Below are 57131 nucleotides of genomic sequence, written 5' to 3'. Positions count from 1 at the left end.
CCCGGAACTGCAGCCCCGGGTACATCGCCGCGAGCTGCGCGCCCATGGGACCGACGCCGCTCAGCGGATCGGCGAGCATCGACCGGTCCTCGGGATGGATCCACGCCGGGATGTCGTCCCCGTCGCACACCGGGGTCACCGACCACATGTGGTCGAGGTGCCCGTGGGTGAGCAGGACGGCGACCGGGGTCAGCCGCCGGTCCGCCAGCACCTTGCGCAGCGGTTCCTCGGCGTCCTGCCCCGGGTCGACGACCACGCAGGGACCGCCCTCGTCCGGCGCGATCACGAAGCAGTTGGTCTGGAAACTCCCGGCCGGGAACCCGGCGACCAGCACGTGGGTCCACCCTCCTCGAGACGACTGTCGTCCAGCCTAGTCGGCACCACCCGGTGTCCCCTGACCTGCCCGAACTCACCGGGACCTGACTTCCTAGGATGCCGCCGTGCCGACCAACGAGCAGCGCCGCAAGGCCGCCAAGCGCAAGCTGGAGCGACAGATCGAGCGCCGGGCCGAGCGGGCGCGGCGGCGCCGGCAGCGCCTCGCGATCATCGCCGTCGGCGCCGTGGTGGCGGTCCTCGCGGCCGGGATCGCGATCTACGTCGCCACCCGGCCCTCCGAGACCGTCGCCGCACCCGCGGCCGCGTCGGGGGCCTGCACCTACACCCCGGACGGGCAGGCCTCCCGGCCCGTGCAGGCGCCGGACCCGAACCCGGAGCGGACCGGCGTCGTCGGGCTCACCCTGCAGACCTCGCAGGGCGCGATCCCGCTGACCCTCGACCGCGCACAGGCGCCCTGTGCCGTGAACGCGGTGACGTCGTTGGCGCAGCAGGGCTTCTACAACGACACCCCCTGCCCACGTCTGGTGACCGGCCAGGGTCTGCAGGTCCTGCAGTGCGGTGACCCGACCGGCACGGGTTCCGGGGGCCCCGGGTACCGGTACGCCGAGGAGCCCCCGACGAACCTCGCGCCGTCCCCGCTCGGCCAGGGCGCGTCCAACTACAGCCGCGGACTCGTCGCCATGGCGAAGGCGTCCCAGCCCGCGAGCACCGGCAGCCAGTTCTTCCTCGTGTACGGCGACTCCGCGCTGCCGCCCGAGTACACCGTGATCGGGCGCATCGCCCCCGAGGGCCTCGCCGTGCTCGACAAGGTCGCAGCCGGCGGGGACGACAACTCCAACCCGGCCGGCGGTGGCAAGCCCACCATCCCCGTCCAGATCCAGCAGGCCCAGGTCCAGTCCTGACGGCGGGTCCGGGGCGGGCGAACGGCACTCTCGCGCAGGTCGATGCTGCGGGAGTGCCGCTCGCCCGCCGAGGCGGACCGTTCAGACGCTGAGCGGCAGCGCTCCCGGGTGCACCGGCGACGGCAGGTCGGTGTGACCGTCGGCCGAGAGGAACCGGTCGACCGCGGCGGCCGCCGACCGGCCCTCGGCGATGGCCCAGACGATCAGCGACGCACCTCGGTGGGCGTCACCGCAGACGAACACGCCCGCGACGTCGGTCTGCCAGTCCGAGCCGCACCCGATGGTGCCCTTGGGCGTACGCTCGAGGCCGAGGCCCGGGATGAGGGCCATGTCGTCGGGCCCGGTGAAGCCGATCGAGAAGAGCACGAGGTCGGCCGGGAGGGTGTGGATCTCCTCGGAGGTCGGGACCACCTCGCGCTGCCCGTCCTCGGTGCGCCGGACCTCGACGGTCGAGAGCTCGACGGCCCGGACGTGGCCCCGGTCGTCGCCGACGAACCGCTGCACCGCCGTCGCGAACAGGCGCTCGCCGCCCTCCTCGAGTGCGGGCGGCGTCCGGTACATGTACGGCCAGGTCGGCCAGGGGGACGTGGTCTCGTCGCGGATCTGCGGCGGGGCGGGGTACTGGTCGAGCTGGTGGACGCCGATCGCGCCCTGCCGGGTGGCCGTGCCGTAGCAGTCGGCGCCGGTGTCGCCACCGCCGATGACCACGACGTTCTTCCCGCGGGCGTTGATCGGCGACGGCCCGTCGCCCTCGCACTCCCGGTTGGCCGGGGTGAGGTAGTCCATCGCGAGGTGGATGCCCTCGAGGTCGCGGCCCTCGACGGAGCGGTCGTCGCGGCCGGCGAGGGAACCGACGGCGAGGACGACGGCGTCGTACTCCGCACGGAGGCGCTCGACGGGCAGCCCCTCCGCGCCGACCTCGCAGTTCACGACGAACCGCGTCCCCTCGGCCCGCATCTGCTCGAGGCGGCGGTCCAGCTCCCACTTCTCGAACTTGAACTCGGGGATGCCGTAGCGCATGAGACCGCCGAGCCGGTCGTCCCGCTCGTAGACGGTGACGTCGTGCCCGGCGCGGGTCAGCTGCTGCGCGGCGGCGAGCCCGGCCGGGCCGGACCCGACGACGGCGACGCGCCGGCCCGAGGACTCCGCGGCCGGCTGCGGGGCGACGTGCCCGTCCCGCCAGGCGACCTCGGCGATCGACCATTCGACGCGCTTGATCGTCACCGACCCGGGCTGGGAGGTGATCGACAGGACGCACGCCTCCTGGCACGGCGCCGGGCACAGCGCGCCGGTGAACTCCGGGAAGTTGTTGGTGGCGTGCAGCCGCTCGCTGGCCCGGCCCCACTCGCCGCGGCGGACGAAGTCGTTCCACTCCGGGATGAGGTTGCCCAGCGGGCAGCCCGCGGACCCGGAGTGGCAGAACGGGATGCCGCAGTCCATGCAGCGCGCCGCCTGCCGACGGGTCTCGGCCTCGACTCCCGCGTCGGTGACGTCGGCGTAGATCTCGTGCCAGTCGGCCCGTCGCTGCTCGACGGGCCGCTTGGGGTTGTCCTCGCGGGAGTAGGTGAGGAACCCGCGCGGGTCAGCCACCAGCCACCTCCATGATGACCTCGTTCGGGTCGCGACCCTCGGTCGCGGCGCGCTGCTCGGCGTCGAGCACGCGTTGGTAGTCGGTCGGCATGACCTTGGTGAAGTGCCCGACCTGGTCGGACCAGTCGTCGAGCAGGCGGGCGGCCTTGGGCGAGCCCGTGTGCTCCAGGTGGCACTCGACGACGTGTCGCAGCCAATCGGCGTCCTCGCCGTCGACCGGCAGCAGGTCGACCATCTCCTGGTTGACCCGGATCTCCGGCAGGTCGTGGACGAACGCGATGCCGCCGGACATCCCGGCGCCCAGGTTGCGTCCGGTGCTGCCGAGCACCACCACGCGCCCGCCGGTCATGTACTCGCAGGCGTGGTCGCCCACGCCCTCCACGACGGCGAGCGCCCCGGAGTTGCGCACGCAGAACCGCTCCCCCACCTGCCCGCGCAGGAACACCTCGCCCGACGTCGCGCCGTAGGCGATGACGTTGCCGGCGATGGTGTGCTGCTCGTCGCGGTCGGAGTCGGCGTCCACGGTGAAGCGGGAGCCCTCGGGCGGCCGCACGATCACCCGGCCCCCGGACAGGCCCTTCGCCACGTAGTCGTTCGCGTCGCCGACCAGGTCGAGGGTGATCCCGTGGGGCAGGAACGCCCCGAACGACTGCCCGGCCGACCCCGTGAACTCGATGTGGATCGTGTCGTCGGCGAGACCGTGCTTGCCGTAGCGGCGGGTGATCTCCGCGCCGAGCAGGGTCCCGACGGTGCGGTTGACGTTGCGGATCGGCATCTCGAGGCGCACCGGCATCGCGTCGTCGAGCGCGCCCTCGGCGAGCTGGATCAGGGTGCGGTCGAGGGCCTCGTCGAGCCCGTGGTCCTGGGCCTTCGTGCGGTGCCGGTCGGTCGACGCGCCCTCGGGCACGTCGGGCACCGTGAACAGCGGCGACAGGTCGATGCCCTGCGCCTTCCAGTTGTCGACCGCCTCGCCCGCGTCGATGAGCTCCGAGTGCCCGACCGCCTCGTCGATCGAGCGGAACCCGAGCTTCGCGAGGTACTCGCGGACCTCCTCGGCGATGAACCAGAAGAAGTTCTCGACGAACTCCGGCTTGCCCGTGTACCGCTTGCGCAGCTCCGGGTTCTGGGTCGCGACGCCGACCGGGCAGGTGTCGAGGTGACAGACCCGCATCATGATGCAGCCGTTGACCACCAGCGGCGCGGTGGAGAACCCGTACTCCTCGGCTCCGAGGAGCATCCCGACCATCACGTCGAAGCCGGTCTTCATCGCGCCGTCGACCTGCACCGAGATGCGGTCACGCAGCCCGTTGAGCATGAGGGTCTGCTGGGTGTCGGCGAGCCCGATCTCCCAGGGCGCGCCGGCGTGCTTGAGGCTGGTCAACGGGGCGGCGCCGGTCCCGCCGTCCCAGCCGGAGATCAGCACGACGTCGGCGTGGGCCTTGCTGACCCCGGCCGCCACCGTGCCCACGCCCACCGAGCTGACCAGCTTCACGTGGATCCGCGCGGCGTCGTTGGCGTTCTTGAGGTCGTGGATGAGCTGCTTGAGGTCCTCGATGGAGTAGATGTCGTGGTGCGGCGGCGGGGAGATCAGCCCGACACCGGGCGTGGAGTAGCGGACCTCGGCGATCCACGGGTAGACCTTCTTGCCCGCGAGCTGCCCGCCCTCGCCGGGCTTCGCGCCCTGCGCCATCTTGATCTGGATGTCGTCGGCGTTGACCAGGTACTCGCTGGTCACCCCGAACCGGCCGGACGCGACCTGCTTGATCGCCGAGCGCTTCGACGGGTCGACCAGGCGGACCGGGTCCTCGCCGCCCTCGCCCGTGTTCGACTTGCCGCCGATGTTGTTCATCGCGATCGCGAGGTCGGTGTGCGCCTCGCCGGAGATCGAGCCGTAGCTCATCGCGCCGGTGGCGAACCGCTTGACGATCTCGGTCGCGGGCTCGACCTCGTCGAGGTCGATCGGGGTCCGGTCCTCGTAGCGCAGCCGGAACAGGCCGCGCAACTGACCACCGCTGCGCGTCAGGCGGTCGACCTCGGCGGTGTACCGCCGGAACACGTCGCGCTGCTTCGTGCGCGTCGAGTGCTGCAGGAGGAACACCGTCTCCGGGGTGAACAGGTGCAGCTCGCCCTCGCGGCGGTAGGCGTACTCGCCCCCGACGTCGAGGCGGCGGTGCGCCCGCTCCGTCGGGTTGCTGGGGTACGCCGCCGCGTGCCGGGCCGCGACCTCGGCGGCGAGCACGTCGAGCCCACCGCCCCCGAGCTTGGACGAGGTCCCGTGGAAGTACTCGTCGAGGAACTCCTGGGAGAGCCCGATGGCCTCGAAGACCTGGGCCGCGGTGTACCCGGACACGGTCGAGATGCCCATCTTGGACATCACCTTGAGCACGCCCTTGACGCAGGCCTTGACGTAGTTGGCGATCGCCTCGTCCACCTCGAGGTGGTCGAGCCAGCCCGAGGTGATCATGTCCTCGATCGACTCGAACGCCAGGTAGGGGTTCACCGCGGCAGCGCCGTAGGAGAGCAGCAGCGCCATGTGGTGGACCTCGCGGGCGTCGCCGGCCTCGACGATCAACGCCACCTGGGTCCGCTCCCGGGTCGCCACGAGGTGGTGGTGCACCGCCGAGATCAGCAGCAACGACGGGATCGGGGCGTAGCGGGCGTCGGAGTCCCGGTCGGAGAGCACCAGGATCCGCTTGCCGTCGGCGATGGCCTCGCTCGCCCGCCGGCGCACCTCGTCCAGCGCGGTGCGCAGCGCCGCCTCGCCGCCGTCGACCTCGTAGAGCCCCGAGATCACGGTGGCGGCGAAACCGGGCATGTCGCCGTCGTCGTCGATGCGGATGAGCTTCGCGAGCTCGTCGTTGTGGATCACCGGGTTGGGCAGCACCACCTGGCGGCAGCTGGCCGGCCCGGGGTGGAACAGGTTCTGCTCCGCGCCGATCGGGCGGGACATGCAGGTGACGAGCTCCTCGCGGATGGCGTCCAGCGGCGGGTTCGTCACCTGCGCGAACAGCTGCACGAAGTAGTCGAAGAGCAGGCGTGCCCGGCGGGAGAGGGCCGCCGTGGGGGTGTCGGTGCCCATCGACCCGAGCGGCTCGGCGCCCGTCGTCGCCATCGGGGCGAGCAGGACCCGCAGGTCCTCCTCGGTGTAGCCGAAGGTCTGCTGCCGGCGCATCACCGACTCGTGGGTGTGCACGACGTGCTCGCGGTCGGGGAGCTCGTCGAGCCGCACGAGGCCCGCGTGCAGCCACTCGGCGTACGGCTCGGCGGCGGCGAGCTCGGACTTGAAGGCGTCGTCGTCGACGATGCCCGGCCCGCGGGTGTCCACGAGCAGCATCCGGCCCGGCCGCAGGCGCCCCTTCGCGACGACGTCCTCGGCCGGGACGTCCAGCACCCCGGACTCGCTGGCGAGCACCACCCGCCCGTCGGCGAGCTGCCACCAGCGGCACGGCCGCAGCCCGTTGCGGTCGAGCGTCGCGCCCAGCAGCGTGCCGTCGGAGAAGACGACCGCGGCCGGCCCGTCCCAGGGCTCCATGAGACTCGCGTGGAACTGGTAGAACGCCCGCTGGTCGGCGGGCATCTCGTCGTGGTTCTCCCACGCCTCCGGCATCATCATCATCACCGCGTGCGGCAGGGAGCGGCCGCCGAGGGTGAGCAGTTCGAGGACCTCGTCGAAGCTCGCGGAGTCCGACGACCCGGGCGGGCACACGGGCATGGCGCGCTGCAGGTCCCCCGGGAAGCGGTCGGTACCGAGGAGCGCCTCGCGGGCCCGCATGCGGTTGCGGTTGCCGCGGATGGTGTTGATCTCACCGTTGTGCGCCATCGTGCGGTACGGGTGCGCGAGCGGCCAGCTCGGGAACGTGTTCGTCGAGAAGCGGCTGTGGACCACCGCCACGGCGCTCTGCAGGCGCTCGTCACGCAGGTCCGGGAAGAACAGCGGCAGCTGGTCGGTGGTCAGCATGCCCTTGTAGGTCACCGTGCGGCTCGACAGCGAGGACACGTAGAGCCCGCAGCCCTGCTCGACCGACTCGTGCTCGGCCCGCTTGCGGACGATCCACGCGATGCGGTCGAGCTCGATGCCCGCGAGGGTGCGCTCCGGGTGCGCCACCAGCACCTGGGCGAAGCGCGGCATCGCCGACCGGGCGACGGAGCCGACGTCGGCGCCGTCCGGGTCGATCGGGAGGTCGCGCCACGCGAGGACCTCGAGGCCCTCCTCGGCGGTGATCCGCTCGAGCAGGGACACCGCCTTCGCGCCCCCGTCCTCGTCCGCGGGCAGCATGATCATGCCGCAGGCGTAGGCGTACTCGTCCTGACCGCCGTCGGCCGAGGGCCGGGGCTCCGGGAGTTCCACGTCGACGGTGGCGCGGAGCAGCTCGTGCGGGACGCCGAGCAGGATGCCGGCCCCGTCGCCGCTGGTCGGCTCGCTGCCGGCGGCTCCGCGGTGGTCGAGGTTGTGCAGCACCTGGAGGGCGTCGGCCACGATCGCGTGGCTGCGGCGGCCGTGCGTGTCGACGACGGCGCCGACCCCGCAGGCGTCGTGCTCGAAGGCGGGGTCGTAGAGGCCCTGGGGCTCGGGAACGGTCGAGAACAGCACGAGGCGGGCCTCCCTGATCGCCGGGGGCCGGTGCCCGTCGTCCGCAGTGACGGGCAGGCGGCCCCGCGGTCGTCGCGAGCCGGATGGTGGGGATCCGGGACGACGGTGGCCCGGGAAGAGTCTAGCCCGGAGAACGGGCGACGGCGGGGTGCGCGGACCCCGCGGGGACCTCGCTCAGGCGGACCCGTGCGCGGAGGACGGCGGGGCGGCCGCGGCCTCCTCCTCGGGCTGGGCGCCCTCGGGCTCGGCGTCGACGCCCGAGGGCTCGGAGGCACCGTGGTGGGTGTCGGTGTCGTCGCGGTCCGGCCCTGCGGCCTCGTCCCGCGCCGCCCGGGCCGCCCGTGCGTCGTCGTTCTCGTCGTCCCTGGGAGTCACGAGACCGGGCTTACCCGTGCCGCCCCCGGACGAACCGGTCGGGTCCGGGTCCATCGAGGCCGACAGGTCCTCGCGCGGCCCACGGGCGAGCGCGAGGTAGAGCAGGGCGGCGAGGCACAGCACGGCCGCGACGATCACGTTCACCCGTACGCCCTCGACGCGCGTGAGCGCGGGGTCGGTGCGCAGCATCTCGATCCAGAACCGGCCGAGGGTGTAGCCGGCGACGTAGAGGGCGAAGGCGCGCCCGCGGGAGAGCGTGAAGCGACGGTCGGCCCAGATCACGAGGACCGCGACCGCGACGTTCCAGATCAGCTCGTAGAGGAACGTGGGCTGCACGATCTCGACCGGGGTGCGGTCGACCGCCACCCCGGTGAGGTTGTCGACCGCGCCCGTGCCCGGGTCGATCCGCCGGTAGATCTCCAGACCCCACGGCAGCGTGGTCGGGGCGCCGTAGAGCTCCTGGTTGAAGTAGTTCCCGAGCCGGCCGACGGCCTGCGCCAGCACGATCCCCGGGGCGGCGGCGTCGGCGAAGGCGGTGAGCGGCACCCCCCGCCGGCGGCAGGCGATCCACGCGCCGATCGCGCCGAGCGCGATGGCGCCCCAGATGCCGAGCCCGCCGTTCCAGACGTAGAGCGCGGCGACCGGGTCGCCCCCCGGGCCGAAGTAGGTCCGCCAGTCGGTGGCGAGGTGGTAGAGGCGGCCCCCGACCAGCCCGAACGGGACGGCCCAGACCGCGACGTCGATCACGAACCCGGGCGCCCCGCCGCGGGCGGCGAACCGGCGCTCGGTCAGCCACACCGCCACGACGATCCCCGCGATGATGCACAGCGCGTACGCGCGCAGCGGGATCGGACCGAGCTGCCAGACGCCCTGGGGCGGGCTGGGGATGGTCAGCGGCAGGGAGGCGAGCACGGCGCTCACGCTATCGGTCACCCCCGACACCGTCCGTGAGGCGGGGGCGGGCCCGACGCCCTCAGCGGCCGGTGTGGTTGCCCCGGACGCCCGCGGCCAGCTCGCTCGCGAGGCGCGCCACGGCGGCCCGGCCGTGCTCGGCCGCGGACACGAGCGCGGAGCCCACGATCACGCCGTCCGCGAACTGCGCGACCTCGCCCGCCTGCGCACCCGAGCGCACGCCGAGCCCCACGCCGATCGGCAGGTCGGTGTGCCGGCGGGTGCGCTCGACGAGCGCCGGGGCGGTGTCCGACACCGCGTCCCGCGCCCCGGTCACGCCCATCGTCGACGCCGCGTAGACGAACCCGCGGGTCGCGGCGGTCGTCGAGCGGAGGCGTTCCTCGGTGGACGAGGGGGCCACGAGGAACGTCCGGCCGAGGCCGTGGCGCTCGGCGGCGTCCAGCCAGCCCGCGGCCTCGTCGGGCACGAGGTCCGGCGTGATGAGGCCCAGTCCGCCGGCGGCCGCGAGGTCGCGGGCGAAGGCCTCGACGCCGTAGCGCAGGATCGGGTTCCAGTAGGTCATGACGACGGCGCGGCCTCCACGGGCGGCCACGGACTCGACCACCTCGAGGGTGTCCTTGGTCCGGACGCCGCCGCGCAGCGCGGTCTCCACCGCGTGCTGGATGACCGGGCCGTCGAGCACCGGGTCGGAGTACGGGAGCCCGATCTCGACGAGGTCGGCGCCCGCGTCGAGGGTCTGCGCGAGCAGTCCCTTCGAGCCCGCCACCGTCGGGTATCCGGTCGGCAGGTAGCCGATGAGGGCGGCGCGCCCCTCGGCGCGGGCGGTGGCGAAGACCTCGTCGAGCACCGTGAGCCCGGTGCCCGTGGCGGCTCCGCTCACAGTTCCCGCTCCCCCGCCGCGGCGTCGTCGGGCACGGGCTCGGTCGTCGGGAGTGCCGCCGGGTCGACGACCTCGAACCAGCGGGCGGCGGTCTCCACGTCCTTGTCGCCGCGGCCGGAGAGGTTCACCAGCAGGGTCGCGTCCGGACCGAGCTCGCGTCCGAGGCGCAGGGCGCCGGCGATCGCGTGGGCGGACTCGATGGCCGGGATGATCCCCTCGGTGCGGCAGAGCAGCCGGAACGCGTCCATCGCCTCGGTGTCGGTGACCGCGACGTACTCCGCGCGGCCGATCTCGGCGAGGTACGAGTGCTCCGGTCCGACGCCCGGGTAGTCGAGTCCCGCCGAGATCGAGTGCGACTCGACGGTCTGCCCGTCGTCGTCCTGCAGCACGAAGGTGAGCGCCCCGTGCAACGCCCCGGGCGAGCCGCCGGTGATCGAGGCGGCGTGGCGGCCGGTGTCGACCCCGTCGCCCGCGGCCTCGCACCCGACGAGCCGGACGCCCGCGTCGTCGAGGAACGGGTGGAAGATGCCGATCGCGTTCGAGCCGCCGCCGACGCAGGCCAGGACGGCGTCGGGCAGCGTCCCGTGGCTCGCCAGCACCTGCGCGCGCGCCTCGAGCCCGATGACGCGGTGGAAGTCGCGCACCATCATCGGGAACGGGTGCGGGCCGGCGGCCGTGCCGAGCACGTAGTGGGTGTGCTCCACCGAGGAGACCCAGTCGCGGTAGGCCTCGTTGAGCGCGTCCTTGAGCGTGCGCGACCCGGTGGTCACCGGCACGACCTCGGCGCCGAGGAGCCGCATGCGGGCCACATTCAGCGCCTGGCGCTCGGTGTCGACCTCGCCCATGTACACGACGCACTCGAGGCCCAGCAGGGCCGCGGCGGTCGCGGTCGCGACGCCGTGCTGGCCCGCGCCGGTCTCCGCGATCACGCGGGTCTTGCCCATCCGCACGGTGAGGAGGGCCTGGCCGAGCACATTGTTGATCTTGTGCGACCCGGTGTGGTTGAGGTCCTCGCGCTTGAGCAGGATCGTCGCGCCGCCCGCGTGCTCGGAGAGCCGCCGGGCCTCGGTGACGGGCGAGGGCCGCCCGGCGTAGTCCCGCTGCAGCCGGTCGAGCTCGGTGAGGAACTCCGGGTCGTGGCGGGCCTTCTCGTACGCCGCGGCGACCTCGTCGACGGCGGCGATCAGGGCCTCGGGCATGTACCGGCCACCGAAGCGGCCGAAGTGGCCGCCGCCGTCGGGGTCGTGCCCGTGGTCGGCGAGCCCGTCGCCGGCGGTGGGGAGCGCCGTCATCGCGCGGGCTTGGGGCAGGCGGGGTGCGACCCGGCGGTGACCAGCTGGCGCACGGCGGCCCGCGGGTCCTCGGCGGTGGCCATGGACTCGCCGACCAGCACCGCGTCGGCGCCGAGGCCCGCGTAGGTCATGAGGTCGCCGGGGCCGCGCACGCCGGACTCCGCGACGCGCAGCACCTCGCCGGGCAGGCCCGGGGCGAGCCGGCTGAACACCTCGCGGTCGACGTCGAGCGTGCGGAGGTTGCGCGCGTTGATGCCGACGAGCTTCGCGCCCGCCTGCAGCGCCATGTCCGCCTCGATCTCGTCGTGGATCTCGACGAGGGCCGTCATGCCCAGCGAGTGCACCCGGTCGACCAGCGCGTCGAGGGCGTTCTGCTCGAGCACCGAGCACATCAGCAGCACCAGGTCCGCGCCATGGGCGCGCGCCTCGTGCACCTGGTAGGTGCCGACGACGAAGTCCTTACGCAGCACCGGGATGTCCACCGCGGCGCGCACCTCGTCGAGGTCGGTCAGCGACCCCTCGAAGTAGTGCTGCTCGGTGAGCACGCTGATGATGCGCGCGCCGCCCTCCACGTACTGGCGGGCGAGCTTGGCCGGGTCGGGGATGTCGACCATGTGGCCGCGCGAGGGCGACGCCCGCTTGACCTCGGCGATCACCCCGATGCCCTGCCCCTGCAGGGCCGCGAGCGCGTCCTTGGCGGGCGGCGCGGCGGCGGCCGCCGCCTTGACCTCGTCGAAGGGAACGGCGGCCTCGCGGGCGGCGAGGTCGGCCCGGACCCCCTCGAGGATCTGCTCCAGGACGCTCACGCGGGTGCTGCCCCCATCCTTCGGGCTCTCGATCGAGCCGGTCTCCCGCACATGCGGGGCACCGGATCCGGTCCCTGGCGAGTACACCGGAAGTTTAACTCCCGGTCCCGTCGGTTCCGTCCGGTGCCCTCGGTGTCGGGCTCTGCGGACGCGCCGTGGGATCGTCCCCGGCGTCGAGCGCCTCCCACAGGGAGCGCTCCTCGTCGTCGTCCCGGCGGCGGCGGTCGTCACCGGGAGCGTCGTACCGGGCCCCGAGGCGCGGCATCGCCGCACCCCGCAGCGCCACGAGCAGGCCGACGCCGATCAGCAGGAGCCCGCCGACGCCGCCGAGCAGCGGCCACACCACGGAGGCCTCCACGCCGACCGCGCGGCCCGCCTGGCGGGCGGCCGCGGGCAGGGCGTCCGGCGCGGGCGCGGCGAGCCCCGACAGCGAGCGGAGCAGCGCCCACAGTCCCGCGATCCCGACGACCGCGCCCACTGCGCGCCGCCCCCACCCCGACGTCGCGAGCAGCCCGCCGATCGCGGCGAGGGCGAGCAGGGCCCACGGGACGAGCACGGGCTCGGCGTCGGCCCCGGTGGCCGTGACGACCACCCGCCCCCGCAGCGGCACGTCCCAGGTCGCCGTCAGCCAGGTGCCGCGGGACGCCCCCCACAGGGTCACGGCGGCGAGCAGCAGCCCGACCACCGCGAGACCGAGCAGGCGCGGGCCCCTCACGGGGCGGTCCGACCGGGCTCGGGGGCGCGCAGCGTCGCGGCCGTCGCGACGGCCGCGAGCACCGCCCGGGCCTTGTTCGACGCCTCGGTGTCCTCGGCGACCGGGTCGGAGTCGGCGACGATGCCGCCGCCCGCCTGCACGTGGGCGACGCCGTCGCGCAGCAGCCCCGTGCGGATGGCGATGGCGGTGTCGGCGTCGCCCGCGAAGTCGAGGTAGCCGACGATCCCGCCGTAGAGCCCGCGCCGGGTCGGTTCGAGCTCCTCGATGATCTCCATGGCCTTCGGCTTGGGCGCCCCGGACAGGGTGCCCGCCGGGAAGCACGCCGCGACGGCGTCGAAGGCGCTGCGGTCGTCGCGCAGGCGGCCGCTGACGGTGGACACCAGGTGCATCACGTGGCTGTAGCGCTCGATGTCGAAGAAGCGGTGGACCTTGACGGTGCCGGGGACGCAGACCCGGCCGAGGTCGTTGCGGCCGAGATCGACGAGCATGAGGTGCTCGGCGCGCTCCTTCTCGTCGGCCAGGAGGTCCTTCTCCAGCAGGAGGTCCTCCTCGGCGTCCGTCCCGCGCCAGCGCGTGCCCGCGATCGGGTGGGTGGTGGCCACCCCGTCGCGGACCGTCACGAGCGCCTCCGGGCTCGAGCCGACGATCTCGAACGGCCGGTCCGCCGCGTCGGTCAGCCGCAGCAGGTACATGTAGGGGCTCGGGTTGGTGGCCCGCAGCACCCGGTAGACGTCGAGCGCGTCGGCGTCGGTGTCGGACTCGAACCGTTGGCTCACCACCACCTGGAACGCGTCGCCCGCCCGGATCCGCTCCTGGGCCGTCTCCACCGCCGCGAGGTAGGCGTCGCGGTCGAAGCGGCGCCGGACCTGCGGCGTCCGCCCGACCGTCGGGTCGTACTGCGCGACGGTGGACGGGGCGGGGGCACCCAGCTCGGCGGTCATGCGGTCGAGGCGGGCGACGGCGTCGTCGTAGGCCGCGTCCGCCCGCTCGGGGCTGTCGTCCCAGTTCACGGCGTTCGCGATGAGGGTGACGGTGCCCTCGTGGTGGTCGAGCGCCGCGAGATCGGTGGCCAGCAGCATGACCAGCTCGGGGATCTCGAGGTCGTCCTCCGCGAGCTCCGGGAGCCGCTCGAGGCGCCGGACCGCGTCGTAGCCCACGTAGCCGACCAGCCCGCCGGTCAACGGCGGCAGGCCCGGCAGCGGGTCGGTACGCAGCCGCTCCAGGGTCTCCCGCAGGGCGTCGAGCGGGTTCTCCTCGTTCCCGGGCAGCCCGACCGGCGGGGTCCCGGTCCAGTGCGCCCGCCCGCCGCGCTCGGTGAGGGCCGCGGCGCTGCGGGCGCCGACGAACGACCACCGCGACCACGACTCGCCGTTCGCGGCCGACTCGAGCAGGAACGTCCCGCTGCGCCGGCCGGCGAGCTTGCGGTACACGCCCAGCGGGGTCTCGTCGTCGGCCAGCAGCCGGCGCACCACCGGGATCACGCGGTGGTGGGCGGCGAGCTCGTGGAACTGCTCGCGGCTCGGCTGGACGGCGCCGAGCGTGGTCGGCGGGTCGGTCACGGACACGCCGCCCATTGTGGACGCCGGGTCCGACACTCTCAGGCGGCGGCCTCCTCCGGGGCGGGCTCCGCCCGCCGTCGGACCGCGATCGCGACCGCCGCGATGACCACCGCGCAGCCGACGAGCTGCCAGGCGGTCGGGAACTGGCCGAGGACGAGCATGCCGAGCAGCACCGCCCCGACGGGCTGGAGCAGCAGGATCGAGGCCCCGGTCGACGACGGCAGGGCGGCCATCCCACCGGCGATGAGCACCCAGCCGATCGACTGCCCGACGACGGCGAGCAGTGCCAGCCAGGCGACCGCGGTCCAGCCCGGCGTCAGGTCGACGCCCTCCCACAGCGACCCGAGCACGAACGAGCTGACCGCGGCGGCCGCCGTCGCGAGCGTGACCGGCGCGGCCTTCTCCCCGGGCGCCGCCCCGAGCCGCAGGAACAGCAGGTAGCCCGCGTAGGCGACGGCCGCGAGGAGCGCGAGCACGGTGCCGAGCACCGGGTCCGGCGCGGTGGACGGGTCGCTGTCGACCAGCCCGCCGGCGAGCGCGACGCCGAGGAGCATCACCGGCACGGTCAGCAGGAACGAGAGCCGGATGCGCTCGCGGAGCACGAGGAACGCCAGCAGCGGCAGGATCACCACCTGCGCGTTGACGAGCACCGTCGAGACCCCCGCGCCGACGGCGTGGATGGCGCCGGTCCACAGCGTCATGTCCAGCCCGAGCAGCAGGCCCCCGACGACGACGAGCCAGGGACGGCCGAGCCGGGCGAGCCGGTCCGCCCCGAGCTGCGTCCGCCGGGTCCGCCGGCGCTCGAGCAGCGCGAGCGGGACGAGCACGGGCAGCGCGAGCAGGCAGCGGAACACCGTCGCCGTGCCCGGCGAGGTGCCCGAGAGCGCGATGAGGATCGGCGAGAGGGCGATGCAGAGGCTGCCGACGACGGCCATGAGCCGCGGATCGACCGCCCGACGACGGGTGGGGGTGGAGGTCGCGAGGGTGTCGGGAACGGCCACGGCTCCAGCCTGCGCGGCCGCACTGTTCAGGACCAGCGACTTCTCCTGGCCAGGAACCGTAAGCTCCCCTGCATGTTCGGGATCGCCCGTCTCCAGGCCCTCCACGCGGTCGCGACGCACCGCACGGTGGGGCGGGCCGCGACCGCGCTGCACCTCACGCCGTCGGCGGTGTCGCAGCAGTTGGCGACCCTCGAGCGCGAGGCCGGGACCCGGCTGACCGAGCCGGCCGGGCGTGGCATCCGGCTGACCCCGGCGGGGCTCGTGCTCGCCGAGCACGCGGCGGCCCTGCTGGAGCGGATGGCGGCGGCCCGGCGGGACCTCGACCGGCTCGACGAGGAGGTGGTGGGCCCGTTGCGGATCGGGGCGATCCCCACCTCCGCGCACGCCCTCGCGCCCGCCACGCTCGCCCGGCTGCGGGTCGCCCACCCCGATCTCACCGTGCTGCTCGACGACGGGGAGGCCGAGGAGACGATGCCCGCGCTGCTCGCCGGCGACCTCGACCTCGCCGTGGTCGAGAACTGGGAGGGCCTGCCCTCGCCCTCACCGCCGGGCACCAGCCGCACCCAGCTCTGCGACGACGTCCTCGACCTCGCGCTCCCCCGGGAGCACCCCCTGGCGTCGCGGGGCCACGTCGCCCTCGGCGAGCTCGCCGACGCCGACCTGGAGTGGGTCGCCGACACCCGCAGCTCGCGCGCCCACGACTGGCTGCTCGACACGCTGCGCCGGGCCGGCGTGGAACCGCGGGTCACGAGTCGGGTCTGCGGGTTCGCGATCCACCTCGAGCTCGTGGCCGGGGCCGGGCTGGCCGCGATGGTGCCGCGGCTGGCCCGCCCGGTGCTGCCGTCGGGGGTCCGCATGCTGACCACCACGCCCGTGCTCGCCCGCACCGTGGACGCGGTCTGGCGCTCCGAGCGGGAGACCCCGGCGGTCCGCGCGGCGGTCACCGCCCTGCGGGCCACGGCCGCCGCCCGGGCGCCCGCACCCGGTCACGGGCCCGGCACGACGAACCCCGACTCGTGACCGTGCCGGGCGTGCTCGCTCAGCCCTCGTCGGCGAGCAGCACGTCGGCGTCGAAGCAGGTCCTGTCGCCGGTGTGACAGGCCGCGCCCTGCTGGTCGACCAGCACCAGCACGGTGTCGCCGTCGCAGTCGAGCCGCACCTCGTGCACGGCCTGCGTGTGGCCGCTGGTCGCCCCCTTGATCCACAGCTCCTGGCGGGACCGGGACCAGTAGGTGGCCTCCCGGCTCTCCAGGGTGCGGGTCAGGGCCTCGTCCGACATCCACGCGACCATGAGGACCTCACGGGTGTCGTACTGCTGCACCACGGCGCACACCAGCCCGTCGGCGTTCCAGCGCACCCGTGAGCTCAGGTCCGGCGCCACCGTCATCGGACCTCCACCCCGGACTCCCGCAGGGCGTCCTTGACCTCGCCGATCCGCATCATCCCGAAGTGGAACACGCTCGCCGCGAGCACGGCGTCGGCACCCGCCTCGACCGCCGGGGCGAAGTGCTCGACGGCGCCGGCGCCCCCGGACGCGATCACCGGGACGTCGACGAGAGCCCGGACCCGGCGCAGCATCTCCAGGTCGAACCCGTTCTTGGTGCCGTCGGCGTCCATCGAGTTCAACAGGATCTCGCCCACCCCGAGCTCCGCCCCGCGCTGCGCCCACTCGAGGGCGTCGATCCCGGTGCCGCGCCGACCGCCGTGCGTCGTCACCTCGAACCCGGAGGGCGTCGGCTGCCCGTCGGCCGGGACCCGCCGGGCGTCCACCGACAGCACGATGCACTGCGAGCCGTACCGGCGGCTCGCCTCGCCGAGGAACTCCGGCCGGGCGATCGCGGCGGTGTTGATGCCGACCTTGTCCGCGCCCGCGCGGAGCAGCTTGTCGATGTCGGAGTTCGTCCGCACGCCCCCGCCGACGGTCAGCGGGATGAACACCTGCTCGGCGGTGCGGCGCACCACGTCGTAGGTGGTCTCCCGTTCGCCGGAGGACGCGCTGACGTCGAGGAACGTGAGCTCGTCGGCGCCCTCCGCGTCGTAGAGCCGGGCCATCTCCACCGGGTCCCCGGCGTCGCGGAGGTCGACGAAGTTGACGCCCTTGACCACGCGCCCGGCGTCGACGTCCAGGCACGGGATCACACGGACGGCCACACCCATGCGAACAGCCTACTGAGCCGGTCGCGCCGCGACGTCGAGCGCTTCGGGCAGCGTGAACGCCCCGGCGTAGAGGGCCTTGCCGATGATCGCGCCCTCCACCCCCTGCGGCGCCAGCGCGGCGAGCGCCCGCACGTCGTCGAGGGTCGCGACCCCACCGCTGGCCACCACGGGCGCGTCGGTCCGCGCGCAGACGGCGGTGAGCAGGTCGGTGTTCGGGCCGGTCAGCGTGCCGTCGCGGCCGACGTCGGTCACCACGTACCGGGCGCAGCCCTCGGCGTCGAGCCGTGCGAGGACCTCCCACAGGTCGCCGCCGTCGGACACCCAGCCGCGGGCGGCGAGCCGGTGCTCCCCGTCCCGGATCTTGACGTCGAGCCCGACGGCGACGCGATCGCCGAACTCCGCGATCGCCTTCGCGCACCACTCCGGGTGCTCGAGCGCGGCCGTGCCGATGTTGACCCGGGCGCACCCGGTGTCGAGGGCCCGACGCAACGAGTCGTCGTCCCGGATCCCACCGGACAGCTCGACCTTGATCGGGACCTGCTCGACGAGCGCGGCCAGCAGCTCGGCGTTCGAGCCGCGACGGAACGCGGCGTCGAGGTCGACGAGATGGATCCACTCCGCACCGTCGTCGACCCAGCCGCGGGCCGCGTCGAGGGGGTCGCCGTAGCCGGTCTCGGTGCCCGCCTCGCCCTGGACGAGGCGGACGGCCTGGCCGTCGACGACGTCCACGGCGGGCAGCAGGTCGAAGCTCACGGGTCCGTGAGCCTAGTGGTCACGCACGGCCCCCGAGCGAGGCCTCCCGCAGGTCCTCCAGCCGGCGCCGCAGCAGGTCCCGCTCGGCCTGGTTGGAGGCCAGCTCGGCCGCCCGCTCCAGCTCGACGGCGGCGTCGTCGGGCCGGTCGAGCTGCACGAGCAGATCGGCCCGCACGGCCGGGAGCAGGTGGTAGCGGGCCAGGGCCGGGTCCTCCCGCAGACCGTCGACGATCGCGAGCGCCGCACCCGGCCCCGAGGCCTTCCCGACGACGACGGCGCGGTTGAGTTCCACCACCGGCGACCCCGAGAGCGCCGACAGCTCGCCGTAGAGCTCGGCAAGGCGGGCCCAGTCGGTGGCCGCGACGCTGCGCGCCCGCGCGTGCTCGGCGGCGATCGCCGCCTGCAGGGTGTACGCGTCGGCCCCACCGAGCGCGCGGGCCCGGTCCAGGCCGGCGAGCCCGCGCCCCACCAGCAACCGGTCCCAGCGGCCGCGGTCCTGGTCGGCGAGCAGGACCGGCCGTCCGTCGGGCCCCGTCCGGGCGCGCAGGCGGGAGGCCTGCAGCTCCATCAGGGCGAGCAGGCCGTGGACCTCGGCGCGGTCGGGCAGCAGGGCCGCGAGCCGACGGCCGAGACGCATCGCCTCGTCGCAGAGGTCGTGGCGGACCCAGTCGGCGCCGGCGGTCGCGGAGTAGCCCTCGTTGAACACGAGGTAGACGACCTCGAGGACCGCGCCGAGCCGGGCGGGCAGGTCCTCGGCCGACGGGATCTCCAGCTCGACCCCCTGCGCGGAGAGCCGCTTCTTGGCCCGCGAGATGCGCTGGCCGACCGTCGTCGAGGCCACCAGCAGACCGCGGGCGATCTCGTCGGTGGTCAGCCCGCCGAAGAGGCGCAGCGTCAGCGCCACCCGGGACTCGCGCGCGAGGTCCGGGTGGCAGGTGGCGAACAGCAGGGCGAGGACGTCGTCGCCGACCGTCCGGGTCGGGTCGGCGACCACGTCGGCGGCGTCCGGCGCCACCCGGTGGGCCTCGGCGCGGCCCACCTCCTCGGCCTTGCGGGCGAAGGTCTGCTCGCGTCGGATCGTGTCGATCGCCCGCCGGCGGGCGGTCGCCGCGAGCCAGGCGCCCGGGTTGTCCGGCACACCCTCGGCGGGCCACTGCTCGAGGGCCGCGACGAGGGCGTCGTGCGCCAGCTCCTCGGCCTGGCCCACGTCGCGCACCACCCGGGCGACGCCGGCGACGATTCGTGCCGACTCCGCCCGCCAGACGGCGTCGAGGACCGCGAAGGGATCACGCCGTGACGGGGCGGCCGCCGTCATGAGCCGTGCTGCTCGGCCGTCTGCTCGCGCATCCGCTGCTCCGCCTCCATCACCTCGTCCGGCGCCACGCCCGCGAAGTCCTCGGGGTCGAACACGCGCCGGACCTGCACGCGCTCGCCGTGCCGGAACGGCGCCCGCCGGGCCCAGCCCGTGGCCTCCTCGAGGGAGTCGACGGTCAGGATCCAGAAGCCGCCGATCAGTTCCTTGACCTCGGTGAACGGTCCGTCGGTGACGGTCGGCTCCTCCCCCTCCCCCTCGCCGTCGCCGAAGGCCACGATCGCCCCCTGGGAACTCGGGGCGAGGCCCTCCCCGGCGAGCAGGACGCCCGCGTCCACCATCGCCTGGTTGAACCGGCCCATCTCCTCGAAGATCTCCGGCTCGGGCGGGCGTCCCGCCGCCTCGGCCTCGTCGTAGGTCAGCACCAGCATGTAACGCATGGCGGCATCCTCCCGGGTCCGTCAACGGTCGTTGCGGTCGGCGATCCGGGACCTCAGCGCGGCCTCGGCGTCGAGGACCTCGGCGGGCGCGACGTCGGAGAACTCGTCCATCTCGTGGACCCGGCGCACCGCCAGGGTCACCCCCGGGCCGACCGGGCACCGCCGCGCCCACTGCTCGGCCTCCACGCGGGAGCTCACGTCGAGGATCCAGAAGCCCGCGATGAGCTCCTTGGTCTCGGTGAACGGCCCGTCGGTGACCGTCGCGGCCTCCCCGAACGGGTCCTCCTTGGTCACCGTGAAGCCCTCGGCGCTCGACGCCAGCCCCTCGGCGGCGAGCAGGACCCCGGCCTCGACGAGCTCGGTGTTGTAGCGGCCCATCGTCTCGAACGACTCGGTCATGGCGGCCGGGTCCGTCGGGATCGCCGACTCGGGGGCCTGGATCATCATCATGTAGCGCATCGCGGGTGCTCCTCGTGCTCCTCGGCCGGGGTCCGTTCCCCGGCCCGCACCCCCACGTCGAACGGGCGGACGGGCCTTCGACACCCGGCGTGGAGAAACTTCTAGAGCACCGCGAGCCAGTTCTCCAGCAGCCGCCGCCCGGCGTCGCCGGACTTCTCGGGGTGGAACTGCGTGGCCCACAGCGGCCCGTTCTCCACCGCCGCGACGAAGTCCTCGCCGTGGTGGGCCCAGGTCACCTTCGGCGGGGTGAACGGCTCCACCGGCTCCAGCTCCCAGCGCCGCGCGGCGAAGGAGTGCACGAAGTAGAAGCGCTCGTCGGCGGCCATGCCCGCGAACAGCTGCGAGTCGGGCGGCGCCGCGACGGTGTTCCAGCCCATGTGCGGGAGCACGTCGGCGTGCAGCTTCTCGACGGTGCCCGGCCACTGCCCGGCGCCCTCGGCCTCCTCGCCGAACTCGACGCCCCGCTCGAAGAGCACCTGCATCCCGACGCAGATCCCCAGCACCGGGCGCCCGCCCGCGAGCCGCTGCTCGAGGATGCGTTCACCGCCGACGGCCCGCAGCCCCGCCGCGCACGCGGCGAAGGCGCCGACCCCGGGCACGACGAGCCCGTCGCTGTCGATGGCGGCGCGCGAGTCGGAGGTCACCTCGACCTTCGCGCCGGCCCGCTCCAGCGCCCGCTCGGCGGAGCGCAGGTTGCCCGACCCGTAGTCCAGGACGACGACGTGGGGGGAGGTCGACATGCCCTCAGCCTATCCGGGCGGGGTCACCAGCCCGGTCCCGTCGTCGGCGCGGACGCGGCCACCACCTCGAGCACCGCCACGACGTGCCGGGCCCCGGTCGAGGGGTGCAGCGGCTGCTCGCCGGTCTCCACCACCCGGGCGATGCGACGGGCTGCGAGCCGACGCAGGTGGTGCTCCACGTCGTCCCAGCCGTCGGTGCTCACGGTGAGCACGATGTGCCCGCCCCGGTGCACCACGCGCGCGAACTCCACCAGCGCGGACGGCGGGAGGTGCCCGGTCTCGAGCGCGTTGACGCAGGTCACCACGCCGAACTTGTCGGGGGCACCGGGCAGCCGCTGCGTGAGATCGGCAGGGCCCAGGTCGTGGTACACCCGGCGGTGGCGGGCGTGGGCGATCATGCGCGGCGAGACGTCGAGGCCGTCGACCGAGCTGAAGCCGTGCCGGACCAGGGCCGCCCCGACCAGACCGGTGCCGCACGCGGCGTCGAGCACGTCGGTCTCGGGCTCGTCGAGCCGCGCGACGATGTCGGCGACGACACCCGGCAACGGGTAGTCGTCGCCGTGCGGCCCGGCGAGGTCCACGTCGTAGGACGCGGCCCACTCGTCGTAGACCTCACGGACCTCCGACGGGCCCGTCGCCGCGCGGGCGCGTCGTTCGAACGCCTCGGCCCTCCGGCCGCCGTGCTGCGTCTCCATCGTCACCACCCCGCCTCGCACCCCGTCCCTGGTTCCCCGGCGACGGGACTTCAACCGCGTGCGGTCGGACGTCGCCCGACGAGTCGGGTCACACGAGACGCAGCACGCCCGCGACGGCGGCGACGACGGCGAGGACCGTCAGGATCCCGGCCGGGATCCACCGCCGTTCGCGGCCGAAGCTGATCACCCCGCCGATGAGGAACCCGGCGAGCAGCAGCAGCCCGAGGGCCAGGAGCTGGGCGCCGCTCACGTCTCGAGGACGCCCTTGGTGGAGGCGGTCCCGCCCGCGAGCCGGACGTCCACCTCGGTCGCGGCCCGCAGCGCGCGGGCGATCGCCTTGTACTCGGCCTCGGTGATGTGGTGCGGATCCCGCCCGCCGGTGACCCGGACGTGCAGCGCGATCCCCGCGTGGAAGGCAATCGACTCGAACACGTGCCGGTTCAGCACCGTCGGGTAGTTGTTGCCGACGACGAACCCGGTCATCACCTCGGGCTCGCCGGTGTGCACGCAGTACGGGCGCCCGGAGACGTCGACGACCGCCTGCGCGAGGGCCTCGTCCATCGGGATCCACGCGTCGCCGAAGCGGCGGATGCCGGACTTGTCGCCGAGGGCCTGGCGCAGCGCCTGACCCAGGACGATCGCGACGTCCTCCACCGTGTGGTGGGCGTCGATCTCGACGTCGCCGGTGGCCCGCACCACGAGGTCGAAGCTCGAGTGCTTGCCGAGCGCGTCGAGCATGTGGTCGAAGAACGGCACCCCGGTGGCGACCTCGGTGCGCCCGGTCCCGTCGAGGTCGATCTCGACGAGGACGCTCGACTCCTTCGTCACACGCTCCACGCGTCCGGTGCGGCTCATGTCCTCCAGTGTGACGCACCCCGTCAGGGCCGCCGCCGCACCACCACGATCTCGTCGGTGATGGTCGCCTCCTGGCCGTCGGGCCCCGTCGCGACCCGCTCCGGCGACGCCACGCGGACCACCTCCCACTCCTCCCCCAGCTCCAGGGAGGCCAGGACCTCGTCGGCCGTCGGCAGGCGCAGCGACGGGTCCCACGACCACGGCGTGAGCCTCCCGTGGCCGAGGACGAGCAACGTGCCGCCCGGGGCGACCGCCGCCGCGGCCCGGCGCAGGATCGCGGTCCGCGGGAAGTCGGCGTGCGGCGAGTGCAGGAACGACGCGGTCACCAGGTCGAACTCGCCGTCGGGGAACGTCTCGGTGAGGTCGTGGCGCTCGGTGGTCAGGGCCAGGTCCCCGGCCCGGGCGGCGATCCGGTCGCAGGCGGTCTGCGAGACGTCGGTGGCGGTGACCCGCCATCCGCGGCCGGCGAGCCACAGCGCGTCGCCGCCCTCCCCCGCGCCGAGGTCGAGGGCGGTCCCCGGCGCCAGGGGCGCCGCTGTTGCCTCCAGGGCCGCGTTGACCCGGCCGCTCCACACCTGCTCGCGCTCGGCGTAGAAGCGCTCCCAGAACTCGGGGCTGCCGTCGCGGGAGGCGTGCAGCGCCAGCCGGACGTCCTCGGCGACGAGGTCGGCGTTCACCGCGGCCGCGGCCGCCGTGCCCTGCGCCGACGCCACGATGACGGTGGCCCGCAGGTCGGTGACGTTCCCGGCCGCCCACACGCCCGGCACCGCCGTCCGCCCCTGCTCGTCGCTCTCGACGAGGTTCCCGACGACGACGTCCCCCATCGTCATCTCGACCAGCGGCAGCCCGAGCATCGTCGCGACCTCGCCGCGGGCGTGGACGACGGTCGCGATCGCCAGGGCGTCGACCGCGATGCGCGACCCGTCCGCCAGCTCCACGGCCTCCAACCCGGTGTTCCCGACGACGAGCCGGGTCGCCTTGCCGCCGACCACCTCGATCCCGCGGGCGGTGAGCTCGTCGCTCGCGTGGCGGTCCAGGTCGAGGGCGTCGTTCGTGAAGAGCACGACGTCGTCGCTCCACTGCCGGAAGAGCTGCACCTGGTGCAGCGCGAGGGGGCTCGTCGCGAGCACCCCGATCCGCCGGTCGCGGACCTCCCAGCCGTGGCAGTACGGGCAGTGCAGGACGTCCTGCCCCCACCGCTGCGCCAACCCCTCGACGTCGGGGAGCTCGTCGACCACACCCGTGGCCAGCACGACCCGGCGGGCGTGGTGGGTGCTCCCGTCGTGCAGGCTGAGGTCGAACCCGCCCGCGTCCGACGGGCCCGCGTCCGTGACCGTCCCCTGCCGCACGACCCCGCCGTAGGACTCCACCTCGACGCGTCCGTCGGCGAGCAGGTCGGCCGGCGAGGCACCCTCGCGGCCGAGGTAGTTGTGCATGTGGGCGGCCGGCGCGTTGCGCGGCTCCCCCGCGTCGACGACCAGCACCCGTCGTCGGGAACGGGCCAGCGTCAGCCCGGCTGCCAGCCCGGCGGCCCCGCCGCCGACCACGATCACGTCCCAGTTCTCGGTCATGGGACGAGCCTGCGCCCAGCACCGACGAACTGGCAAAGGTTCTTGCTATAACGGCAACGTGGACGACAGCGACATCCTCGACAACGTCGGGCCGCGGCTGCGCGCCCTGCGCACCGCGCGCAGCCTGACGCTCACCGACGTGGCCACGGCGACCGGCATCTCGCTCTCGACGCTGTCGCGGCTGGAGTCCGGCGGGCGCAGGCCGACGCTCGAGCTGCTGCTACCGCTCGCACGGGCCTTCCAGGTGGCGCTCGACGAACTCGTGGACGCCCCGCCGACGGGCGACCCGCGGGTGCGGATGCGGCCGGTGCAGCGAGGCGGGCTGACGATGTTGCCGCTGACCCGGCGACCCGGTGGCCTGCAGGCCTACAAGCTGATCATGCCGGTGGACTACCCGGGCCGGGACCTGGAGCAGCAGTCGCACGAGGGCTACGAGTGGGCTTACGTCCTGTCGGGGCAGGTGCGGCTGTGGCTGGGCGACGACGACGTCGTGCTCCGCCCGGGCGAGGTCGTCGAGTTCGACACGCACCTCCCGCACGCCATGGGGAACGCCGGCACCGAGCCCGCCGAGATCCTCGCCCTGTTCGGCCCGCAGGGCGAGCGGGCCCACATCCGGACCCGTCAGACCTGATCCGGCCGGACCGCGCGCGGGTCGAGCTCCGGCAGGAGCACGACGCTCTCCTGCTCGTTCGGATCGGTCCGGGCGACGACGGCGAAGGCCGGCTCGGTGGCGCTCGGGTTGCCCGGCAGGTGCGGGACCCCCGCAGGGATGTACACGAGGTCCCCGGCTGCCAGCCGCTCGTAGTGCTCGAACTCCTCCCCCCACCACATCTCACCCTCGCCGGAGACGACGAGCACGGCGGACTCGTGGTGGTCGTGGCGGTGGGCCCTGGCGCGGCCGCCGGGCGGGATCACCTGGGTGTGCAGGCACAGGCCCTGCGCCCCGGCCGACTCCGCCGAGATCCCCGCACTGGAGTACTCGATCCCCTGCTTGCCGAGATAGCCCCCGCCCCGCACCACCCGGCACTCCGCGTCCGCCACGCCCCGACGGTGCCACGTGGTGCGCCCGACGAGAATCCGCTGCGGGAGTGGACCGGTTCCACACGAACAGCCGAGATCCACTCACCCCACTGCCGCGACAGCGCGTGCTGGACTCGTCACGTGGCGGAATCGAACCCGGCGGGTCCCCTGCGGCGCATCGTGGTCCTCGGCGGTGGTTCGGCGGGCTGGATGTCCGCCTGCTACCTCGCGAAGTCCCTCCCCGACGTGCGGGTGGTGGTCCTCGCGGCCCCCGAGATCCCGCGGATCGGCGTCGGCGAGGCGACGATCCCGAACCTGCAGAGCGTCTTCTTCGACCTCCTCGGCCTGTCGGAGGACGAGTGGATGCCGCACTGCAACGCGAGCTTCAAGATGGGCATCAAGTTCGTGAACTGGGCGACGCCGGGCCGCGGGGAACGTCGGGTCCGCGACTCCTACTACCACGTGTTCGGCCTGCTCCGGGAGCACGAGGGCCTTCCCCTGTCGCAGTACTGGACCCAGCGGCGCGCGGACGGCGAGGCGACGGGCTCCTTCGACGAGGACTGCTACTGGGAGCCCGCGCTCATGGAGGCCCGCCGCGGACCGCGCTTCGCCGACGGCACCTCGGCGACCGCACACGCCTGGCACTTCGACGCCAACCTCCTCGCGGACTTCCTCGCCCGGCACGCGACGACCGTGCTCGGGGTGGAACACGTCGAGGACCGCATGACCGAGGCCGTCCTGGACGACCGCGGCTTCATCACCGCGCTGCGCACCGCCGGCGGTCGGGATCTGGAGGGGGACCTGTTCGTCGACTGCTCGGGGTTCGGCTCCCTGCTGATCAACCGGACCATGGGTGAGCCGTTCCTCGACATGGGCGACCGGCTGCGCTGCAACCGCGCGATCGCCACGCCCGTCCCCTACGACGACGCCGAGCTCGAGCCCTACACCTCCTCGATCGCCATGAGTGCGGGCTGGACCTGGAAGGTGCCGCTGCTGGGCCGCTTCGGGACCGGGTACGTCTACTCGGCGGACTTCCAGGACCCCGACGACGCCGCGCGCGAGTTCTGTGACCTGTGGGGCCTCGACCCGGCCGAGGCCGACCTGCGCCATCTGCGCTTCCGGGTGGGGCGCAACGAGCGGGCCTGGGTCCGCAACTGCGTCGGGATCGGCCTGTCCTCCTGCTTCCTCGAGCCACTCGAGTCCACGGGCCTGTACTTCGTCTACGGCGCCCTCTACCTGCTCGTCCGCCACCTCACCGACCGCCGCTTCGACCCGGCGCTCATCGACCGGTTCAACGCCGAGGTGGTCCGCATGTTCGACGACAGTCGAGACTTCCTGCAGACCCACTACTGCCTCTCCCCCCGCACCGACACCGCGTTCTGGCGCGCGCAGCGGGAGCTGACCCTCAGCGACGACGTCCGCGAGAAGATCGCCACCTACCGCGCAGGGCTGCCGGTGAACCAGCCGACGGTCGACGTCGGCACCTACTACGCCAACTTCGAGGCCGAGCTCCGCAACTTCTGGACCAACGGCAGCTTCTACTGCGTGTTCACGGGTCTCGGGGTCGAGCCCGAGGCTCCGATGCCGGTGCTCGCCCACCGCGCGGGCGCGGTGCGGGGCTCGGCCGAGGTGTTCGCCGAGGTGGCCGCCGAGCGCGAGCGCATGCTGCGCGAGCTGCCGCCCACCGTCGAGGACGTCCGACGCATTCAGGGGCTGGCGGGCCCGGTCAGCTGATCCACCGCCCGCACGGCCGACTCCACCGCGGACTCGACCCACGCGGTGCGGTCCGCCGTGTGCTCCCCGGCGAAGGCGAGTCGACGGGTGCCGGTCAGGCGGGCCGGACGCCGGGCGACGCACCCGCGGGCCCAGGGCTCGTCGGCCCAGGCCACGGAGGCCGTCCCGACGACGAGGTCGACCGTGCCGGGGAAGGCGCGCTCCACGTCGGCGAGGACCCGGTCGCCGCGGGCGCGGGGGACGAGCGCTCCGAGGACCTCGGCGTCCTCGGCGATCGCATAGCCCGCGAGCACCGCGGCGGGCTCGCCGGGCGCGGTGTCGGGGAGGTAGAGCTGGCGGGCGAGGCCGCCGACGAACGAGCCCCCGCCCCTCGGCCGCAGCGGTGCGCGCAGGGCAGCGGCGACCTTGGTGGCCGCCCCGTACGGGGTGTGGGCCACGAGATCGTGGTCCGACGCGGGGACACCCCGCAGCGTGAGCGTGCGCAGCACCGGGATCGGCACGGTGCACACGACCGCCTCGCACGCCGTCGACGCACCGTCCGCGGTCGTGAGCGTGACCCGGCCGTCGTCCGCCTCGATCCCGACGACGGGTCGGTCGAGCTCCACGGGCAGGCCGGCGGCGAGGGCATCGGTGAGCAGCCCGAGCCCGCCGTCGAGGGTGCACAGCCCGGGATCGAGCTCCGAGGCGAGGTCCAGGACGAAACCCGCCAGGCCGTCGCTGCAGCGCCCCCGCAGGCCGGCGTCGACCCGCAGGAGGCCCGCGAGCCCGCCCGGGCCGGCCGGCACGTCGGCCCGCAGTCCCGCGGCGATCCCGGCGGCGTCGGCCCGCACCGCGGCACGGGCCTCCGGCGGGCCGAGCGCGTCCACGACGGCGAGGAGCCAGCCGAGCGCGGCGGCGCGGCGGTCGTCCACGGGACGTCCGAGCAGTGCGCGGACCTCCGCCGCGAGGACCGGCCCGGCCTCGGCGACCCGGACCGGCCCGGCCGGGCGCACGACGACGTCGTCGAGATGACCGAACATCGTCCGGAACGGCCGCAACCGGTCGGAGAGCCCGAGCTCCCCGATCAGCGCCAGGGTGCGCCGTGACTCCGGCGGGAGCCGCATCGCCCCGAGGTCGACGGTGGCGCCGCCGGGGAAGCGGTGCGTGCGAACCCGCCCGCCGGTCCGCCCGGAGGCCTCCAGCACGCGGACCCGGACGCCCCGCGCCACGAGACGGCGGGCGGCGACGAGACCGGCGACGCCCGCCCCGACGACCGCGGCGTCCCGGATCACCGCAGGGCGGCGCTCACCTCGAGGAAGCGGTCGTTCTCCTCGGGCGTGCCGACCGTGACGCGCAGGTGGCCCGGGATCCCGACGTCGCGGACCAGCACCCCGGCGTCGAGGTAGGCCTGCCACGTGGCGTGGGCGTCGGGACGCGGGAGGGCGCCGTAGAGCAGGAAGTTCGCCGTCGAGGGGACGACCGCGTAGCCCAGCTCCGTCAGCGCTCCCGCGATCCGGTCCCGTTCGCGCGACAGGGTGCCGACGAGCGCGAGGGTCTCGTCGGCGTGACGCAGCGCGGCGAGCGCCGCGGCCTGGGTGAGGGCCGAGAGGTGGTAGGGCAGCCGGACGAGCATGAGCGCGTCCACGACGGCGGGGGCGGCCGCGAGGTAGCCCAGGCGCCCGCCGGCGAAGGCGAACGCCTTCGACATCGTCCGGCTCACCACGAGCTTGTGGCCGTGGGTGGCGAGCAGCTCGACCGCGCTCGGACCGGACGAGAACTCGACGTAGGCCTCGTCGACCACGACGATCCCCGGCGCGACGTCGGCGATCGCCGCGAGCTCGTCCAGCTCGATCGACTGCCCGGTGGGGTTGTTCGGCGTGGTGACGAACAGGACGTCGGGCCGCCGCTCGCGGACCACGTCGACGGCGGCCGCGGCGTCGAGCGAGAAGTCGTCGCGGCGGGGCGCCGGCAGCCAGTCGGTGCGGGTGCCGACCGCGAGGATCGGGTGCATCGAGTAGCTCGGCTCGAAGCCCAGCGCGAGGCGTCCCGGGCCGCCGAAGGCCTGCAGGAGCTGCTGGAGCACCTCGTTCGACCCGTTGGCGGCCCACAGGTTCTCGGGCGCCAGCGCCACGCCGGTGGCCGTCGTCAGGTACTCGGCGAGCGCGGTGCGCAGGGCGACGTGGTCGCGGTCGGGGTAGCGGTGCAGGGTCGCGGCCGCCTCCCGGGTGGCGGCCGCGACGTCGTCGACGAGCGCCGGCGGCGGCGGGAACGGGTTCTCGTTCGTGTTCAGCGCGACCGGGACCTGCAGCTGCGGTGCGCCGTAGGGCGAGCGCCCCCGCAGGTCCTCGCGCAGTGGGAGGTCGGCCAGCTCGACGCCGGCTCCGATCAGGTCGCTCACGTGTTCCACTCCCGGCGGTTCCCGAAGCGGGCGGCCACGGCCTGACCGTGGGCGGGCAGGTCCTCGGCCTCGGCGAGCGCGACGACCTGGTCGGCGACGGCGCGCAGGGCGTCCTCGGAGTAGTCGACGACGTGGATGCCGCGCAGGAACGTCTGCACCGACAGCCCGCTCGAGTGCCGGGCGCAGCCGCCGGTGGGCAGCACGTGGTTCGACCCGGCGCAGTAGTCGCCGAGGGACACCGGGCTGTGCGGGCCCACGAAGATCGCGCCGGCGTTGCGGACCCGGGCGGCGACGGCGGAGGCGTCGGCGGTCTGGATCTCCAGGTGCTCGGCGGCGTAGGCGTCGACCACCCGCACCCCGGCGTCGAGGTCGGCGACCAGGATCGTCCCGGACTGCGGCCCGGACAGCGCGGTGCGGATCCGCTCGTCGTGCTTGGTGGTGCCGACCTGGGCGGCGAGCTCGGCGTCGACCGCGTCGGCCAGGTCCGGGGACGTGGTGACGAGGACCGAGGCCGCCGACGGGTCGTGCTCGGCCTGGCTGATCAGGTCGGCCGCGACGTGCACCGGGTCGGCCGTGTGGTCGGCGAGGATCGCGATCTCGGTGGTGCCGGCCTCGGAGTCGATGCCGATGCGGCCGCGGAGCACCCGCTTGGCGGCCGTCACGAAGACGTTGCCGGGGCCGGTGACGGTGTCGACCGGCTCGAGCTCCGCTCCGTCGGTGTCGGTGCCCCCGTAGGCGAGGAGCGCGACGGCCTGCGCGCCGCCGACCGCCCACACCTCGTCGACGCCGAGCAGGGCCGCCGCGGCGAGGATCAGCGGGTGCGGTCGGCCGCCGAACTCCTGCTGCGGCGGCGAGCAGACGACGAGGCCCTCGACCCCGGCGGCCTGCGCCGGCACCACGTTCATGACCACGCTGGACGGGTAGACCGCGAGCCCGCCCGGCGCGTAGAGCCCGACGCGGGCGACCGGCACCCACCGCTCGGTGACGGTGCCGCCGGGGACCACCTGCGTGGTGGTGTCGGTGCGCCGCTGGTCGGCGTGCACGGCCCGGGCCCGCTCGATGCTCGTCTCGAGCGCGGCCCGCACCTGCGGATCCGTGGCGTCGAGCGCCTCGCGCAGCGCCGCGTGCGGCACGCGCACCGACTCCGAGCGCACCCGGTCGAACCGCTCCCCGTACTCGAGCACCGCGTCGACCCCGCGGGCGCGCACGTCGTCGATGATCGGACGGACCTTCTCGACGACCGCGTCGACGTTCATCTCCGCGCGCGGCAGCATCGCGCGCAGCTCGGCGGGGGCCGGGACGCCACCGCGGAGGTCGGACCGGGTCAGGAGCGTCGTCACGTGCCCAGGGTAACGAGGCACCCCGACATCATCAGGTGCAGGATGGTTGTGCAGACAACTGTTAGCCCGACCAAGGAGTATCCATGAGCGACGACGCCCGCCGCCCGCTGCTGCAGATCATCGTCGCGAGCACCCGACCGGGCCGGATCGGCGAGCCGATCGCGCGGTGGTTCGCGGACTACGCGCGGGCGTACGAGGGCTTCGAGGTGGAGATCGTCGACCTCGCCGAGGTCGACCTGCCGATGTTCGCCGAGCCCGAGCACCCGCGGTTCGGGCGCTACACGCTCGACTCCACCAAGCGGTTCAGCGCGATCGTCGACCGTGCGGACGCCTTCGTGTTCGTCACCCCGGAGTACAACCACAGCTTCAACGCGGCCCTGAAGAACGCGCTGGACCACCTCAACCGCGAGTGGGCGGGCAAGCCCGCGACGATCGTCAGCTACGGCGGCGTCGCCGCCGGCACCCGCGCGGCCGAGGCGCTCTGGCCGGTGCTGGTGGGCCTGAACATGGTGCCGGTGTCGGCCGCCGTCCCGATCCCGTTCGCGATGAAGAACGTCTCGGGCGAGGGCGACGAGCGCGTGTTCACGCCCGCCCCGGAGACCGAGGCCGGCGCGAAGGCCGCCCTCGAGGGGTTGGCGTCCTGGACGCAGCGGCTGGGCCTGCCGGGCAGCACCCCCGCCTGACAGGAAAGCGTCGTTGCTTGCACCGGGTGCAAGCAACGACGCTTTCCTGCCACGGAGGTGAGGGGGCCGCTACAGCCCGTTCCGCGTCACCGAGAAGTTGGTGACCTTCAGGCCCTTGCCACCGGTCCACGGCTCGAACCCGGCCTGGACGCTCGTCATGTACCAGGTCGACCTGATCACACCGCGGTTCGTGGCGTCCCGGACGAACAGGTCGATCGGCAGGTTCGACACCGTGGTCGTGGGCGTCTTGCGCACGTAGGAGATGACCGGCAGGTCGATCTTGCCGTACCAGACGGTGTAGATCACGCCGCCGATGTTGACGTCGTAGTAGGGCTTGCCGATCGGCTGCACCCACGAGGTCCGGTTGAGCCAGATCATCATCTCGGCCCCGGTGTTGCGGCCCGCGTTGGTCGCGGTCGGGTCGAACCAGATGTCGTAGGCGGTGTTGTACTGGTTGACCGGCTGGGACTTGTCCGGGCCCGTCGTCGCGAAGTTCGAGCGGACCGCGCCGAGGGTGCGCACCGGGGCCGGGAAGACGTTCGTCGAGCCCGGCGTGCAGTAGCCGTAGACGCACCCGCGGTAGAGCGACGGGTACGACGACGGGCCCGCGTTGTTGGTGCCGTCGGCGACGTCGAGCGTGAAGCCGGTGTCGAACGGGGTGATGCACTGGTTCTTGGACGTGCCCCAGCGGTTGTTCTGGGCGACGTACTTGCCGCCGACGACCTGGGAGCCGAACTGGCCGCAGATCTGGGCGTAGGAGGCCGCGGAGCCGACCGCGTTCCCGACGAAGATCGAGCCGCCCGCGACCACGAGGGTCAGCATGGCAGCGACCAGGAACCGCGTCCGACGGGTGGCCCGGGTGGCGGCGCGTCGTACCGCTGCGCGACCGCCCTGGATCGTGATCCTTGCGTCCGACGTCCGATCCGTCATCGTGTGTCGTACTCCCCCGTGACCGTCCGCGACGGTCTGCTCCCGTCGCGGTACGACCCGTTCCTCGCGCCGGGGATCCCAACTGTTAGCGGGTCACGGGAAAGTCACCCCGTCGAGCGTGTGCGGCCCCCGTTGTCGGGCACTCTGCTCGTTGTGAGTCAGACAGCGGAGATCGGCGTCAGCGGCCTCGCCACCATGGGGCGCAACCTCGCACGCAACCTCGCGCGGCACGGCCACGCCGTCGCGCTGCACAACCGGACCGACAAGCGGACGAAGGATCTCGCCGAGAACTTCTCCGACGAGGGCACCTTCGTCCCGACCTACTCGGCCGAGGACTTCGTGGCCGCCCTCGAGAAGCCCCGCCGGATCATCCTCATGGTCCCGGCGGGGAAGGCCACCGACGCGGTGATCGACGAGTTCGTCCCCCTCCTCGAGCAGGGCGACGTCATCATCGACGCCGGCAACGCGCACTACGTGGACACCCGCCGTCGGGAGAAGGCCCTCTCGGAGAAGGGTCTCAACTTCGTCGGCATGGGCGTGTCCGGTGGCGAGGAGGGCGCCCTCAACGGGCCGAGCATCATGCCCGGCGGGCCGAAGGAGGCCTACGACAGCCTCGGCCCGCTGCTCGAGGACATCTCGGCCAAGGTGGACGGGCAGCCCTGCTGCACCCACATCGGGGCGGACGGTGCGGGCCACTTCGTCAAGATGGTGCACAACGGCATCGAGTACGCCGACATGCAGCTCATCGCCGAGGCCTACGACCTCCTGCGCAAGGGCCTGGGCATGGACCCGGCCGCGATCGCCGAGACGTTCACCGGCTGGAACCGGGGCCGGCTCGACTCGTACCTCATCGAGATCACCTCCGAGGTCCTCGCCCACGCCGACGCCGAGACCGGGAAGCCGTTCGTCGACATCGTCGCCGACGAGGCCGAGCAGAAGGGCACCGGCCGCTGGACCGTGCAGGCCGCGCTCGACCTCGGCGTCCCCGTCACCGGTATCGCCGAGGCCACCTTCGCCCGGTCGCTCTCGGGCAACCGGACGCTGCGCGACGCCGCGAAGGGCCTCCCCGGGGTCAGCGGTGCCCGTCTCGAGGGAGCGGCGGCGGAGGGCTTCGCCGACGACATCGAGCAGGCGCTCTACGCGTCGAAGATCGTCGCCTACGCCCAGGGCTTCAACGAGATCCAGGCCGGCGCCGAGGAGTACGGCTGGGACATCGACCTGGGCAAGGTCGCGAGCATCTGGCGCGGCGGCTGCATCATCCGGGCGAAGTTCCTCGAGGAGATCACGGCGGCCTACGAGCGCGAGCCGGGCCTGACCACGCTGCTCACCGACTCCGCGTTCGCCGAGGCCATCGGCGGGGCGCAGGACTCGTGGCGCCGCGTCGTCGCGAGCGCCGCGCAGCTCGGCATCCCGACGCCCGGCTTCTCCTCGGCCCTCGCCTACTACGACGGCATCCGGGCCGACCGGCTCCCCGCCGCCCTCGTGCAGGGCCAGCGCGACTTCTTCGGGGCGCACACCTACCGCCGCACCGACCGCGAGGGCACCTTCCACACCGCGTGGGCCACCGACGACCGCGCGGAGTCCGAGGCGTAGATCTCGGCCGGCCGGGAGAAATCCGGACGAGTCGGACGTTGGACAGGGCATGCTCCCCGTGCAGGCACCTGCGAGCGACGGCGGTCTGGCCGACTGGGCCACGGACCTCATGGCCACGTTCGGCGCTCCGGGCGCCGGCCTGATCGTCGCGCTGGAGAACGTGTTCCCCCCGATCCCCTCGGAGATCGTCCTGCCGTTGGCGGGCTTCGCGGCGGGTCGGGGGGAGTTCTCGGTCTGGGCGGCGATCCTCTGGACGACGGCGGGCTCGGTCGTCGGGGCGTTCGCGCTCTACCTGGTCGGGATGCTGTGCTCCGAGGGCTGGGTGCGCCGCACGATCGCGCGGATGCCGCTGGTCAGCGAGGACGACGTGCGCAAGGCGGAGTCCTGGTTCGACCGTCACGGCCGCGCCTCGGTGTTCTGGGGCCGGATGATCCCGGGCGTCCGGTCCTTCGTCTCGATCCCCGCCGGACAGCGCCGCATGCCCTGGTGGGAGTTCACGCTCTTCACCACGCTCGGCAGCCTGGTCTGGAACTCCGTCTTCGTCGGCGGCGGCTACGCCCTGGGATCCCGGTGGCAGCTCGTGGAGCAGTACGCGGGGGTCTTCCAGACGGTCGTGCTGACCCTGCTGGTCGCGCTCGTCGGCTGGATGCTGGTCAAGCGCTACCGCAGGCACCGGGCCGTCCGGCGGATGGAGGCCCCCACCCAGGTCCTCCAGCCCGACGACAGGTCCTGACGTCTCGGCCGGCCGGGGTCAGGACGGCTTGCGCACGCCGCCCACGAGGTCGACCACGCGGTCCCAGGGGTTGCGCGCCCCCGCGGGGTAGCGCCGGCGGGCACGGACGTCGCGGGGCGAGCCCGGGGTGTAGCGGCGGCGCGCCCACGGCGAGCTCGGGCGGGCGAGCCGCAGCGCCCCGAGCAGCGCCACGGGCGGCAGGAACACCCCGACGATCGCGGTGACGATCTTGCCCTTGAACGCGGCCGTGATCGCCGCACCCGTCGTCACGAGCACCGACAGCGCGACCCCGAGCGCCCCGCCCTGGCCGCTCGTGCCGAAGGGATTGGCCCCGAGCACGAGGAGGGTGCCGACGACGGCCACCATGAGCACGGCGTCGACCGAGAGCCGACCCTCGTCGGACCAGTAGACGTCGGCGAGGCGCAGCCACAGCGCGAACTCGTCCAGGGCCAGCGCCGCCCCCGCGCCGAACGCGACGGCGAGGACCGTGCGCCACCCGCCGTCGGGACGGTAGATGAACTCCCCCGCCCCGGCGAGCAGCATCAGGGCGATGCCGTAGACGAGGTGGTGGACGTGGACCCCGCCGACCGAGGTGTCCCGGAAGGGGCCCCGGCCGGCGCGGATGAGCCGGGTGATCACGCGGGTCACCAGGAACACCACGAGGAACGACCCCAGCATCCAGACCGCGCTGATGCGGCCCGCGTCGAGGTCGACGTCGAAGGTCACGGTCATCGGGATCCTCCTCGGTGTCCCGATCATCGTGACGGACCGAGGAGCCCCGACGCGACTACGACTTCGTCGCGAGCCCCTGCTTCGCGCGCGACCGCTGGCGGTTGCGGGTGTGCGAGTCGAGCTCGACCTTGCGGATGCGCACCGCGGACGGCGTCACCTCGACGCACTCGTCCTCGGCGCAGAACTCCAGCGACTGCTCGAGGGACATGATCCGGGGCGGGGTGAGCCGGACCAGCTCGTCCCCGGTGGAGGACCGCATGTTGGTCAGCTTCTTCTCGCGGGTGATGTTGACCTCCATGTCGTCGGCGCGCGAGTTCTCGCCGATGATCATGCCGGTGTACACCAGCGTCGTCGGGCCGACGAAGAGCTCCCCGCGCTCGGAGAGCAGGCCCACCGCGTGGCCGGTGACCGGCCCGGAGCGGTCGGCGATCAGCGACCCGGACAGCCGCGCCCGCAGCTCCCCGACCCACGGCCCGTAGCCGTCGAAGAGCTGGTTGGCGATGCCGGTGCCCCGGGTCTCGGTGAGGAACTCCGTCCGGAAACCGATCAGGCCGCGCGACGGGACCCGGTACTCGAGCCGGACGTGGTCCGACGACGTCGAGTGGGTCATCTCGAGCATCTCGCCCTTGCGGGCGGCGAGGAGCTGGGTCACCGCGCCGAGGTGCTCGTCGGGGACGTCGACCGAGAGGCGCTCGAACGGCTCGTGGAGCTTGCCCTCGACGGTCCTGGTGACGACCTCGGGCTTGCCGACGGTCAGCTCGAAGCCCTCGCGGCGCATCGTCTCGACGAGGATCGCCAGCGCCAGCTCGCCGCGGCCCTGCACCTCCCAGGCGTCGGGACGCTCGGTGGGCAGCACGCGCATGGACACGTTGCCGACGAGCTCGGCGTCGAGCCGGTTCTTCAGCAGGCGGGCGGTGAGCTTGGTGCCCGGCTTCGGGTCCCGGCCGGCCAGCGGCGAGGTGTTGATCCCGATCGTCATCGCGATGGCGGGCTCGTCGACGGTGATCCGGGGCAGCGGGTGCGGGTCGTCCGGGTCGGCGAGGGTGTCGCCGATGGTGACCTCGGAGATCCCGGCGACCGCGACGATGTCGCCGGCCTCCGCCTCCTCGGCCGAGACGCGCTCGAGGCCCTCGGTGCGCAGCAGCTCGGTGACCTTCACGCGCGTGACGGTGCCGTCCGCGCGGCACCAGCCGACCTGCTGGCCCCGGCGGATCCGGCCGGAGCGGACGCGGCAGAGCGCGATGCGGCCGAGGTAGGCCGACGCGTCGAGGTTGGTGACGTGGGCCTGCAGCAGCCCGTCCGGGTCGTCCGCCGGCGCCGGGACCTCGGAGAGGAGCAGCTCGAACAGCGGGTCGAGGTTCTCCGAGTCGGGCACCGTGCCGTCGGCCGGGCGCTCGAGCGAGGCCTTGCCGGCGCGGGCCGAGGCGTAGACGACCGGGAGCTCGAGGAGCTGGGAGACGACGTCGTCGTCCATCTCCAGGTCCGTGGCGAGCTCGAGCAGCAGGTCCAGCGACTCGTTCACGACCTCCTCGCACCGGGCGTCGGCACGGTCGGTCTTGTTCACCGCGAGGATCACGGGGAGGCGGGCGGCGAGCGCCTTGCGCAGCACGAACCGGGTCTGCGGGAGCGGGCCCTCGGAGGCGTCCACCAGCAGGACGACGCCGTCGACCATCGACAGGCCGCGCTCGACCTCGCCGCCGAAGTCGGCGTGGCCGGGGGTGTCGATGATGTTGAAGGTGACGTCCCCGCGGCGCACGGCCGTGTTCTTCGCGAGGATCGTGATGCCCTTCTCGCGCTCGAGGTCACCGGAGTCCATCACCCGGTCGACGAGCTCGGCCCGCGCGGAGAAGGCGCCCGACTGGCGGAGCATGGCGTCGACGAGGGTGGTCTTGCCGTGGTCGACGTGGGCGACGATCGCGATGTTGCGCAGGTCGGTGCGCAGGGCGTGATCGGCGGACCCGGGCCGCTCGGGTGCGGACGTGGTCACGAGAGAGAACTGCCTTCCACAAGGGAGTCGGACCCTCCCAGGTTACCGACCGTGATCCGTCGGGTCGTCATGTGGACCGATGGCGTGCGCCACGTGGTCCTCCGCGACCGCCGCGGCCAGGCGTTCTCCCAGCAACGGGGCGAACTTCGCGAGGTTCCCGCCCCAGAGGACGTGCACGTTCCCGGCCCGCGCCGTCCGTACCCCGTCGCCCTCCCCCGCCGTCGGCGTGCAGGTCACCTCGCCGATCGGCTCCGGCACGAGTTCGGGCAGTCGCTCGGCGACGTGCGCGGTGACGGTCTCGCGTGACCGGCGCCGGACCTCGTCGAGGGAGTGCGCCGCCGTCGTCGTGACCGCGTCGGGGAGGTGCCCGCCGATCGCCCAGTGCCCCTCGGGCGTGCGGTGCTGGTAGGTGGCGCCGTCGATGTGCGCGGGCGGGACCGTGGCCGGGCGCTCACGCAGCGGGAACGAGAACCGGACGTGGTGGCACGGCTCGTCGGGCACGGTGACGCCGACCTGCGCGGCGAGCTCGGCGGTGCCCGCACCGGCCGTCAGGACGATCGCGTCGGCGATCAGCTCGTCGAGGTCGACCACCCGCCCGGGCCGCAGGTGGGGCTTCGTCGCCCGGAGCAGCAGCTCGCCGGCGCCGGCGAGGTCGAGCGCTCCCCCGGCCGGGTCGTGGAGCACCGGGCCGTCGGTGCGCCCGAGGGTCCCGGACGGCGGGTTCCCCACCTCGTGCGGCGCACCCGCGGCCGCCATCGCGGCGGCCCAGGCGTCGACCCGCGGGCCGGACACGATCGCGCCCTCGTCGCCGAGCAGCGGGCGCCCGGCGCGCTCGGACCAGGCGTCCCACAGCCGACGGGCCTCGGCCGCCGCGGCGACCAGTTCCGGGTCGCCGTGGGCGAGGCGGAAGATCCGCGAGCTGCCGACGCTGCGCGCACCGAGCGGCCGGCGCGCCTCGAGGACGGTGACGTCGTGACCGCGGCGCAGGAGCGCGTCCGCCGTCGACAGCCCGACGATCCCGGCGCCCACCACGACGACCCGCATGAAACTCAGGGTCGCACCCCGATCCCGCGGGCCGCAGCGCGGCGCAGGCTCGACGTCATGAAGATCGTGGTGTGGATCCTGGTCGGTGTCGGCGCGCTCGTGCTGCTCGGTGGGGTGGTCCTGCCCCTCGTGCACTGGCTGCTCGGGGCGCTGGGCTGGCTGATCGCGGGTGTGCTCGTGATCGGCGGCGGCATCTGGCTCGCGAAGCGGGCCGGTGCGCACGGGGAGGTGGACGCGGGCGACCCGCAGCGCCTGAGGTGAGGCGGGCATCGCCTCGGCGAGACGTACGTCAGGCATGTTCTCGGGCCCCCCGGGATGCCGGACGTACCTCTCGTCGCGGTCGCGCCCGGACTCCCGCCCACGAGAGTCACGTCAGGCAGGTCCAGGGCCGACGGAACCTGTCTGACGTGACCCTCGGGGCCGGAGCGGGCTCGGGAGGGCTCAGGACTTCGGCGTCCGGTCCGCGCCGGGGGCGAACACGCCCGACGGGAAGGCGCCGGCGGCGAGCAGGCGCTTCGTCAGGCCCCCGCCGACCTCGGCCAGCTCGGCACGGTCGTCCTCCCCCAGGTGCTCCCACGGCGCGGCGGACATCCGGGAGGTCTCCGCCTCGATGTGCTCGCGGAACGCGGCGCCCTCCGCGGTGAGCGAGAGCCCGTCGTCCACCAACCCGCGGGCGCGCAGGCCCGCGACGCCCTCGCCCCACTGCTCGGCCGACCAGCCACGGGTGGCCTGGGCGACCTCGGGCAGGAAGCCCGCTCCCGTCGCGGTGTGCAGGATCAGCGCCTCCAGCCCGGACACGCCCGCCGCGAGCAGGGCCGCCAGGTGCCCGTCGCCCCGGTACTCGCGCAGCAGCGTCACGGCGTGCCAGAGCGCGAGGTGCGGCTCGTCGGGCCAGGGCAGGTCGGCGTGGGCGGCGTAGAGCGGGCGGCCCTCGGGGGTGCACGCCGACGAGGCCCGGCGGGCGAGCACGCCCGCCCGCTCGCACTCCCGGGAGGACACGGCGTCGCCGAGCAGCCGGCGCAGGGCCCGGTCGGCCGCACGCAGGCGCGCGTTCAGCACGTCCTCGGGCGGGGCGGACATCCAGACGACCGGCACGAAGCGCACGACCAGCGCCGGGTTGAAGTTGTAGTAGGTCGCCGCCACGACCCCGGGCCCGACGGGGCCCATCGCGGCCGACCGCTGGGCGAAGTACTGCGCCCGCGGATGCCCGATGCCCAGCTCGGTCAGCTCCTCACCGACCTCGGGCGCGAAGTAGATCATCGAGTGCAGGGGCTCGATCCGGCGGTACAGGCGCGCGACGTCGCTGGGCTCCACGGGGACGCACGCTAACGCGACCACACACGATCATGGGCACACTGGACGGTGTGACCCGGTGGCCCGAACGAGCGCCCCTCGGCGGCCTCGCTCCCCGCCGGCGCCTGTTCGTGCTGATCACGGCGGCGATCGTGCTGGCCGTGGCCGTACTCGTGGGGGTCTCGGTCGCCCGCGAGTACGCCGTGCCGGCGAAGGCGGATCCCGCCGTGATGGGCCCGGTCGTGCTCGTCCCGGGCTACGGCGGCAACACGGCGGCGCTGCAGGCGCTCGCGCTGCGCCTGCAGGTGGTCGGGCGCCCGGCCGTCGTCGTGGACCTCCCCGACGGCGGGACGGGGGACTTCGCCGCGCAGGCGGCGGCCATCGACGACGTGGTGCGCGACCTCATCCGCCACGACGGCGCCACCAGCGTCGACCTGGTCGGCTACTCCGCCGGCGGCGTCGCGTCGTGGCTCTACCTGCAGACCGGCACGACGGCGCCCGCGATCCGGCGCCTGGTCACCCTCGGCTCGCCGCTGCAGGGCGCCGAGCTCGCCGCGGCGGGTGGCGCACTGGTCCCCGGCGCCTGTCCGCGGGCCTGCCAGCAGCTCGCGCCCGGTAGCTCCCTGCTCGCCCGCCTCGCCGCGGAGCCCCGGCCGGACATCCCGTGGCTGTCGCTCTGGACCGACCAGGACGACACCGTGACGCCGCCGACCTCGTCCGCCCTGCCCGGCGTGCGCTCGATCCGGCTGCAGGCGGTCTGCGACGGCATCCTCATCGGTCACGGCCAGCTCCCGACGGCGGGTCTCGCGGTGGGGCTGACCCTCCGCGCGCTGGGGACGCGGCCGCTCCCCGTCCCGGTGCCCGGCGACTGCTCCCGGCTGCAGGCCGAGGGCGTCGGACGTCCCGTCCTCGTCGGCACCCGCTGATCCCGATGATCGGCACCACACTGAGCTGACGCAAGCCTTGCAGTGCGCAAGAGTTGCTTGTGTGAACGAAGCGGTGGACGCGCTCATGGCGACGACCCGGCTCCTGGTCGGGGTCGCGACCCGCGCCCTCGAGGACCTCGGCATGACCCTGCCGCAGTTCCGGCTGCTCCTCGTGCTCGACGAGCTCGGACCGAGCGCCGGCACCGTCGCCGCCGGGCGGCTCGGGACGGCGGCGTCGTCGGTGACCCGGCTCGGCGACCAGCTGGAGGCCTCGGGCCACCTGACCCGCCGTCGCGACCCGGCGAACCGCAGCGTCGTGGTGCTCGAGCCCAGCGCGGCGGGCCGAGCGGTCGTCGACACGGTCCTGACCCGTCGTCGGGACGCGCTGGCCGAGCTCGTCGCCCGACTCCCGCCCGAGCAGCGCACCGCGCTCACCGCCGCCCTGTCCGCCCTTCGAGAGGCCGCCGGCGCCGACTACGGCACCGGCCCCGTGGAGCTGATGACCCCGTGAGACGCCCGGGCCCGCTGTCCGACTTCACCCTCACCCCCCGCGTCGGCGTGATCGTCGCGTGGGCGATCCCGATCGGTGCCCTCGGCGCCGGCGCCGCCTGGCTGCTCCTGACCCTCATCGGGCTCATCACGAACGCGGTCTTCGGCGGGCGGCTCTCCACGGAGACGGTGAGCCCCGGCCAGCTGCACGCCCCGTGGTGGGTGGTGCTCGGCGCGCCGGTGCTCGGCGGGCTGGTCGTCGGGGTCATGGCCCGCTACGGGTCGGAGAAGATCCGCGGCCACGGGATGCCGGAGGCGCTCGAGGCGATCCTGTTCAAGCGCAGCGTCGTCGAGGCGAAGGTCGCCGTCCTCAAGCCGACGTCGGCCGCCATCAGCATCGGCACCGGCGGCCCGTTCGGCGCCGAGGGCCCGATCATCATGACCGGCGGGGCCCTGGGTTCCCTCGTCGCACAGCGGCTGACCCTGACCGACGACGAGCGCAAGGCCCTCATGGTCGCCGGGGCGGCCGCCGGCATGGCGGCGACGTTCAACGCTCCGCTGGCCTCGGTGCTGCTGGCCGTGGAGCTGCTGCTCTTCGAGTGGCGGCCGCGCAGCTTCCTGCCGGTGACGGCGGCGGTGGTCACCGCGACGCTGCTCCGGGCGCCCCTGCTCGGCTCCGGGCCGCTCTTCGGGCTCGACACCGCGGGCTGGGGCATCGGGACCCCCGCGGACCTCCTCAGCGTCGGCATCGGGGTGCTGGGCGGCCTGCTCGCCGTGGCGGTGACGGCGCTGGTCTACCGCTCGGAGGACACGTTCGAGCTGCTCCGCGGCCGGCTGCACTGGATGTGGTGGCCGGCGATCGGCGGCCTGATCATCGGGCTGGGCGGACTGGTCGTCCCGCACGCGCTGGGGGTCGGCTACGACGTGATCGGCGATCTGCTCTCCGGCCGGGCCGCGCTGTCGCTGATCGTCGGGATCCTCGTCGTGAAGTCGCTGATCTGGGGCCTCTCGCTCGGGTCGGGGACCTCGGGCGGCGTGCTCGCCCCGACGTTCATGATCGGTGCCGCCCTGGGCGCGCTCGCGGGCACCGTGCTGCCGCCGGTCGGCCCCGGGTTCTGGGCGCTGGTCGGGCTCGCGGCCACGGTCGGCGGGGTCATGCGCTCGCCGCTGACCGGCGTCGTCTTCCCGCTCGAGCTCACCCACGCCTGGTCGGCGCTGCTGCCCCTGCTCGTCGCGTCGGCGACGGCGTACGGGGTGTCGGTCCTGCTGCTCAGGCGCTCCGTCCTGACGGAGAAGATCGCGCGTCGCGGCGGGCACCTGTCCCGCGAGTACGGCGTCGACCCGCTCTCGGTGCGCTTCGTGGACGAGGTCATGGCCCCCGTTCCCGACGACGGCGCCGGCCGGCTCCGGCTGCGCGTCGCCGACGACGGACGGCTCGTCGGGGTGGTGCGGCGCTCCGGCGAGGTCGTGGCGGATGCGGTCACGCTCGGGCCGGACGACACGCTCGCCGACGCCCGGGACCGGCTGCTGACCGCGGGGGTGACGGCCGCACCCGTCGTCGGGAAGGACGGGGAGGTGCTGGGGATCGCGCCGCTGGAGCTGCTGCTGGGTCAGCCGACCGCGGCCGGGGCGAGCCGGACGAGGGCGTCGGCGGCCGGGATCACGTAGTAGGCGCCGGTGAGGGCGGTCGTGTACCGGGTCAGGGCGTCGCGCGGGCCGTCGTGGCCGGCCATGGCGTCGAGCATGACCGCGAGCGGGCCCTGGGACGCGCAGAACCCGACGAACATCGTCCCGTGGTCGCCGGTGTCCCCGTAGGCGGAGTTGCGGCGGAAGATGTGGCCGTAGGTGTCCTGGTCGGTCCGCGCGGCGTGGGCGTCGGCGGGCTTCGGGTCGAGCTCGACCGAGTCGGGCTTCGTCCGCCCGATGACCCGCTCCTGCGTGGTGCGGTCCAGGGCGTACCAGCGGTCGGCGTCGTGGCGCCACTTCTGCAGGAGCAGGACCGACCCGCCCGCCCCGGGCTCGCCGTCGGGGACGAGCACGACCCCCGGGGCCTCCGCCGCGGACGGGTTCTCGGTGCCGTCCTCGAAGCCGGTGAGATCGCGGTCGTGGTGGTGGGACCAGGCCACGGTCTCGTCGGCGAGCGAGGCGACCCCGTGCAGGCCGGCGACGGCGGAGGTGCTGCCGTCGAACACCACCGACCGGCTGCCGCCGGAGACCCAGATGACGGCGTCGTGCTGGGTCGCGGGCATCGTGAACCCGTCGGGGCCGGTGACCGGCTCGTCGAAGCCGTGCACGTCCGCGGGGGCGTCGCCGGGCGCGACCTCGGCCCACAGCTCGGGGCGCATCCCGACGACGAGGCCGACCGCCCCCGTCGTCCGGACGGAGACGGCGAGGCCCGCGAGCCCGCGGGCGAGGGCGGCGGCGTCGACGCCCGGCACCCGGTCGAACTCGAGGTAGGCGTGCGAGGAGGTGCCCAGCGCGAGCACACCGTTCTGCGGGACGGCCATGCGTGCTCACGGTACGGCTACTGCGCGACGTCCTTCGTGGTGAAGTTCGCCCAGGCGGCCAGCATGAGGACGACGACGTAGGCGGCCTGCACGATCAGGCCCGCCCGGATGTCGCGCAGGAAGATCGGGTCGCGGAAGAAGTCGATCCACGCCAGCCAGTACCGGGTCGGCAGGTAGGGCGTCACCGAGGCCGCCGCGTCCAGCGTGACGAGCACCTGGGACGAGATGAGGGCCGCCAGCGCCCCGAGGGTCGCGCCGAGCGAGGAGGCGGTGACCGTCGAGAGGAACAGTGCGATCGCCCCGACGCCGAGCATGGAGATCGTGATGTAGGCCATCGCGCCGAGCAGCCGCAGCGCCAGGTCGGCCGGGGAGAGCGGATCGCCCGACAGCGACGCCACGGAGTCGGCGGCACGTTCGCGGGCCTCGGTCGGATCCAGCTGGGTGGGCGCCCCGCTGCCGGCCCCGGACGTCCCCGCGGCCGGGGCTCCCGGTGCGGCGGGTGCCGGGGCCGCCGGGTCCGCCGCGCTCGCCGAGCCCCCCGCGGACGGGGCCGACGCGGTGCCGCCACCCGACCCGGCGGACGACGATCCCCCGCCGCCCGGGCCCGAGATCTGCGGGATCGCGTTGACCACGGCGACCGGGTCGCCGGCCCCGAAGAGCGTCACGCCCACCACGTACGACGTGCCGGCCACGGCGGCCACGGTCGCGACCACGAACGCGACGATCGACACCAGCTTCGCCACGAGCAGCTTCGTGCGACCCACCGGACGGACCAGCAGGTAGCGCAGCGTGCCCGCGCCGGACTCCCCCGCCACGGTGTCGCCCGCGATCACGGCCACCGCGACCGGCAGGAAGATCGGCAGCACCAGTGCCAGCGCGGCCGCCGGGTAGAGCGAGCCCGACTCCAGCACCGCGGAGAGGAACGCCGCGCCCTGCCCGGGAGCGGGTGCGATGCGCGTGGAGGCGAGGAACACCGCGACGATCGCGGGGAGCAGGCACAGCAGCCCGATCGTCACCCACGTGCGCGGCCGCCGGAAGAGCTTGCGCAGCTCGACGACCATCACGCGCGATCGCTCCCGGGTCCCGTGATCCGCACGACGACGTCCTCGAGGCTCACCGTCTCCGGGACCAGGGCCTCGATGCGCACGCCCGTCCCGACCAGGTGGCGCGCGAGACCCGACGCCCCGTCGCCGTCGGCCGGGGCCACGACCAACCCGCCGTCGGGCGTGCGGTCCACCAGCGCGGCACCGAGGGCGGCGGCCGCGCGGTCGGCGTCGGGGGTCGTCAGCACGACCCGCCCGGTCCGCCGACGTACGGCCTCGAGGGGTTCCTCCAGGACGAGGCGCCCGCGGTCGACCACGCCCACGGTCGTGCACAGCGCCTCGATCTCGGCGAGCAGGTGGCTGGAGAGGAAGACGGTGGTGCCCTCGCGGTTGAGCTCGATGAGCAGCTCGCGGATCTCGCGGATCCCGTGCGGGTCGAGGCCGTTGGTCGGTTCGTCGAGGATGAGCAGGTCCGGCTGTGACAGCAGGGCGCCGGCCAGTCCGAGCCGCTGGCGCATGCCCAGCGAGTAGGTGCGGACCGGACGGCGGTCCACCCCGCCGAGGCCGACCCGCTCCATGGCCTCGCCGACCCGGCGCCGGCGGCCCGCCCGGGGCCCCGGGCCGGAGGCGTCGAGCAGGTCCAGGTTGGCCCGCCCCGACAGGTGGCCGTAGGCCGCCGGGCCCTCGACCATCGCCCCGATCCGTGGCAGGACCTGGTGCACCTCGCGCGGCACCTCGTGTCCGAGGACCCGGATCTCGCCGCGGGTGGCGAACACCAGCCCGAGGAGCATCCGCACCATCGTCGTCTTGCCCGAGCCGTTCGGGCCGAGGAAGCCGTACCGGTCGCCGCGGGCCACGTGCAGGTCGACGTCGTCGACGGCGGCGCGGGCGCCGTACCGCTTGGTCAGCCCGCGGGTCTCGATGACGAGCGGGGTGTCGACCGGCGGCCCCGGCAGCGGACGCGCCCGCTGCACGGGCACGGGCTCGCTCGGGGTGCGGACCCCGGTGCCGGCGGAGGGACCACGGTCGCCCGGGTTGGTCACGGTGCTCCTGCTGAGTCGGCGGCGATGTCGGCCACGGCGCGGTCGAGGACGTCGTCGGTCACGAGCCCGCCGACGGCCCACGCCCGGTTGCCCACGCGCAGCACGGCGAGTCGCAGCAGCGAGGACTCCAACGCCCCTGCCGACGCGTTCGCCGTGCGCCCGAGCGCGTTCTGGGGCGCCGTGACGGTGATGGTCCGGCCCGCGGACCCGGCGTCGCCGATGTTGCCGAGCAGCGAGCCGGCGATGTCGGCGGGCAGCGGGACCACGATGAGCTGGGACAGCGTCGTCCCGTACTTCCCGATCGCGGCGAACCCGCGCTGCGGCGCCACCCGGTCGACCCCGTCGACGGTGCCCGGGACCGCGTCGGGGCTCCCCCGGCCGAGCACGCCGAACAGGTCGGAGGTCGGGCTGCGGGTCACCCCGACGCCCGGGGTCTGCGCGGCGACGAACAGGGCCGGGTCGGGCGTCGTGCGGTCGAGCTCGAGGAAGCGGGTCCCGACGGCGGGTCCGCTCGCCAGCGCGCCCGACGCGTTCTTCGTGCGCACCTCGACCGCGACCGGCAGCCCGTCCGTCGGGTCGGCCCACACGTCGAGAGCGCCGACGGTGGTCCGCGGGTCGGCCACGGTCACGCGGAACCCGGCCGCGTCCACCCCGGCGACGCGGCGGGCCGGCAACGCGGCCACCGGATCGTCGGGAAGGGTCCCGGAGAGGAGCCGCCGGGCGAGCTGGGGCGGGAGGAGGTCGTCGGGGCGCGGGAGACGCACGAGCGGGTCGCGCCGGACGTAGGTGAGCAGCTGGGCGCCGTAGTCCCACACGACCTGACCGGTGCCGGTCGTGTAGCGGCTGCGCTCGCCGCCCGGATAGAGCTGGTCGACGCGGACCCGGTCGGGCGCCGCGTACCAACCGCGCAGCCGCGAGGTGCCCGAGAGCAACGACGTGACGTCGGAGAACTGCGCGACGTCGGGCAGGTTCAGCCCGCCGGTCGCCTCGGCGTACCCCGACCACGGCAGGTCCTGCGAGGCCGCCACGCGGTCACGCAGCTCCGACGGCGACACCGACACCGCCGGCGACACGGGCCAGGCCGCGACGACGACCGGCACGGCCACGAGCAGCGCCGCCACCACCGCGACGACGGTCCACCGCCGGAGCCGCACGGACCGGATCGGCGGCGGCGCCCCGTCGTCGCGGGTCGGGCGGAGACGGTCGAGGATCGCGGTCACCCGCAGCCACGCTCCGTCCCGCCGACCCCGTTCACTCCGTCGAGAGTGCCATCCGGGAGGCGTATCCGCCGTGAGGCCTCACACCGATTCGAGATCGCGGTCCCGGCTCGCCCGGGTGCGCAGGAGGCTGGCCACGGTGGTGATCGCGAGGACCCCGATGATCACGCCCAGGGACAGCTCGATCCCGATCAGCGGCACCGGCACCGGCTGCCCGCCGTTGACGAACGGGAGGGTGTTGGTGTGCAGGGCCTCGAGCACGAGCTTCACCCCGATGAACGCGAGGATCACCCCGAGCCCGTACTGCAGGTAGACCAGCCGCGACAGCAGCCCGCCGAGCAGGAAGTACAGCTGCCGCAGGCCGAGCAGGGCGAAGGCGTTGGCGGTGAAGACGATGTACGGGTCCTTGGTGAGCCCGAAGATCGCCGGGATCGAGTCCAGCGCGAAGAGCAGGTCGGTCAGCCCGATGGCGATCATCACCATCAGCATCGGGGTGATCATCCGCCGCCCCGCCTCCCGCACGGTGAGCTTCGCGCCGCGGTAGTCCTCGGTGACCGGCACGACCCGCCGGACCAGCCGCAGCAGGGCGTTCTCCCGGAACTCCTCCTCGTCGTCGCTCTTCTCGAAGCACACCTTGATCGCGGTGAGCACGAGGAAGGCGCCGAAGAGGTAGAACACCCAGGAGAACCGTTCGATCACCGCGGCCCCGGCGAGGATGAACCCGCCGCGCATGATCAGTGCGATCAGGATCCCGACCAGCAGCACCCGGTGCTGGAACGCCTTCGGCACGGCGAACGCGGTCATGATCAGCAGGAACACGAACAGGTTGTCCACCGACAGCGAGTACTCGGTGACGTAGCCGGCGATGAACGCGGTGGCCTTCGGCTGACCGCCGAACAGCAGAACCCCGGCCGCGAAGATCACCGCCAACCCGACGTAGATCGCGACCCCGCGCCCGGCCTGGCGCATCGTGACCTCGGCGGGTTTACGGCCCGCCCACAGGTCGATCGCGAAGATCACGGCCAGACCGGTGATCGTCAGGGCCCACACCCAGAACGGCTCACCCTCGGTGGCCACCAGGGGCCCCGGCACAGCAGACAGCACGATGTTCTTCCTCCGGTGACGACGTACGACGTTCACACCGGAGGTCTCTCCCGCGCCCGACCCGCGATGGGCCGGCGCACCGAGCGCCCCGGACATCTTCCGGCTGTCGTGCTGACGAGGCGCTCGCAGGCGATCCGGGGATACTCCCCTCCACCGCGGACTCTTCCATGGCCGGTCCACAGCAGGCACCCGGGGTGTTCCGAAGTTCACTCCCGGGGGACGGCAACCCCGGCGCCGCACGCCGACATCACCACGGCCACCTAGGGTTCCGGTGGTGATCCGCCTGTTCGTGCTGCCCCTGATCGTGCTGCTGGGGGTGTTCCTCGCAGCCCCGGCCCAGGCGGTGCCCACCCAGACCCAGGACGGCGACGTCCGCACGCAGGACCTCCGCATCGAGGTCCGCGACGGCCCCGCACGGGACCAGCCGCAGTCCCTCGACGCCACCCTCTACCTCCCGGCGCGCACCCCGGCGCCGGCGATGCTGCTGGCCCACGGGTTCGGCGCGGACAAGCGGTCGGTCGCGGACGAGGCCCGCAGCCTCGCCGCCCGCGGGTACGTCGTCCTGGCGTGGTCGGCCCGCGGGTTCGGGCAGAGCACCGGGCAGATCGCGCTGAACAACCCCGACTACGAGGTCGCCGACGCCTCCCAGCTCGTCGACTGGCTCGCCGCGCGGCCCGAGGTGACCCAGGACGGCCCGGGCGACCCGCGGGTCGGGGTCATGGGCGGCTCCTACGGCGGCGCACTCGCCCTGCTGCTCGCCGCCTACGACCGGCGCATCGACGTCACCGTCCCGATGATCACCTGGAACGACCTCGGCCAGGCGCTCTTCCCCAACGACGCGGCGACCGGTCCGCTCGCCGGCACCCCGGCGGTCGGGGCGGACGCGCCGGACGGGGTGTTCAAGCGGTCCTGGGCGTCCCTGTTCTTCGGGATCGGCACGCGGTCCGGCTCCGGCCAGACCCCCGACGTCTGCGGCCGGTTCCTCCCCGAGGTCTGCGCGGGCTACGTCGAGGCGGTGCGCACCGGCCGCGAGCCCGCCGCCCTCGCGAGCTACCTCGAACGGTCCTCCCCCGCCTCCGTCGCGAACCGGATCCAGGCCCCGACGCTGCTCGTGCAGGGCGAGAACGACACGCTCTTCGGCCTCGACCAGGCCGACGCGAACGCCCGCGCCATCGCCGCCGGCGGCGGCACGGTCGCCGTGGCGTGGTTCAACGGGGGTCACGACGGCGGGTCGACGGACTCCCGCACGAACGCCCGGATCTCCGCATGGCTCGACCACTATCTGCTGGGCACCACGACGACGGCGCCGCCGGCCGAGTTCACCTACGTCCTGCCCTCGGGCGTGCGCAGTCGGTCGGCCCCCACCCAGCGCGTCGTCACCGCGCCGTCGTACCCGGCGGCCGCGCCCCGGACCGACCTCGCGCTCACCGGCGACGAGCAGGCGGTCGTCGCCCCCGCGGGCGGCGTGCCGGGCTCGGTGTCCTCCATCCCGGGGCTGTCGGCGCTGGCGGGCGGCGCGGGCGGTGGGTCCGACGCCTCGGGCTCCGGGAGCTCGGGCGGCGGGGGCTCCGGTGGTGGCGGGGGCGGCGGGGCGAGCGCCCTGCTCGGCCGGCTCGCGTCCGACCTCCCGGGCCAGGCCGCGACCTTCCGCACCGCCCCGCTGGCCGACCGCACGATCGTCTCGGGGTCGCCGCGGGTCCGGATCGCGGTCACGACGACGGGCGCGACCGCCCCGGGTGCCCCGGCTCCGTCGTCGGGACCGGTGCTCTTCGGCAAGGTCTACGACGTCGCCCCGGGGCGGAACGGGGCGCCGGACACGCGCTCGCTGCTCGGCAACGCCGTGGCCCCGCTGCGCCTGGCCGCGCAGCCCGGGACGCAGACGGTCACCGTGACGCTGCCCGCCGTCGTCGCGACCGTGCAGGCAGGACACCGCCTCGAGGTCGCCTTCGCCACGACCGACCAGGGGTTCGCGTCGCCCGCCGACCCGGCCGTGTACCGGATCGCGCTCGCCGGGTCCGCCCTGTCCGTGCCCGAGGTGCCCGGCGAGCAGACCGGCGGGTCGAGCGTGCCGGCCGGACCGCTGGTCGCCATCGGGGTGCTGCTGCTCGGCGTCGTCGCCGCGGTGGTGATCGGGCGGGTCGTGGCGGCCCGGCGCCGTCGTCGGGACGCCGAGCCCGGCGGGGACCTCGCCGTCGACGCGGACCTGGTCGACGTGCCGCTCGTGGTCCGCTCGCTCGCGAAGCGGTACCGCAACGGGTTCACCGCGGTGCGCGACGTGTCGTTCCGCGTGGAGCGCGGGCAGGTGCTCGGGCTGCTCGGACCCAACGGGGCGGGCAAGACGACGACGCTGCGGATGCTGCTGGGACTGTTGCGCCCGACGGCCGGTGAGCTGCGGGTCTTCGGGGTCCGCGTCACGCCGGGGGCGCCGGTCCTGGGACGGATCGGGTCGTTCGTCGAGGGTCCCGGCTTCCTGCCGCACCTGTCGGGGCGGTCCAACCTGGAGCTGTACTGGGCGGCGACCGGGCGCCCGATCGGCGAGGCGCGGATGGACGAGGCCCTGGAGATCGCAGGGCTCGGCATGGCGGTCGACCGGGTCGTGCGCACCTACTCGCAGGGCATGCGGCAGCGCCTCGCGATCGCCCAGGCGATGCTGGGGCTGCCCGACCTGCTCGTGCTCGACGAGCCGACCAACGGCCTCGACCCGCCCCAGATCCACGCCATGCGTGAGGTGCTCAAGCAGTACGCGGGCGGGGGCAGCGGGCGGACGGTGCTGGTGTCGAGCCACCTGCTGGCGGAGGTGGAGCAGACCTGCGACCACGTCGTCGTCATGCACCGGGGCGAGGTCGTCGCGGCCGGGGAGGTGGCCGAGCTCGTCGCGGGTGGGCAGGTGGCGGTCGCCGTCGCCGGTGACCGCGACCGCGCGGTGGTGCTGCTGCGCGACGGCGGGTTCGCCGCCGAGTCCGACCCGGAGCGGGCGGACGTGGTCATCGCCGACAGCGGCAGCACGGAGACCGAGCGGGCCGCCGTCGTCCGGCTGCTGGTCGAGGCGGGCGTGGACGTCGTCGGGGTGGGCCCGCGGCGGCGCCTCGAGGACGCGTTCCTCGCGCTGATCGGGGAGGAGCAGCGATGACCAGCGGTGACGTGCGGCTGGGGCCGCGGCAGGCGTCGTCGGGACGGACCTTGCCGGTCCGCATCGAGCTGCTGCGGCAGCTCCGCCGCCGGCGCACCCAGATCACGGTGGGGCTGTTCGCGCTGCTGCCGGTGATCCTCTGGATCGCGTTCTCGGTGGGCGACGACTCGTCGGGGCAGGCCGGGCTCTCGCTGACCGACCTCGCGCAGACCTCCGGGCCGAACTTCGTGGTCTTCGCGCTGTTCTCCTCGGCGAGCTTCCTGTTCGTCGTGGTCGTGGCCCTGTTCTTCGGGGACACCGTGGCGAGCGAGGCGTCGTGGTCGTCGCTGCGCTACCTCCTGGCGATCCCCGTGCCGCGGGTGCGGTTGCTGCGGCAGAAGGTGATCGTCGCGGGCCTGCTCTCGATCACGGTGATCGCCGTCCTGCCGCTCGTCGCGCTGGCGCTCGGCACGCTGGTCTACGGCGACGGACCGCTCGCGTCGCCGACCGGGGAGACGCTGCCCTACGGCACCGGGGTGCTGCGCCTGCTGCTGGCGACGGTCTACGTCGCGCTGCAGCTGACGTGGGTGGCGGGCGTCGCGACGCTGCTCTCGGTGGTCACGGACGCGCCGCTCGGGGCGGTCGGCGGCGCGGTGCTGGTGTCGATCCTGTCGCAGATCCTCGACACGGTGGACGCGCTCGGATCGATCCGGAACGTGCTCCCGACGCACTACGCGTTCGCGTGGACCGACCTGCTCACCGCCGACGTCGACGGCACCGAGATGGCCCAGGGTGTGCTCGCCGCGCTCGTGTGGGCGGTCGCCTTCGGCGCCACGGCGGTCTGGTGGTTCCGGCGCAAGGACATCACGAGCTGACGGCTCGGGTCGTCACCCGTCGGGCCGGCCGGCGTGCCGGCCGAGGCGTCACTCATCGGGCCGGCGGGGCACCGGGAGCCCGATGAGGGACGTCTCGGCCTACGTGCGGCGGCGGAGACCGTGGATCAGGCGCCGCATGACCCGCGGCTCGTCGGCGTCCACCTCGTCCGCCGCCCGGGGCTCCTCGACGGGGTCCGGGGCGTAGACGACCGGCGCGGGCATGGGCGCCGGCTCCTCGGTAGTCCCGTCGTCGGGGACCGGTGAGGGTGGCGGCGCCACGGTGAGCACCGGCGCGAACGAACTGCGCCGCTCCGGCTCGGCGGCCGGGGGCTCGGGCTCGGGAGCCGGCGGCGCCGGGAGACGCAGCTCCACCGTCGTCGGGACCTCGACGAGCGGGGTCTCGGCGGTCCGGTCGTCCGGGGGCGGAGGAGCGACCGGGGCGGGCGCGGCCGCTCGAGCCGTGAGGGTGACGTGGGTCCGCACCGGCACGACGGCGGCGGGTGCGGCGGGAACGGCGGGAACGGCGGGTGCGGGAGCCACCAGCGGCACGGGCGGCGGGGGCACGATCCGCGGCGAGGGCACCACCGGTCCGCCGGACGGTTCCTCCCGGGGCGCCGGGATCCGCGGGACGGGGGCTCCCGTGGGGCCGTCCAGCCCGGCGAGCGCCGCCCGGGACCACGGGAGGCTCCCCTGCGCCCGATCGACCCGCAGGGCCACCCACACCGACTCGGGGTGACCCGGGCCGGCGAGGACGAGCCGGGAGAGGTGGAAGGCGGCGGGGGTCGTCGACACGACGTCCTCGAGCTCGCGGCGTCCCGTCCGGTCCGCGGCCTCGCGGGCGCGGGCGAGCAGTGGGTCCGCCGAGCCGGCCGGGCCGCCCCACTCCCCCAGCACGTGCTGCCCGGAGATGTCCACGACCGCCACGTGCTCCACGCCGGGCAGGCCGGTCAGCGCCTCGACGTAGGGGTGGACCGGCCCGGGCTCGCCGTCGCGGTCGTCCACGGTCGGTGTCGCCTGTGCCACCACGCCATCCCTCGCTGTCGATGTCCCCCGGCCACGCGCTGCCCCCAGGGATCATCGTCGGTCGAGACCTCGTCGTGACAGGACGGGGTGGGTGACGGAGTTCGCATCGTGCGGCAGCGGGATCGGTGCTGCTGTCGGTGCCTCGGCACATCGTCGCCGCGTGATCGTCGCCAAGGCCCACATCTGACGTCCGAGGTGGACGAGCCTGAGGAGCGTCCTCCGAGGCGGAGGCGACCGCGAGCCGACGGCACCCGGGCATCTCGACCGCTCGATCGAGCGGGTGTCCCGGGCCAAGATGGTGCATCGGACGAGCCGGAGGTGCCCGTGTACGAAGGCGGTGAGCGGGTCGCCGACGAGCGTTGGTCCGCGGCGGTCAGCGAGCAGCACGGGCGGGTGCGGATCGCGACACCGCAGCACTACCGGGGCCGCCTGACCTGGCAGCGCTCCGAGCGCCACCGCATGGTCTGCTGGTCCGGGGACGAGGAGGGCGTGCGCCGGGCCCCCCAGGACGTGCGCCGGGACCCGCGCGGGACCTTCTCGCTGTTCGCGGCCGTGCGCGGGCGGGGCCGTGTGGAGCAGGGCGGCCGTCGGGTCGACCTCGCGCGCGGCACGATGGTCCTCTGCCCGGCCGACCGGGCGACGGCGCTCTGGCACGGCGCGGGCTTCGCCGCGGTCGCCCTGGTCGTGCCCGAGGCGAGTGTCCTCGGGCGGTGGTCGCCCGTCGGTCGGCCGGCGACCGCCCTGGACCGTGGTGCGGGGGTCGGACGGGTGGCCTTCGAGCTCCTCCGCACGCTCTGGGGCGAGCGAGCGGCGCTCACCGAGCGGGAGTTCGACACGGTCTGCGAGCGTGCCGTCGACCTGGTGTGCCTCGCGGCGGCCGGGGCCCGCGACGCGGGCTCGGGCCACGGTGCGGCGGTGTCCGCGTCGGTCCGGCGCTTCGTCGAGGAGCACGCGGACGACCCCGCACTCGACGGCCCTGCGGTCGCCGCAGCCCTGGGCTGGTCGCAGCGCTACGTCCAGACGGTGCTCCACGACGAGGGGACGACCCCGACCGCCCTGATCCGTGAGGTGCGGCTCGAGCGCGCCCGGGCCCGTCTCGAGCAGGGGACGACCACCTCGATCGCCCGGATCGCCGCGGAGTGCGGGTTCGCGAGCCCCGGTGCCTTCAGCACGGCGTTCCGACGGCGCTTCGGGCTGCGCCCGGTCGATGTCCGGCGGACCTCCGCGCCGGCCCGCGCGGTGTCGGTGCGTCCACGCTGACTTCCGTGCGCCCGCGACGAACTCCTGCGCGGCGCTCGGCACCACGGTGGCGTCATGCACCTGGACATCGATGTCGCTGTCACGGTGGACGAGCTGATCCTGTGGGAAGGCACGCCGATGCCGGCGGGCCACACCGCACGGACGATCACCGACGGGCTGTGCCGGGCCTTCGCCGAGCACGGACTGTCGGGCGTCTACGGCTTCGCCCACACCTCCCCCGTCGAGGACGATCCCTCCCTCGAGGGGGTCCTCGAGACCTGGTGCGCCGCCGGGCACCACCTGGGCAACCACACGCATCACCACGCGAGCCTGAACTGGCTCGACGCGCAGGCCTACTGCGCCGACATCGCCCGCGCGGAGCGGTGGATCGGGCGCTACGTCGACCAGGCCCCGGTCCGCTACTTCCGGCACGCCATGGACTCCTCCGGGCAGACCGAGGCCAAGCGGGGAGCCGTCGAGGACCACCTCCGGGAGCAGGGCTACACCACCGCACCGATCACCGCCTGGTTCGGCGACTTCGCCTGGACCGCACCGTACGAGCGCGCGGTCCGCACCGGGGACACCGAAGCGCAGGCGCTGTTGCGGACCTCCTTCGTCGACGCGGCCGTGGGCCACCTCGTCTGGCACGCCGAGGCCGGGAAGCGCATGTTCGGCGCCGCGTTCCCCTACATCTGGCTCATCCACGGCACCCCTCTCGCCGAGGACCTCACCTCGGAGATCCTCGGTCGCTTCCGCGATCTCGGCGTGCGGTTCGTGTCCCTCGAGACCGCGATGGCCCATCCGGCGAACCGGTCCTTCTCCCCGGCCACCCGCCTGTTCCGCAACCACCTGCAGCGCTACGCCCTGGCGTCCGGGGACCCGGTGCGCAGCGTGGAACCCGAGGCGCTGGCCGCGGTGCTCGACGCGGCGCCGGTGGCCGGTGAGGACAGCATCGCCGTCTACGACGGCATCCTCCGGCGGGTCGTGGAGCGCGTCGGCGGGACCTACGACTGGAGCTGGGCATGAACACGGCAGTGGTGCATCCGCTCCCGCGCGCGGTCGTCGCGCGCGAGGTCCACCTCGTCCGGCGCCCGCACGGGTTCCCCGAGCACGACGACTTCGCCCTGGTCGACCGCGAGCTCACGGGGCTCGGCGAGCACGAGGTGCTGGTGGCCAACCACCACTTCTCGGTCGACCCCTACATGCGCGGGCGGATGAACGACATCCCGAGCTACGTCGCGCCCTACGCCCTCGGCGAGGTCATGGACGGGCGCGCGATCGGCGAGGTGCTCGCCTCGACCGTCGACGACGTCGCCGTCGGCGACCTCGTCCGCACGAACCTCGGCTGGCGCACCCATGGAATCGCCCCCGCGAGCAGCGTGGAACGTCTCCGGGTTCCCGACGGAGTGCCGCCCTCGGCCTACCTGGGCGTCCTCGGGGTCCCGGGACTCACCGCGTGGGTCGGGCTGCTCGACATCGCCGGACTGCGCGCCGGCGACACCGTGTTCGTGTCCGGGGCGGCGGGCGCCGTGGGCAGCCTCGTCGGTCAGCTGGCCCGGCTCAAGGGCGCAGCCAGGGTGATCGGCAGCGCCGGCTCCGCCGAGAAGGTCGCGTGGCTGACCGACGAACTGGGGTTCGACGCCGCGTTCTCCTACCGCGACGGACCCGTGCGTCGCTCCCTGCGCGCCGCCGCACCGGACGGCATCGACCTCTACTTCGACAACGTCGGCCACGACCACCTGGAGGCCGCCCTCGCCTCGGCGAACGACTTCGCGCGCTTCGCCGTCTGCGGCATGATCGCGGGCTACAACGACACGGCCGAGCAGCCCTCGGCGGGCGTCGGCAACCTCGCCCAGATCGTCCGCAAACGCCTCTCGATCCGCGGCTTCATCGTCACCGACTCGCTCGACCGCAACGCCGACTTCCTGGAGGACGTCACGCCGTGGGTCGCCGGGGGACAGCTCCGGTTCCGAGAGACCGTGGTCGGCGGGATCGACCACGCCGTCGACGCCTTCCGCGGCCTCCTGCGCGGGGAGAACACCGGGAAGATGCTCGTCGCTCCCGGGCACTCCTGACGCCACCTTGGCAGGAGGCGCTCACACCACGACGTCGTGGGTCACCGTCTGCCCGACCGCGACCGACACGGCGGTGGGCGCCCGATCCCCGTCACGACGGCGGACCACGAGGATGCCCGTGCCCGCGGCGGTCGCGCCGGCCAGGGCGAACCCGCCGTCATGGTCGGTGGTCCCGCACGCCACCTGGCGCCCGTGGCGGTCGACGAGCGTGAGCACGGCGTCGACCGCGCCGCCCTCGGCGTCACGGACGTGGCCACGGAGGGTCGGGCACGGGGCATCGGCGGCCGGGGCATCGGCGGCCGGGGCAGGAGCCGGCCGCACCACGAGGGTCGCCACCAGCGCGACCAGGGCGAGCACCCCGACCGCGAGGCCGTAGACCATCGCCACGGTCCGGAGCCCGAACGTCGGCGTCGCTGCTCCGGCCGCGACGGCGGGCAGCCCGAACGACAGGTAGGCCAGGACGAACATCGTCGCGGCAACCCGGGCCCGGTCGGCCGCCGGCGCTGCCGTCATGACCGTCGACACGGTCCCGAGCAGGCCCAGTCCGAAGCCGAGGCCGGCGACCCCCGTCCCGACGTAGAACACCGTCACCGAGGCCGTCGGCCCGATCCCCCACAGCGTCAGCGCCATCCCGAGCAGCAGGAACCCGCAGCCCGCGACGAGCACCGTCCGGGGCGGTCGCCCCCGGCCGGACACCGCGGCCACGGCCCCGCAGCCGGTCAGGAGGGTGACCACGAGGGCGCTGAGGAGCCGGTCGCCCGACCCGAGCAGCACGCCGGCGAGCGAGGGCCCCAGCGACAGGTGCAGCCCGGAGAGCGCCCACACCGCGATCACGCAGGGTGCCGCAGCCAGGAAGGCGGGTCGTGCCTCCCGCGGCAGGCCGACCCGCGGGACGAAGACCCCGACCCGCAACGGCCGTCGGGTCACCGGCTCGGGGAGGAACCACACGGCGACCGCACAGGCGAGGAACCCGACGATCATCACCGCGTACACGAGCACGGTCGGCGCCGGCGCGAACTGCACCAACGCCCCCGCGCCCACCGCACCGAGCGCCTGCCCCGTGGTGGGCCCGCC

General features: G+C 74.2%; 53 protein-coding genes (2 of these 53 only partly in view). 16 read left to right on the top strand and 37 right to left on the bottom strand.

The features are described 5' to 3' along the window. Positions 1-334: the start of an MBL fold metallo-hydrolase gene (locus QSK00_RS09200; RefSeq protein WP_285589819.1), read on the bottom strand. Its footprint begins 359 nt before the window's first position; only the first 334 of its 693 coding nucleotides appear in the window; the start codon lies at positions 332-334; its stop codon lies beyond the left edge, outside the window. 106 nt (positions 335-440) lie between these two features. Between QSK00_RS09200 and QSK00_RS09195 the strand changes: the two genes are divergently transcribed. Continuing rightward, on the top strand, positions 441-1238 hold the full coding sequence (locus QSK00_RS09195) for a peptidylprolyl isomerase (protein ID WP_285589818.1): 798 nt from the start codon (positions 441-443) through the stop codon (positions 1236-1238). A gap of 81 nt (positions 1239-1319) precedes the next feature. On the opposite strand, the gene QSK00_RS09190 is transcribed toward QSK00_RS09195, so the two are convergent. The 9 genes from QSK00_RS09190 to QSK00_RS09150 form a co-directional block, all read right to left on the bottom strand. After that, complete coding sequence (locus QSK00_RS09190; protein ID WP_285589817.1) at positions 1320-2828, bottom strand: glutamate synthase subunit beta; 1509 nt, start codon at positions 2826-2828, stop codon at positions 1320-1322. After that, the gene (gene gltB, locus QSK00_RS09185) at positions 2821-7419 is read right to left on the bottom strand and encodes a glutamate synthase large subunit (RefSeq protein ID WP_285589816.1); all 4599 of its coding nucleotides are present in this window, start codon (positions 7417-7419) and stop codon (positions 2821-2823) included. Before gltB ends, QSK00_RS09190 begins: the two co-directional genes overlap by 8 nt. A 174-nt stretch (positions 7420-7593) precedes the next feature. After that, a complete protein-coding gene (lgt, locus tag QSK00_RS09180) occupies positions 7594-8727 on the bottom strand; it encodes a prolipoprotein diacylglyceryl transferase (RefSeq protein WP_285589815.1) in 1134 nt (377 codons plus the stop codon). Between the two features lie 40 nt (positions 8728-8767). Then, a complete protein-coding gene (gene trpA / locus QSK00_RS09175; protein ID WP_285589813.1) occupies positions 8768-9586 on the bottom strand; it encodes a tryptophan synthase subunit alpha in 819 nt (272 codons plus the stop codon). Beyond that, positions 9583-10878 (bottom strand): tryptophan synthase subunit beta, encoded by a 1296-nt coding sequence (gene trpB / locus QSK00_RS09170; RefSeq protein WP_285589812.1) that lies wholly within the window; start codon positions 10876-10878, stop codon positions 9583-9585. The genes trpA and trpB overlap by 4 nt, the downstream gene beginning before the upstream one ends. Then, the gene (trpC, locus tag QSK00_RS09165) at positions 10875-11684 is read right to left on the bottom strand and encodes an indole-3-glycerol phosphate synthase TrpC (RefSeq protein WP_285589810.1); all 810 of its coding nucleotides are present in this window, start codon (positions 11682-11684) and stop codon (positions 10875-10877) included. Before trpC ends, trpB begins: the two co-directional genes overlap by 4 nt. 94 nt (positions 11685-11778) lie before the next feature. Then, positions 11779-12399: a Trp biosynthesis-associated membrane protein gene (locus tag QSK00_RS09160; RefSeq protein WP_285589808.1), complete on the bottom strand. Its 621-nt coding sequence runs from the start codon at positions 12397-12399 to the stop codon at positions 11779-11781. Then, the gene (locus tag QSK00_RS09155) at positions 12396-13973 is read right to left on the bottom strand and encodes an anthranilate synthase component I (RefSeq protein WP_285589806.1); all 1578 of its coding nucleotides are present in this window, start codon (positions 13971-13973) and stop codon (positions 12396-12398) included. The genes QSK00_RS09160 and QSK00_RS09155 overlap by 4 nt, the downstream gene beginning before the upstream one ends. A gap of 23 nt (positions 13974-13996) precedes the next feature. After that, on the bottom strand, positions 13997-14959 hold the full coding sequence (locus QSK00_RS09150; protein ID WP_285589805.1) for a DMT family transporter: 963 nt from the start codon (positions 14957-14959) through the stop codon (positions 13997-13999). 72 nt (positions 14960-15031) lie between these two features. Between QSK00_RS09150 and QSK00_RS09145 the strand changes: the two genes are divergently transcribed. Further along, positions 15032-15979: a LysR family transcriptional regulator gene (locus QSK00_RS09145; protein WP_285589802.1), complete on the top strand. Its 948-nt coding sequence runs from the start codon at positions 15032-15034 to the stop codon at positions 15977-15979. Positions 15980-15998: 19 nt separating this feature from the next. Here the strand turns inward: QSK00_RS09145 and hisI are convergent, their stop codons facing one another. From hisI to QSK00_RS09090, 11 genes are all read right to left on the bottom strand, one after another. After that, positions 15999-16346, bottom strand: coding sequence for a phosphoribosyl-AMP cyclohydrolase (hisI, locus tag QSK00_RS09140; RefSeq protein WP_285589800.1), 348 nt, complete (start codon positions 16344-16346; stop codon positions 15999-16001). Beyond that, positions 16343-17116 carry an imidazole glycerol phosphate synthase subunit HisF gene (gene hisF, locus QSK00_RS09135; protein WP_285589798.1) on the bottom strand — a complete coding sequence of 258 codons (774 nt, stop codon included), beginning with the start codon at positions 17114-17116 and terminating at the stop codon, positions 16343-16345. The genes hisI and hisF overlap by 4 nt, the downstream gene beginning before the upstream one ends. 9 nt (positions 17117-17125) lie before the next feature. Next, positions 17126-17869 (bottom strand): bifunctional 1-(5-phosphoribosyl)-5-((5-phosphoribosylamino)methylideneamino)imidazole-4-carboxamide isomerase/phosphoribosylanthranilate isomerase PriA, encoded by a 744-nt coding sequence (gene priA / locus QSK00_RS09130; RefSeq protein ID WP_285589797.1) that lies wholly within the window; start codon positions 17867-17869, stop codon positions 17126-17128. 19 nt (positions 17870-17888) lie between these two features. Then, positions 17889-19184 (bottom strand): RNA polymerase sigma factor, encoded by a 1296-nt coding sequence (locus tag QSK00_RS09125; protein WP_285589795.1) that lies wholly within the window; start codon positions 19182-19184, stop codon positions 17889-17891. Continuing rightward, positions 19181-19621, bottom strand: a complete 441-nt coding sequence (locus QSK00_RS09120) for a YciI family protein (protein WP_285589792.1) — start codon at positions 19619-19621, stop codon at positions 19181-19183. The genes QSK00_RS09125 and QSK00_RS09120 overlap by 4 nt, the downstream gene beginning before the upstream one ends. Before the next feature lie 21 nt (positions 19622-19642). Next, on the bottom strand, positions 19643-20080 hold the full coding sequence (locus QSK00_RS09115; RefSeq protein ID WP_285589790.1) for a YciI family protein: 438 nt from the start codon (positions 20078-20080) through the stop codon (positions 19643-19645). Positions 20081-20181: 101 nt separating this feature from the next. After that, complete coding sequence (gene hisH, locus QSK00_RS09110) at positions 20182-20820, bottom strand: imidazole glycerol phosphate synthase subunit HisH (protein WP_285589788.1); 639 nt, start codon at positions 20818-20820, stop codon at positions 20182-20184. A 23-nt stretch (positions 20821-20843) separates the two neighbouring features. Further along, the gene (locus QSK00_RS09105) at positions 20844-21515 is read right to left on the bottom strand and encodes a class I SAM-dependent DNA methyltransferase (RefSeq protein ID WP_285589786.1); all 672 of its coding nucleotides are present in this window, start codon (positions 21513-21515) and stop codon (positions 20844-20846) included. Positions 21516-21603: 88 nt separating this feature from the next. Continuing rightward, positions 21604-21765, bottom strand: a complete 162-nt coding sequence (locus tag QSK00_RS09100) for a CG2302 family histidine operon protein (protein WP_285589785.1) — start codon at positions 21763-21765, stop codon at positions 21604-21606. Further along, positions 21762-22370 (bottom strand): imidazoleglycerol-phosphate dehydratase HisB, encoded by a 609-nt coding sequence (hisB, locus tag QSK00_RS09095; RefSeq protein ID WP_285589784.1) that lies wholly within the window; start codon positions 22368-22370, stop codon positions 21762-21764. Before hisB ends, QSK00_RS09100 begins: the two co-directional genes overlap by 4 nt. A 23-nt stretch (positions 22371-22393) precedes the next feature. Then, complete coding sequence (locus tag QSK00_RS09090) at positions 22394-23941, bottom strand: bifunctional NAD(P)/FAD-dependent oxidoreductase/class I SAM-dependent methyltransferase (RefSeq protein WP_285589783.1); 1548 nt, start codon at positions 23939-23941, stop codon at positions 22394-22396. A 58-nt stretch (positions 23942-23999) separates the two neighbouring features. Between QSK00_RS09090 and QSK00_RS09085 the strand changes: the two genes are divergently transcribed. After that, on the top strand, positions 24000-24572 hold the full coding sequence (locus QSK00_RS09085; RefSeq protein WP_285589782.1) for a helix-turn-helix domain-containing protein: 573 nt from the start codon (positions 24000-24002) through the stop codon (positions 24570-24572). Here QSK00_RS09085 and QSK00_RS09080 read toward each other — a convergent pair. Further along, positions 24563-24982, bottom strand: a complete 420-nt coding sequence (locus tag QSK00_RS09080; RefSeq protein ID WP_285589781.1) for a cupin domain-containing protein — start codon at positions 24980-24982, stop codon at positions 24563-24565. The genes QSK00_RS09085 and QSK00_RS09080 overlap by 10 nt on opposite strands. 120 nt (positions 24983-25102) lie before the next feature. Between QSK00_RS09080 and QSK00_RS09075 the strand changes: the two genes are divergently transcribed. Next, positions 25103-26695, top strand: coding sequence for a tryptophan halogenase family protein (locus QSK00_RS09075; protein ID WP_285589780.1), 1593 nt, complete (start codon positions 25103-25105; stop codon positions 26693-26695). Here QSK00_RS09075 and QSK00_RS09070 read toward each other — a convergent pair. The 3 genes from QSK00_RS09070 to hisD are packed head-to-tail and all read right to left on the bottom strand — an operon-like array spanning position 26668 to position 30346. After that, positions 26668-27966 (bottom strand): flavin monoamine oxidase family protein, encoded by a 1299-nt coding sequence (locus QSK00_RS09070; RefSeq protein WP_285589779.1) that lies wholly within the window; start codon positions 27964-27966, stop codon positions 26668-26670. The genes QSK00_RS09075 and QSK00_RS09070 overlap by 28 nt on opposite strands. Then, positions 27963-29072, bottom strand: a complete 1110-nt coding sequence (locus tag QSK00_RS09065; RefSeq protein WP_285589777.1) for a histidinol-phosphate transaminase — start codon at positions 29070-29072, stop codon at positions 27963-27965. The genes QSK00_RS09070 and QSK00_RS09065 overlap by 4 nt, the downstream gene beginning before the upstream one ends. Further along, positions 29069-30346: a histidinol dehydrogenase gene (hisD, locus tag QSK00_RS09060; protein ID WP_285590604.1), complete on the bottom strand. Its 1278-nt coding sequence runs from the start codon at positions 30344-30346 to the stop codon at positions 29069-29071. Before hisD ends, QSK00_RS09065 begins: the two co-directional genes overlap by 4 nt. A 149-nt stretch (positions 30347-30495) precedes the next feature. On the opposite strand from hisD, the gene QSK00_RS09055 reads away from it, so the two are divergent. Further along, positions 30496-31095 carry an NADPH-dependent FMN reductase gene (locus tag QSK00_RS09055; RefSeq protein ID WP_285589776.1) on the top strand — a complete coding sequence of 200 codons (600 nt, stop codon included), beginning with the start codon at positions 30496-30498 and terminating at the stop codon, positions 31093-31095. 69 nt (positions 31096-31164) lie between these two features. Here the strand turns inward: QSK00_RS09055 and QSK00_RS09050 are convergent, their stop codons facing one another. After that, positions 31165-31917: a GH12 family glycosyl hydrolase domain-containing protein gene (locus tag QSK00_RS09050; RefSeq protein WP_285589775.1), complete on the bottom strand. Its 753-nt coding sequence runs from the start codon at positions 31915-31917 to the stop codon at positions 31165-31167. Between the two features lie 261 nt (positions 31918-32178). On the opposite strand from QSK00_RS09050, the gene gnd reads away from it, so the two are divergent. Both gnd and QSK00_RS09040 read left to right on the top strand, forming a co-directional pair. Then, on the top strand, positions 32179-33618 hold the full coding sequence (gnd, locus tag QSK00_RS09045) for an NADP-dependent phosphogluconate dehydrogenase (RefSeq protein WP_285589772.1): 1440 nt from the start codon (positions 32179-32181) through the stop codon (positions 33616-33618). A 49-nt stretch (positions 33619-33667) separates the two neighbouring features. Further along, entirely contained in the window at positions 33668-34351 is a 684-nt protein-coding gene (locus QSK00_RS09040; RefSeq protein ID WP_285589771.1) for a DedA family protein, read from the top strand. 18 nt (positions 34352-34369) lie between these two features. Here the strand turns inward: QSK00_RS09040 and QSK00_RS09035 are convergent, their stop codons facing one another. Genes QSK00_RS09035 through QSK00_RS09025 form a run of 3 tightly spaced genes read right to left on the bottom strand, consistent with a single transcriptional unit; the run spans position 34370 to position 38114 of the window. Then, positions 34370-35083, bottom strand: a complete 714-nt coding sequence (locus tag QSK00_RS09035) for a hypothetical protein (protein ID WP_285589770.1) — start codon at positions 35081-35083, stop codon at positions 34370-34372. Between the two features lie 55 nt (positions 35084-35138). Then, on the bottom strand, positions 35139-37070 hold the full coding sequence (typA, locus tag QSK00_RS09030; protein WP_285589768.1) for a translational GTPase TypA: 1932 nt from the start codon (positions 37068-37070) through the stop codon (positions 35139-35141). A gap of 42 nt (positions 37071-37112) precedes the next feature. Then, positions 37113-38114, bottom strand: coding sequence for an NAD(P)/FAD-dependent oxidoreductase (locus QSK00_RS09025; protein ID WP_285589766.1), 1002 nt, complete (start codon positions 38112-38114; stop codon positions 37113-37115). 57 nt (positions 38115-38171) lie between these two features. On the opposite strand from QSK00_RS09025, the gene QSK00_RS09020 reads away from it, so the two are divergent. Next, complete coding sequence (locus QSK00_RS09020; RefSeq protein WP_285589764.1) at positions 38172-38375, top strand: hypothetical protein; 204 nt, start codon at positions 38172-38174, stop codon at positions 38373-38375. A 180-nt stretch (positions 38376-38555) separates the two neighbouring features. Here QSK00_RS09020 and QSK00_RS09015 read toward each other — a convergent pair whose 3' ends face one another. After that, entirely contained in the window at positions 38556-39428 is an 873-nt protein-coding gene (locus QSK00_RS09015; protein ID WP_285589762.1) for an SCO6745 family protein, read from the bottom strand. A gap of 50 nt (positions 39429-39478) precedes the next feature. Between QSK00_RS09015 and QSK00_RS09010 the strand changes: the two genes are divergently transcribed. From QSK00_RS09010 to QSK00_RS09000, 3 genes are all read left to right on the top strand, one after another. After that, positions 39479-40333 carry an esterase/lipase family protein gene (locus QSK00_RS09010; RefSeq protein WP_285589760.1) on the top strand — a complete coding sequence of 285 codons (855 nt, stop codon included), beginning with the start codon at positions 39479-39481 and terminating at the stop codon, positions 40331-40333. A gap of 61 nt (positions 40334-40394) precedes the next feature. Beyond that, positions 40395-40844 (top strand): MarR family winged helix-turn-helix transcriptional regulator, encoded by a 450-nt coding sequence (locus tag QSK00_RS09005; protein ID WP_285589758.1) that lies wholly within the window; start codon positions 40395-40397, stop codon positions 40842-40844. After that, positions 40841-42490 (top strand): chloride channel protein, encoded by a 1650-nt coding sequence (locus QSK00_RS09000; protein ID WP_285589754.1) that lies wholly within the window; start codon positions 40841-40843, stop codon positions 42488-42490. The genes QSK00_RS09005 and QSK00_RS09000 overlap by 4 nt, the downstream gene beginning before the upstream one ends. Here the strand turns inward: QSK00_RS09000 and QSK00_RS08995 are convergent. The 5 genes from QSK00_RS08995 to QSK00_RS08975 form a co-directional block, all read right to left on the bottom strand. After that, positions 42433-43329 carry a Dyp-type peroxidase gene (locus QSK00_RS08995; RefSeq protein WP_285589752.1) on the bottom strand — a complete coding sequence of 299 codons (897 nt, stop codon included), beginning with the start codon at positions 43327-43329 and terminating at the stop codon, positions 42433-42435. The genes QSK00_RS09000 and QSK00_RS08995 overlap by 58 nt on opposite strands. Positions 43330-43346: 17 nt before the next feature. Continuing rightward, positions 43347-44390: an ABC transporter permease gene (locus QSK00_RS08990; protein ID WP_285590602.1), complete on the bottom strand. Its 1044-nt coding sequence runs from the start codon at positions 44388-44390 to the stop codon at positions 43347-43349. Then, on the bottom strand, positions 44390-45415 hold the full coding sequence (locus QSK00_RS08985; RefSeq protein ID WP_285589750.1) for an ABC transporter ATP-binding protein: 1026 nt from the start codon (positions 45413-45415) through the stop codon (positions 44390-44392). Before QSK00_RS08985 ends, QSK00_RS08990 begins: the two co-directional genes overlap by 1 nt. After that, on the bottom strand, positions 45412-46635 hold the full coding sequence (locus tag QSK00_RS08980; RefSeq protein WP_285589749.1) for a hypothetical protein: 1224 nt from the start codon (positions 46633-46635) through the stop codon (positions 45412-45414). The genes QSK00_RS08985 and QSK00_RS08980 overlap by 4 nt, the downstream gene beginning before the upstream one ends. 78 nt (positions 46636-46713) lie before the next feature. Beyond that, the gene (locus QSK00_RS08975; RefSeq protein WP_502872031.1) at positions 46714-47682 is read right to left on the bottom strand and encodes a TerC family protein; all 969 of its coding nucleotides are present in this window, start codon (positions 47680-47682) and stop codon (positions 46714-46716) included. Between the two features lie 325 nt (positions 47683-48007). Between QSK00_RS08975 and QSK00_RS08970 the strand changes: the two genes are divergently transcribed. Then, a complete protein-coding gene (locus QSK00_RS08970; protein ID WP_502872022.1) occupies positions 48008-50866 on the top strand; it encodes an alpha/beta fold hydrolase in 2859 nt (952 codons plus the stop codon). Further along, complete coding sequence (locus tag QSK00_RS08965) at positions 50863-51720, top strand: ABC transporter permease (protein ID WP_285589744.1); 858 nt, start codon at positions 50863-50865, stop codon at positions 51718-51720. Before QSK00_RS08970 ends, QSK00_RS08965 begins: the two co-directional genes overlap by 4 nt. A gap of 99 nt (positions 51721-51819) precedes the next feature. On the opposite strand, the gene QSK00_RS08960 is transcribed toward QSK00_RS08965, so the two are convergent. Beyond that, positions 51820-52743: a hypothetical protein gene (locus QSK00_RS08960; protein WP_285589742.1), complete on the bottom strand. Its 924-nt coding sequence runs from the start codon at positions 52741-52743 to the stop codon at positions 51820-51822. 318 nt (positions 52744-53061) lie between these two features. Between QSK00_RS08960 and QSK00_RS08955 the strand changes: the two genes are divergently transcribed. Genes QSK00_RS08955 through QSK00_RS08945 form a run of 3 tightly spaced genes read left to right on the top strand, consistent with a single transcriptional unit; the run spans position 53062 to position 56057 of the window. Beyond that, complete coding sequence (locus QSK00_RS08955; RefSeq protein ID WP_285589739.1) at positions 53062-54003, top strand: AraC family transcriptional regulator; 942 nt, start codon at positions 53062-53064, stop codon at positions 54001-54003. A gap of 54 nt (positions 54004-54057) precedes the next feature. Continuing rightward, complete coding sequence (locus tag QSK00_RS08950; RefSeq protein ID WP_285589737.1) at positions 54058-55008, top strand: polysaccharide deacetylase family protein; 951 nt, start codon at positions 54058-54060, stop codon at positions 55006-55008. Next, a complete protein-coding gene (locus QSK00_RS08945; RefSeq protein WP_285589734.1) occupies positions 55005-56057 on the top strand; it encodes an NADP-dependent oxidoreductase in 1053 nt (350 codons plus the stop codon). Before QSK00_RS08950 ends, QSK00_RS08945 begins: the two co-directional genes overlap by 4 nt. 21 nt (positions 56058-56078) lie before the next feature. Here the strand turns inward: QSK00_RS08945 and QSK00_RS08940 are convergent, their stop codons facing one another. After that, positions 56079-57131, bottom strand: the 3' portion of a protein-coding gene (locus QSK00_RS08940) for an MFS transporter (protein WP_285589732.1). The gene runs 432 nt beyond the window's last position; 1053 of the gene's 1485 nt are visible here — the last part of the coding sequence; its start codon lies beyond the right edge, outside the window — the gene reads right to left on this strand; it ends in the stop codon at positions 56079-56081.

The sequence above is a fragment of the Actinomycetospora sp. NBRC 106378 genome, from assembly GCF_030269685.1.
In the GTDB taxonomy this organism is placed as follows: Bacteria; Actinomycetota; Actinomycetes; order Mycobacteriales; family Pseudonocardiaceae; genus Actinomycetospora.
Note: the sequence above shows the minus strand (reverse complement) of the source record. Positions and strands in the feature narration are given on the sequence as shown.

Bases quoted from the DNA above. Each gene is read 5' to 3' on its own strand.
- QSK00_RS09105 (WP_285589786.1), bottom strand. From the start codon at position 21,515: ATGGAGACGCAGCACGGCGGCCGGAGGGCCGAGGCGTTCGAACGACGC.
- QSK00_RS09155 (WP_285589806.1), bottom strand. From the start codon at position 13,973: ATGGGCGGCGTGTCCGTGACCGACCCGCCGACCACGCTCGGCGCCGTC.
- QSK00_RS09035 (WP_285589770.1), bottom strand. From the start codon at position 35,083: ATGACCGTGACCTTCGACGTCGACCTCGACGCGGGCCGCATCAGCGCG.
- trpB (WP_285589812.1), bottom strand. From the start codon at position 10,878: ATGACGGCGCTCCCCACCGCCGGCGACGGGCTCGCCGACCACGGGCAC.
- QSK00_RS08950 (WP_285589737.1), top strand. From the start codon at position 54,058: ATGCACCTGGACATCGATGTCGCTGTCACGGTGGACGAGCTGATCCTG.
- hisI (WP_285589800.1), bottom strand. From the start codon at position 16,346: ATGACGGTGGCGCCGGACCTGAGCTCACGGGTGCGCTGGAACGCCGAC.
- hisH (WP_285589788.1), bottom strand. From the start codon at position 20,820: ATGTCGACCTCCCCCCACGTCGTCGTCCTGGACTACGGGTCGGGCAAC.
- QSK00_RS09040 (WP_285589771.1), top strand. From the start codon at position 33,668: ATGCTCCCCGTGCAGGCACCTGCGAGCGACGGCGGTCTGGCCGACTGG.
- QSK00_RS09120 (WP_285589792.1), bottom strand. From the start codon at position 19,621: ATGCGTTACATGCTGGTGCTGACCTACGACGAGGCCGAGGCGGCGGGA.
- QSK00_RS09090 (WP_285589783.1), bottom strand. From the start codon at position 23,941: ATGACCGAGAACTGGGACGTGATCGTGGTCGGCGGCGGGGCCGCCGGG.
- QSK00_RS09125 (WP_285589795.1), bottom strand. From the start codon at position 19,184: ATGACGGCGGCCGCCCCGTCACGGCGTGATCCCTTCGCGGTCCTCGAC.
- QSK00_RS09145 (WP_285589802.1), top strand. From the start codon at position 15,032: ATGTTCGGGATCGCCCGTCTCCAGGCCCTCCACGCGGTCGCGACGCAC.
- QSK00_RS09055 (WP_285589776.1), top strand. From the start codon at position 30,496: ATGAGCGACGACGCCCGCCGCCCGCTGCTGCAGATCATCGTCGCGAGC.
- QSK00_RS08990 (WP_285590602.1), bottom strand. From the start codon at position 44,390: ATGGTCGTCGAGCTGCGCAAGCTCTTCCGGCGGCCGCGCACGTGGGTG.
- QSK00_RS09020 (WP_285589764.1), top strand. From the start codon at position 38,172: ATGAAGATCGTGGTGTGGATCCTGGTCGGTGTCGGCGCGCTCGTGCTG.
- QSK00_RS08965 (WP_285589744.1), top strand. From the start codon at position 50,863: ATGACCAGCGGTGACGTGCGGCTGGGGCCGCGGCAGGCGTCGTCGGGA.
- QSK00_RS09025 (WP_285589766.1), bottom strand. From the start codon at position 38,114: ATGCGGGTCGTCGTGGTGGGCGCCGGGATCGTCGGGCTGTCGACGGCG.
- hisB (WP_285589784.1), bottom strand. From the start codon at position 22,370: ATGAGCCGCACCGGACGCGTGGAGCGTGTGACGAAGGAGTCGAGCGTC.
- hisD (WP_285590604.1), bottom strand. From the start codon at position 30,346: ATGCTGCCGCGCGCGGAGATGAACGTCGACGCGGTCGTCGAGAAGGTC.
- QSK00_RS09050 (WP_285589775.1), bottom strand. From the start codon at position 31,917: ATGCTGACCCTCGTGGTCGCGGGCGGCTCGATCTTCGTCGGGAACGCG.
- QSK00_RS09115 (WP_285589790.1), bottom strand. From the start codon at position 20,080: ATGCGCTACATGATGATGATCCAGGCCCCCGAGTCGGCGATCCCGACG.
- hisF (WP_285589798.1), bottom strand. From the start codon at position 17,116: ATGGGTGTGGCCGTCCGTGTGATCCCGTGCCTGGACGTCGACGCCGGG.
- QSK00_RS08945 (WP_285589734.1), top strand. From the start codon at position 55,005: ATGAACACGGCAGTGGTGCATCCGCTCCCGCGCGCGGTCGTCGCGCGC.
- QSK00_RS08995 (WP_285589752.1), bottom strand. From the start codon at position 43,329: ATGGCCGTCCCGCAGAACGGTGTGCTCGCGCTGGGCACCTCCTCGCAC.